The organism is Xanthomonas sp. AM6, assembly GCF_025665335.1.
Taxonomy (GTDB): Bacteria; Pseudomonadota; Gammaproteobacteria; order Xanthomonadales; family Xanthomonadaceae; genus Xanthomonas_A.
In genome coordinates, this window is sequence record NZ_CP106869.1 from 1,204,161 (window position 1) to 1,261,831 (window position 57,671).

Annotated in this window: 46 protein-coding genes and 1 tRNA gene (2 of these 47 cut by a window edge); 23 read left to right on the forward strand and 24 right to left on the reverse strand. The window is 67.6% G+C overall.

All coding sequences use genetic code 11. The features are described from left to right. The 4 genes from OCJ37_RS05025 to thiS form a co-directional block, all read right to left on the reverse strand. A protein-coding gene (locus tag OCJ37_RS05025) for an SLC13 family permease (RefSeq protein ID WP_263112593.1) crosses the window boundary here: on the reverse strand, positions 1–1,051 show its 5' portion. 818 nt of this gene lie to the left of the window's left edge; the window shows 1,051 of its 1,869 coding nt (coding positions 1–1,051); its start codon is at positions 1,049–1,051; the stop codon falls past the left edge of the window. 112 nt (positions 1,052–1,163) lie between these two features. Beyond that, on the reverse strand, positions 1,164–1,922 hold the full coding sequence (trmB, locus tag OCJ37_RS05030; RefSeq protein ID WP_263112594.1) for a tRNA (guanosine(46)-N7)-methyltransferase TrmB: 759 nt from the start codon (positions 1,920–1,922) through the stop codon (positions 1,164–1,166). Between the two features lie 10 nt (positions 1,923–1,932). Beyond that, positions 1,933–2,727, reverse strand: coding sequence for a thiazole synthase (locus OCJ37_RS05035; protein ID WP_263112595.1), 795 nt, complete (start codon positions 2,725–2,727; stop codon positions 1,933–1,935). Between the two features lie 55 nt (positions 2,728–2,782). Next, a complete protein-coding gene (gene thiS / locus OCJ37_RS05040) occupies positions 2,783–2,983 on the reverse strand; it encodes a sulfur carrier protein ThiS (RefSeq protein ID WP_263112596.1) in 201 nt (66 codons plus the stop codon). Positions 2,984–3,137: 154 nt separating this feature from the next. Here thiS and OCJ37_RS05045 point away from each other — a divergent pair, with 154 nt between their 5' ends. Together OCJ37_RS05045 and OCJ37_RS05050 are read left to right on the forward strand one after the other, a co-directional pair. Then, on the forward strand, positions 3,138–4,958 hold the full coding sequence (locus tag OCJ37_RS05045; RefSeq protein ID WP_263112597.1) for an autotransporter outer membrane beta-barrel domain-containing protein: 1,821 nt from the start codon (positions 3,138–3,140) through the stop codon (positions 4,956–4,958). A gap of 271 nt (positions 4,959–5,229) precedes the next feature. Beyond that, positions 5,230–5,303 (forward strand) — tRNA-Gly (locus OCJ37_RS05050). A 191-nt stretch (positions 5,304–5,494) separates the two neighbouring features. Here the strand turns inward: OCJ37_RS05050 and OCJ37_RS05055 are convergent. The 5 genes from OCJ37_RS05055 to OCJ37_RS05075 form a co-directional block, all read right to left on the reverse strand. After that, the gene (locus OCJ37_RS05055; protein ID WP_263112598.1) at positions 5,495–6,586 is read right to left on the reverse strand and encodes a serine hydrolase domain-containing protein; all 1,092 of its coding nucleotides are present in this window, start codon (positions 6,584–6,586) and stop codon (positions 5,495–5,497) included. Positions 6,587–7,083: 497 nt separating this feature from the next. Then, positions 7,084–7,503 (reverse strand): hypothetical protein, encoded by a 420-nt coding sequence (locus OCJ37_RS05060; protein ID WP_263112599.1) that lies wholly within the window; start codon positions 7,501–7,503, stop codon positions 7,084–7,086. A gap of 84 nt (positions 7,504–7,587) precedes the next feature. Further along, positions 7,588–8,214: an isochorismatase family protein gene (locus tag OCJ37_RS05065; RefSeq protein ID WP_263112600.1), complete on the reverse strand. Its 627-nt coding sequence runs from the start codon at positions 8,212–8,214 to the stop codon at positions 7,588–7,590. A gap of 22 nt (positions 8,215–8,236) precedes the next feature. Further along, positions 8,237–8,761, reverse strand: coding sequence for an ester cyclase (locus OCJ37_RS05070; protein ID WP_263112601.1), 525 nt, complete (start codon positions 8,759–8,761; stop codon positions 8,237–8,239). Between the two features lie 39 nt (positions 8,762–8,800). After that, positions 8,801–9,319, reverse strand: coding sequence for a Dps family protein (locus OCJ37_RS05075; protein ID WP_263112602.1), 519 nt, complete (start codon positions 9,317–9,319; stop codon positions 8,801–8,803). Positions 9,320–9,678: 359 nt separating this feature from the next. On the opposite strand from OCJ37_RS05075, the gene OCJ37_RS05080 reads away from it, so the two are divergent. The 5 genes from OCJ37_RS05080 to OCJ37_RS05100 all read left to right on the forward strand — a co-directional run bounded on the left by OCJ37_RS05080 (position 9,679) and on the right by OCJ37_RS05100 (position 16,156). Continuing rightward, positions 9,679–11,640 carry a PAS domain-containing sensor histidine kinase gene (locus OCJ37_RS05080; protein ID WP_263112603.1) on the forward strand — a complete coding sequence of 654 codons (1,962 nt, stop codon included), beginning with the start codon at positions 9,679–9,681 and terminating at the stop codon, positions 11,638–11,640. Beyond that, entirely contained in the window at positions 11,637–12,284 is a 648-nt protein-coding gene (locus OCJ37_RS05085; protein WP_263112604.1) for a response regulator transcription factor, read from the forward strand. Before OCJ37_RS05080 ends, OCJ37_RS05085 begins: the two co-directional genes overlap by 4 nt. A 134-nt stretch (positions 12,285–12,418) precedes the next feature. Continuing rightward, the gene (locus OCJ37_RS05090) at positions 12,419–12,784 is read left to right on the forward strand and encodes a response regulator transcription factor (RefSeq protein WP_263112605.1); all 366 of its coding nucleotides are present in this window, start codon (positions 12,419–12,421) and stop codon (positions 12,782–12,784) included. Positions 12,785–12,909: 125 nt separating this feature from the next. Then, positions 12,910–13,740 carry an alpha/beta fold hydrolase gene (locus OCJ37_RS05095; RefSeq protein ID WP_263112606.1) on the forward strand — a complete coding sequence of 277 codons (831 nt, stop codon included), beginning with the start codon at positions 12,910–12,912 and terminating at the stop codon, positions 13,738–13,740. Between the two features lie 394 nt (positions 13,741–14,134). Next, on the forward strand, positions 14,135–16,156 hold the full coding sequence (locus OCJ37_RS05100) for a phosphocholine-specific phospholipase C (RefSeq protein ID WP_263112607.1): 2,022 nt from the start codon (positions 14,135–14,137) through the stop codon (positions 16,154–16,156). Positions 16,157–16,409: 253 nt separating this feature from the next. Here the strand turns inward: OCJ37_RS05100 and OCJ37_RS05105 are convergent, their stop codons facing one another. After that, complete coding sequence (locus tag OCJ37_RS05105) at positions 16,410–18,719, reverse strand: TonB-dependent receptor (RefSeq protein WP_263112608.1); 2,310 nt, start codon at positions 18,717–18,719, stop codon at positions 16,410–16,412. Between the two features lie 297 nt (positions 18,720–19,016). On the opposite strand from OCJ37_RS05105, the gene rimK reads away from it, so the two are divergent. From rimK to OCJ37_RS05125, 4 genes are all read left to right on the forward strand, one after another. Next, entirely contained in the window at positions 19,017–19,910 is an 894-nt protein-coding gene (gene rimK / locus OCJ37_RS05110) for a 30S ribosomal protein S6--L-glutamate ligase (RefSeq protein ID WP_263112609.1), read from the forward strand. Positions 19,911–20,176: 266 nt separating this feature from the next. Next, on the forward strand, positions 20,177–20,635 hold the full coding sequence (locus tag OCJ37_RS05115) for a hypothetical protein (protein ID WP_263112610.1): 459 nt from the start codon (positions 20,177–20,179) through the stop codon (positions 20,633–20,635). Between the two features lie 14 nt (positions 20,636–20,649). Continuing rightward, positions 20,650–21,327, forward strand: coding sequence for a response regulator transcription factor (locus OCJ37_RS05120; RefSeq protein WP_263113589.1), 678 nt, complete (start codon positions 20,650–20,652; stop codon positions 21,325–21,327). Further along, entirely contained in the window at positions 21,320–22,654 is a 1,335-nt protein-coding gene (locus OCJ37_RS05125) for a sensor histidine kinase (protein WP_263112611.1), read from the forward strand. Before OCJ37_RS05120 ends, OCJ37_RS05125 begins: the two co-directional genes overlap by 8 nt. 118 nt (positions 22,655–22,772) lie before the next feature. On the opposite strand, the gene coaE is transcribed toward OCJ37_RS05125, so the two are convergent. Genes coaE through OCJ37_RS05140 form a run of 3 tightly spaced genes read right to left on the reverse strand, consistent with a single transcriptional unit; the run spans position 22,773 to position 25,536 of the window. Next, positions 22,773–23,393, reverse strand: a complete 621-nt coding sequence (gene coaE, locus OCJ37_RS05130) for a dephospho-CoA kinase (RefSeq protein WP_263112612.1) — start codon at positions 23,391–23,393, stop codon at positions 22,773–22,775. 13 nt (positions 23,394–23,406) lie between these two features. Next, positions 23,407–24,270, reverse strand: coding sequence for a prepilin peptidase (locus tag OCJ37_RS05135; protein ID WP_263112613.1), 864 nt, complete (start codon positions 24,268–24,270; stop codon positions 23,407–23,409). A 6-nt stretch (positions 24,271–24,276) separates the two neighbouring features. Continuing rightward, entirely contained in the window at positions 24,277–25,536 is a 1,260-nt protein-coding gene (locus OCJ37_RS05140; RefSeq protein ID WP_263112614.1) for a type II secretion system F family protein, read from the reverse strand. 384 nt (positions 25,537–25,920) lie between these two features. Between OCJ37_RS05140 and OCJ37_RS05145 the strand changes: the two genes are divergently transcribed. From OCJ37_RS05145 to OCJ37_RS05160, 3 genes are read left to right on the forward strand one after another with little or no spacing between them, the layout of a single operon-like run. After that, a complete protein-coding gene (locus tag OCJ37_RS05145) occupies positions 25,921–26,316 on the forward strand; it encodes a pilin (RefSeq protein ID WP_263112615.1) in 396 nt (131 codons plus the stop codon). 56 nt (positions 26,317–26,372) lie between these two features. After that, positions 26,373–26,846, forward strand: coding sequence for a pilin (locus tag OCJ37_RS20995; protein ID WP_317633216.1), 474 nt, complete (start codon positions 26,373–26,375; stop codon positions 26,844–26,846). A gap of 58 nt (positions 26,847–26,904) precedes the next feature. Next, positions 26,905–28,719: a hypothetical protein gene (locus OCJ37_RS05160; protein WP_263112616.1), complete on the forward strand. Its 1,815-nt coding sequence runs from the start codon at positions 26,905–26,907 to the stop codon at positions 28,717–28,719. An 83-nt stretch (positions 28,720–28,802) separates the two neighbouring features. On the opposite strand, the gene OCJ37_RS05165 is transcribed toward OCJ37_RS05160, so the two are convergent. Further along, positions 28,803–29,921, reverse strand: coding sequence for a glycosyltransferase family 4 protein (locus tag OCJ37_RS05165; protein WP_263112617.1), 1,119 nt, complete (start codon positions 29,919–29,921; stop codon positions 28,803–28,805). Between the two features lie 400 nt (positions 29,922–30,321). Here OCJ37_RS05165 and OCJ37_RS05170 point away from each other — a divergent pair, with 400 nt between their 5' ends. Continuing rightward, on the forward strand, positions 30,322–31,197 hold the full coding sequence (locus tag OCJ37_RS05170) for an FkbM family methyltransferase (RefSeq protein ID WP_263112618.1): 876 nt from the start codon (positions 30,322–30,324) through the stop codon (positions 31,195–31,197). Continuing rightward, positions 31,194–32,357 (forward strand): glycosyltransferase, encoded by a 1,164-nt coding sequence (locus OCJ37_RS05175; protein WP_263112619.1) that lies wholly within the window; start codon positions 31,194–31,196, stop codon positions 32,355–32,357. The genes OCJ37_RS05170 and OCJ37_RS05175 overlap by 4 nt, the downstream gene beginning before the upstream one ends. Here OCJ37_RS05175 and OCJ37_RS05180 read toward each other — a convergent pair. The 3 genes from OCJ37_RS05180 to OCJ37_RS05190 are packed head-to-tail and all read right to left on the reverse strand — an operon-like array spanning position 32,302 to position 35,661. Beyond that, a complete protein-coding gene (locus OCJ37_RS05180) occupies positions 32,302–33,582 on the reverse strand; it encodes an oligosaccharide flippase family protein (protein ID WP_263112620.1) in 1,281 nt (426 codons plus the stop codon). The two genes, OCJ37_RS05175 and OCJ37_RS05180, sit on opposite strands and share 56 nt — an antisense overlap. Next, positions 33,579–34,781: a glycosyltransferase gene (locus OCJ37_RS05185; protein ID WP_263112621.1), complete on the reverse strand. Its 1,203-nt coding sequence runs from the start codon at positions 34,779–34,781 to the stop codon at positions 33,579–33,581. Before OCJ37_RS05185 ends, OCJ37_RS05180 begins: the two co-directional genes overlap by 4 nt. Positions 34,782–34,803: 22 nt before the next feature. After that, positions 34,804–35,661: a glycosyltransferase family 2 protein gene (locus OCJ37_RS05190; RefSeq protein WP_263112622.1), complete on the reverse strand. Its 858-nt coding sequence runs from the start codon at positions 35,659–35,661 to the stop codon at positions 34,804–34,806. A 152-nt stretch (positions 35,662–35,813) separates the two neighbouring features. Between OCJ37_RS05190 and pilB the strand changes: the two genes are divergently transcribed. Further along, positions 35,814–37,553: a type IV-A pilus assembly ATPase PilB gene (gene pilB / locus OCJ37_RS05195; protein ID WP_263112623.1), complete on the forward strand. Its 1,740-nt coding sequence runs from the start codon at positions 35,814–35,816 to the stop codon at positions 37,551–37,553. A gap of 154 nt (positions 37,554–37,707) precedes the next feature. Here the strand turns inward: pilB and OCJ37_RS05200 are convergent, their stop codons facing one another. After that, a complete protein-coding gene (locus OCJ37_RS05200; RefSeq protein WP_263112624.1) occupies positions 37,708–39,096 on the reverse strand; it encodes a sigma-54-dependent transcriptional regulator in 1,389 nt (462 codons plus the stop codon). 75 nt (positions 39,097–39,171) lie between these two features. After that, complete coding sequence (locus tag OCJ37_RS05205; protein ID WP_263112625.1) at positions 39,172–40,785, reverse strand: sensor histidine kinase; 1,614 nt, start codon at positions 40,783–40,785, stop codon at positions 39,172–39,174. 284 nt (positions 40,786–41,069) lie between these two features. Here OCJ37_RS05205 and sucC point away from each other — a divergent pair, with 284 nt between their 5' ends. From sucC to OCJ37_RS05230, 5 genes are all read left to right on the forward strand, one after another. Continuing rightward, the gene (sucC, locus tag OCJ37_RS05210) at positions 41,070–42,233 is read left to right on the forward strand and encodes an ADP-forming succinate--CoA ligase subunit beta (RefSeq protein WP_263112626.1); all 1,164 of its coding nucleotides are present in this window, start codon (positions 41,070–41,072) and stop codon (positions 42,231–42,233) included. A 23-nt stretch (positions 42,234–42,256) separates the two neighbouring features. Further along, a complete protein-coding gene (gene sucD / locus OCJ37_RS05215; protein WP_263112627.1) occupies positions 42,257–43,129 on the forward strand; it encodes a succinate--CoA ligase subunit alpha in 873 nt (290 codons plus the stop codon). A 52-nt stretch (positions 43,130–43,181) separates the two neighbouring features. Further along, positions 43,182–45,119, forward strand: coding sequence for an acyltransferase family protein (locus OCJ37_RS05220; RefSeq protein WP_263112628.1), 1,938 nt, complete (start codon positions 43,182–43,184; stop codon positions 45,117–45,119). 353 nt (positions 45,120–45,472) lie between these two features. Continuing rightward, positions 45,473–47,542: a pyrroloquinoline quinone-dependent dehydrogenase gene (locus OCJ37_RS05225; RefSeq protein ID WP_263112629.1), complete on the forward strand. Its 2,070-nt coding sequence runs from the start codon at positions 45,473–45,475 to the stop codon at positions 47,540–47,542. 574 nt (positions 47,543–48,116) lie between these two features. Then, positions 48,117–49,754 (forward strand): NAD+ synthase, encoded by a 1,638-nt coding sequence (locus tag OCJ37_RS05230; protein WP_263112630.1) that lies wholly within the window; start codon positions 48,117–48,119, stop codon positions 49,752–49,754. Positions 49,755–49,987: 233 nt separating this feature from the next. Here the strand turns inward: OCJ37_RS05230 and egtD are convergent, their stop codons facing one another. Further along, positions 49,988–50,971, reverse strand: a complete 984-nt coding sequence (gene egtD / locus OCJ37_RS05235; RefSeq protein WP_263112631.1) for an L-histidine N(alpha)-methyltransferase — start codon at positions 50,969–50,971, stop codon at positions 49,988–49,990. Next, positions 50,968–52,257, reverse strand: coding sequence for an ergothioneine biosynthesis protein EgtB (gene egtB, locus OCJ37_RS05240; protein ID WP_263112632.1), 1,290 nt, complete (start codon positions 52,255–52,257; stop codon positions 50,968–50,970). The genes egtD and egtB overlap by 4 nt, the downstream gene beginning before the upstream one ends. A gap of 123 nt (positions 52,258–52,380) precedes the next feature. Between egtB and OCJ37_RS05245 the strand changes: the two genes are divergently transcribed. Then, the gene (locus OCJ37_RS05245) at positions 52,381–53,595 is read left to right on the forward strand and encodes an aminotransferase class V-fold PLP-dependent enzyme (RefSeq protein ID WP_263112633.1); all 1,215 of its coding nucleotides are present in this window, start codon (positions 52,381–52,383) and stop codon (positions 53,593–53,595) included. A 707-nt stretch (positions 53,596–54,302) separates the two neighbouring features. Here OCJ37_RS05245 and OCJ37_RS05250 read toward each other — a convergent pair. The 3 genes from OCJ37_RS05250 to OCJ37_RS05260 all read right to left on the reverse strand — a co-directional run. Continuing rightward, entirely contained in the window at positions 54,303–55,769 is a 1,467-nt protein-coding gene (locus tag OCJ37_RS05250; RefSeq protein WP_263113591.1) for an ABC transporter permease/substrate-binding protein, read from the reverse strand. A gap of 29 nt (positions 55,770–55,798) precedes the next feature. Further along, positions 55,799–56,536: an ATP-binding cassette domain-containing protein gene (locus OCJ37_RS05255; protein WP_263112634.1), complete on the reverse strand. Its 738-nt coding sequence runs from the start codon at positions 56,534–56,536 to the stop codon at positions 55,799–55,801. A gap of 319 nt (positions 56,537–56,855) precedes the next feature. After that, on the reverse strand, positions 56,856–57,671 hold the 3' portion of the coding sequence (locus OCJ37_RS05260; protein WP_263112635.1) for an outer membrane protein assembly factor BamD. Its footprint extends 63 nt past the window's final position; the window shows 816 of its 879 coding nt (coding positions 64–879); its start codon lies off the right edge, out of view — the gene reads right to left on this strand; its stop codon occupies positions 56,856–56,858.

Below are 57,671 nucleotides of genomic sequence, written 5' to 3' on the forward strand. Positions count from 1 at the left end.
TGCCGATGAAGCGCGAGGTCGGCGGGATCACCGCCTCGGAGATGCCGGCGCGGCTGGGATTGAACAGGTCGCCGAGGTTGCGCAGGCGCGAGGACAGGCGCAGGAACTGGTTCTGCGCGAAATCGGCCACCTGCTGCCGCGCGCCCATCACCCCGAGCACGCTGCCGACCCAGATGCGCATGTCCGCCGGCGGCGCCAGGCGGGTATCGTTGCCGGTCTTCAGCGCCAGCAGCAGCGGCGCGTCGTGCACCGTCTCGGCCTCGCCCAGGGTCATGCCGACCAGCGGGCTGTCGGCGCTGACGATCAGCTCGAACACGTCGCCCTCGATGCCGTAGGTGCGCGCGAAGTAGCTTTCGGTGCGCGCCGGGGTGACCCCGTTGTTGATCAGCTGCTCCTCCTCCATCAACGTCCTGTCGCCACGCACGCGGAAGTAGACCAGCGACGCCAGCAGCAGCGCCACGCCGATCGGCAGCGGCGCGAACATGCGCAGCGGCTCGATCGTGGCCATGCCCGAGGGCAGGTTGTTGTTGGCCGACTGCAGCAGGTCGTTGAGCAGGATCAGCGGCGAGTTGCCGACCATGGTCAGCGCGCCGCCCATCACGATCGCCGCGGCGATCGGCAGCAGCAGGCGCTGCAGGGTCAGCCCGGTGCGCCCGGCCAGGCGCGAGGCCACCGGCAGGTACAGCGCCATCACCGACGGGTTCTGCATGAACGAGGAGTTGAGCCCGGCGATGCCGGTGGTCAGCAGCATCAGCCGCTCCTCGACCCCGCGCGCGCGGCGCAGCAGCCACGAGGCCAGCCGGTTCAGCGCGCCGGTGCGCTCCAGCCCGGCGCCGAGGATGGTGGTGGCGATGATGCTCATCACCGCGTTGCCGGAGAAACCGCTGAACAGCTCCTCCGGCGGGATCAGCCCGGTGACGCCCAGCACCACCAGCACCACCAGCGCGACCACGTCGGCGCGGATCCGCTCGAACACGAACATCGCCATCGTGAAGCCGACCAGCCCGAGCACGAGCTTCATGTCGTTGGTCAGCGTCAGCGCGGTGTCCATTTAGGGCCGGGATTCGGGATTGGGGATTAGGGATTGGACAAGGCGGCAAGCGGGGCCGGCCGCGGCAATGGCTTGCCGTGGACACATGCCGTCGGGATGGCGGATGCGCTCTTCATCCCTCATCCCCACTCCCCAATCCCGGCTTGTCGTACAGCAGATCCCACACCCCATGCCCCAGCTTCTGGCCGCGGGTCTCGAAATGGGTCTGCGGGCGCCAGTCCGGGCGCGGCACGTGGCCGCGCGGGCCGGCGCGGTTGACCAGGCCGTCGGTGGCGTCGAGCACGTCCCACATCTGCTCGGCGTAGTCGGCCCAGTCGGTGGCGCAGTGCAGGCGGCCGCCGGCATGCAGCTTGCGCACCAGCAGCGCGGCGAACGCCGGCTGCAGCAGGCGGCGCTTGTTGTGGCGCTTCTTGTGCCACGGGTCGGGGAAGTAGATGCGTACTTCGTCGAGCGCGCCGTCGGCGATCTCGTGCTCCAGCACTTCCACCGCGTCGTGGTGGTACAGGCGCACGTGCGCGCTGCCGTCGGCGGCCAGCGCGTTCAGCACGCGGCCCACGCCGGGCGCATGCACCTCGATGCCGATGTAGTCGCGCGACGGATCCTGGCGCGCGGCGAAGCGCAGCGCCTCGCCGTTGCCGAAGCCGATCTCCAGCACCTTGGGCGCGCTGCGGCCGAAGGCGGCATCGAGATCGCGCGGGGTGCCGGCGTAGTCCAGGCCGAAGCGCGGCCACAGTTCGTCGAACGCGCGCTGCTGGGCGGGCGTGAAGCGGCCCTGGCGCAGCACGAAGCTGCGCACCTGGCGGCGGCCCTCCTCGATGGTGAAGGGCTTGGGCGGGGTCTTGGCGCCGGCGCTGGAGAACGGATCGGTCATGCGCGCGGCCTCAGCCGATCAATCCGTCGACCGGCGAGGAAGCGCTGGCGTAGCGCTTGCGCGGGATGCGCCCGGCCAGGAACGCCTCGCGCCCGGCCTCGACCGCCTTGCGCATCGCGCCGGCCATCAGCACCGGGTTGCGCGCGCCGGCGATGGCGGTGTTCATCAGCACCCCGTCGCAGCCCAGTTCCATCGCGATCGCCGCGTCCGAGGCGGTGCCGACGCCGGCGTCGACGATGATCGGCACCTTGGCGTTGTCGATGATCTCCAGCAGGTTGTAGCGGTTCTGGATGCCCAGCCCCGACCCGATCGGCGCGGCCAGCGGCATCACCGCCACGCAGCCGATCTCTTCCAGGCGCTTGGCCAGGATCGGATCGTCGCTGGTATAGACCATCACCTCGAAGCCGTCGGCGACCAGGATCTCGGCCGCCTTCAGGGTCTGCACCACGTCCGGGAACAGGGTGCGCTGGTCGCCGAGCACTTCCAGCTTGGTCAGGTTGTGGCCGTCGAGCAGTTCGCGCGCCAGGCGACAGGTGCGCACCGCGTCCTCGGCGCTGTAGCAGCCGGCGGTGTTGGGCAGGATGGTGTAGCGCTCCGGCGGCAGCACGTCGAGCAGGTTGGGCTCGCCGGGGGTCTGGCCGATGTTGGAACGGCGGATCGCGACGGTGACGATCTCGGCGGCGGCGGCCTCGGTGGCCTGCCGGGTCTGTTCGAGATCGGCGAACTTGCCGGTGCCGGTGAGCAGGCGCGAACGGTAGGGTTTGCCGGCGATCACCAGCGCATCGTGGGGGGCGTGAGCGTTCATCGCCGGATTATCGCCCATCGCCCCCGGCGCTGCCGAGCCGCGCGCCGCGCGGGATTCAGCCGCCGCCCAGCGCGTGCACGATCTCGACCCGGTCGCCGTCGTGCAGCGCGTGTTCGGCATGCGCGCCGCGCGGCACGATCGCGCCGTTGACCTCGACCGCGACGCGGCGTTGCGCCAGCCCCTCCTCCAGCAGCAGGGCGGCGACGGTGGTGCGGGGCTGCAGCGGGCGGACCTGGCCGTTCAATTCGATGTTCATGTCATCATTGTGCAATGCGTGCCGCGAGGCGCGCGATGTATTGCGGCGGTGCAACGTGAGCGTGAGGGGCAGAGGTGGAATCATGCTCGCCATGCGGCTGCGTATGTTCTGGCCGTGCCCCGAGTCACCTTCATTATCGCCCGGGAGGGCATCCATGACTTCGTCCATCCGTCCACTCCGTTCGCTGCTGGCCGCCGCGATCGTGCTCGCCGCCGCGCCCGCGATCGCGCAGCAGACCTACAGCCGCACCGTGTTCTTCGGCGACAGCCTGACCGACGCCGGCTACTACCGGCCGCTGCTGCCGGCCTCGGCGCAGGCGGTGACCGGCCAGTTCACCACCAATCCGGACTGGGTATGGGCGCAGTACCTCGCCGACTACTACGGCACCAACGGCCACGCCAACGGCAATGGCCAGATCGGCGACGACTACGCCGCCGGCAACGCCCGCGTCGGCGTGGCCAATCCCAGCGCGCTGGGCGTGGCGCCGTCGCTGGCGACGCAGGCCAGCAACTACCTGGCCGCCAACGGCGGCAAGGCCGACCCGAACGCGCTGTACAGCGTGTGGGGCGGCGCCAACGACCTGCTCGCGGTCGCCGGCGGCGCGCCGGTGCAGAGCACGATCGGCAACGCGGTGACGGCCGAGGTGGGCATCGTCGCCAGCCTGCAGAGCGCCGGCGCGCGCTACGTCATGGTCACCACCATCCCCGATGTCGGCCTCACCCCGCGCTTCCGCGCCGGCGGCGCCGCGGCGATGGCGCAGGGCACCGCGCTGGCCAGCAGCTACAACACCGCGCTGTTCGCCGGGCTCAAGAGCGCCGGGCTGCAGGTGATCCCGGTGGATACCTTCCACCTGCTGCAGGAAGTGATCGCCAGCCCGTCCACCTACGGTTTCAGCAACTACACCGGCACCGCCTGCCAACCGCAGATCACCTCGCAGTCGCTGACCTGCAACCCGACCAGCTACGTCAGCGCCGACGCCGCCGACAGCTACGTGTTCGCCGACGGCATCCATCCCACCGGCCGCACCCACGAACTGCTGGCGCAGTACGCGCTGTCGATCCTGGAAGGCCCGCGCCTGCAGCAGGTGCTGAGCCACTCGGCCGAGGTCACCGGCCGTTCGCGCGCCGACCAGGTCGCCTGGCACGTCGACGGCCGCCCGGAAGCGGACGGCATGCGCTGGTGGGGCAACCTGCGCGGCGACATGCAGCGCTACCAGCACGGCGACCTGTACGACGGCATGGCCCCGGCCGGCCTGTTCGGCGTGGACTGGTCGCGCGGCGAGTGGGTGTTCGGCGGCTTCGGCGGCTTCGGCCGCGTGGATGCCGACTTCGGCAACCGCGGCGGCGACTACACCCAGGACGACAGCACCCTGGGCGGCTTCGCCGGCTGGTACGGCGAGCGCGCCTGGGTCAACGCCCAGGTCAGCTACAGCTGGCTGAGCTACGACGTCAAGCGCAAGGTCAACCTGGGCCCGGCCACCATCCAGCACAACGGCTCGCCGGACGGCAGCAACCTGACCGCGGCGCTGCAGGGCGGTTACGAGTTCGGCGAAGGCGCGTTCAGGCACGGACCGGTGGCCGCGGCGATCTGGCAGAAGGTCAAGCTCGACGGCTACACCGAGAGCAACCCGAATTCCAGCGCGCTGGGCTACTACGACCAGGACGTCGAGTCGCTGGTCGGCCGCATCGGCTGGAAGGCCAGCCTCGACGCTGGCGCGGTGAAGCCGTACCTGCAGGCCACCTACGACCACGAGTTCAAGAAGGGCGAGCAAGCCACCGCGTGGCTGCAGACCATGCCCGAGCTGGGCGCCTACGCCGTACCGGGCCTGGCCGTCGACCGCAACTACGCCTCGGTGGTGCTGGGCGCGCGGACCAAGCTGTGGGGCCTGGAAAGCAATGTCGGCATCGCCGCCACGACCGGCCAGAGCCGCGCGCACGACACCTCGCTGTTCGTGAACTTCGGCGGCAGCTTCTAAGCGCGGCAACGCGGCTGCCCATGATGCCCGGCCGCGCGCCGGGCACCATGGCTGTCAGGAAGGAACGGGCGCCGCCGAGACGGCTCGCTGTGGGAGGGGCTTCAGCCCCGACGCCTTATCGGTAGGGCGTCGGGGCTGAAGCCCCTCCCACAAAAAGCCACCTGAAGTATTGGCACCGCAATCGCTCTGGCGCCGGCGCGCCATCGCCGCAGCCTTGTCGCACCGATTTCTTGCGCAACCGCCGGCCCACCGCATAGACTGCACCGGCGACGCGGGCGTAGCTCAATGGTAGAGCTGTAGCTTCCCAAGCTACTGACGTGGGTTCGATTCCCATCGCCCGCTCCAGTCGTTGCAAGGCGCTTACGCGTCGGCGCGCTCCGCACTATCCAGCCCGCTCCGCAATTCACTGCCCGGCGCAGCTTTGGAGCCCCCCCCTCTTTTTTGTCCTCGATAGCTCGGAAGCCGGCCTGCATTACCGCAATGGCCGCCACCGGCGTGTCAGGGGAGGCGCATCGCAACCGATATGCGCGCGCGCTTCAGGACTGCGTGGCGATCGCGAACTCGTCGAGCTGGCGTTGCGACATGCTGCTGTTGTTGAGGATCACGATCGTCTCGCGCGTGTCCAGGCGGTGCGCGAGCAGCGAGCGGTAGCCGGCGGTGTTGCCGGTTTCCCAGGCGTAGGTGCGGCGCTTGCCCTGCAGCGTCAGTGTCTTCACGCGGCCGCCGAGCGCGTATTCCTCCGGCATTTCCACCGTGTTGAGCTGGCGCAGCGACGCTGGCGACAGAAAGCCCTTGTCGTAGACGCGGTGCGCAGCCTGCATCAGGTCCGGGGCGTTGCTGAAATAGCCGCCGGCCGCGGCGATGAAGGCCGGCCTGTCGTAAGTGCGGCGCTCGGGCGGCGACAGTGTGCGGTAGGAGGGCACGGTGGTCGGTGCGGTCGCGATCGCTGGGCCGGTGCCGGTGTGGCGCAGCTCCAGCGGGTCCAGGACCAGGGTGCGGACGGCGTCCACGAAGGGCATGCCGGCGACCGCTTCGACGATCGCGTAGACGACGATCCAGTTGGCGAAGATGTAGTCGAATTTCGCGCCCGGCTCGAACGCGAGGTCGGCGCTGGCGAACCGGCGCACGGCCTCGGCGGCCGGCAGGTCGAGCGTCGTCAGCGATGGATCGGCCTTGGCGGCCGGGCCGAACTGTTCGGTCAGGCCGCTGCTGTTCGAGAGCAGGCGTCGCAGGCTGATGCGGGCGCCGGTGTCGGCGCGATAGTCCGGCAGCCAGGCGGTGATCGGCCGGTCGAGGTCGAGCCGGCGCCGTTCGACCAGGCGCAGCACCGCCAGCGTCGTGAGCCATTTGGAAATCGAGGCGATGCCGTAGACGTCGTCGAGCTTCGCCGGCCGCTGCGCTTCCACGTCCACGATGCCGAAGGGCTGCGCATAGGACACCTTGCCGTCGCGGGCGAGCAGGACCACGCCCTGGAAGCCGTTCGCCTTCGCCCACGCGTCGATGACGGCGGGTGCGTCCTTCGCAGCCGCCGATGCGGGGCGAGGCAGTGCGGCCAGCAACAGTGCTGCACCGGAAGCGGCCAGGAGCGATCGTCGCGACATCGAGGGCGCAATGGGCGAATCGGGCACGGCAATGTCTCCAGAATAGTGTGGGCCGGAATGCGATGCGTCTGGGCCTGGCCGATGCTTGCGTCCGTGGCCGCGATCGCGCCGTGGCGACGTGGAGCAAAGGCAGCGTCCGCGCCGATTCGGGCGCATCGACTGTATCAGTTGCGGTTGATCGCGGAGTTGCGGGTTTCCGCGGGTCGCCACGGCGCAGGGCGTTCGGCCGAACGGAACCGGTGTTCGCAGCGCGGTGTGCAGGCCGTCTTATCCGTGCACCCATGATCGACGTGCAGCGATACGTGCCTGGCGCTATGGCGAGGGGTTCCCCGTCGCTGGCGCGGAACGGCGTACCGGTCGATGCCAGCGGGTGGCCTGGTGTGCAGTGCGCAGGCTGATCCGGGGCGACCCGGCGAGCAACGCGATCCGCTCGGGCATCGTTGCGCGCATCGCGGCGCTTGCGGTTGCAGGCCGACGATCCGTGCGCGTCGGGCTTCGTCGATTTCTGGCCGATCGGTCCTTGCCTACTTGCTTGCTGGCGCGTGGGAGTCGTCCGCGCGCTCGATCCTGCTCGTGCCATCGGCGGCGAGGGTGGCGCTGAGGCGCTGGCCGTCCGCGGCAATCGATACGACGCCCGAGCCGCCGGCGTTGTTGAGGAACAGGTAGGCAGAGGCGCCGCCCGGGCGCTCCAGCAACAGGTGGGCGCCTTTGTCGTCGATCTCGACGGTGGCGTGCGGACCGGTGGCGAGCGGGTTGAGCAGCGTCAGCGCCGGGCGTCCGGCGGCATCGAGCGCGACGCGCGCGCCGGTGCTGCCGTCCTCGCGCAGCAGCACGATCTCAGGGACGCCGTTCAGTGCCGACAGCAGCATCTTCGGGCGGCCCTGCGCATCGACGATGCGCAGTTCCTGAGTGGTGACGGGCGGCGGCGGTGGCAGGTCGTTCATCGGCGATGTTCCTTGGGCTGTTGCGAGCATGGCGGCGCGTCCATGGGTGCACGCTGCGCGCATGGCGCCGCGATGCGCGTTGCCTCAGGCGGGCTTGATCATGTCGCGGGCATAGTCGAGGCCGATGCCGTAGCCGCCGCCGTGGTCGACGACGATGCCGCGTGCGGCCTCGTAGGTGGCGTGCCGGGTCCAGTCGCGTTGCAGTTCCAGCAGGAACTGCAGCCACGAGGTCATGACCGCGCCGGCCTGTTCCATGCGGCGCAGCGCCGCGTCGTGGCTGGCGGCGGTCAGGCCGCCGCAGGCGTCCGCGACCACGTGCACCTTGTAGCCGTCGGCCAGCGCCGACAGCACCGGAAAGCTGATGCAGGCCTCGGTCAGCAGTCCGGCGACGACCAGCGTCCTGCGTCCGGTGGCGACGACCGCGGCCCTGGCCGCATCGTCTTCCCACAGGTTCATGTTGCGTCGCTCGATCGGCGCGATGTCCGGCAGCGCGGCGCGCAGCGGCGGCATCAGCGGGCCGCTGTAGACCTTCGATGCCGAGGTGCTGACGACCACCGGCACGGCGAAGGCGGCGGCGGTGCGCGCGAGCGCCACGATGTTGCTGCGCAGGGATTGCCGGTCGGCCGAGCCGGCGGCGAAGGCCAGGCCGGCCTGTGCGTCGACCAGCACCAGCGCGCACTCGGCCGGGGTCAGCAGGGGGAGGTCGCTCATGATGTGCTCCAGGAATGAGGGGTTATGGCGTGATGCCCAGTTGCTGGTCGACGGTCAGCCTGTCCCAGTAGATGGTGACGTCGTCGATCCGGTGGTCGGCCCGGTAGTGGAGCAGCATGACCCCGGGGTGATCGAAGCGGCGGCCGTTGCCGGGCGTGGTCTTGCCGGTCGCCGGATCCACGTAGGGACCGCTCCAGGTGCCGGTGACGCGCTCGACCGACACGCCCTGCATGCCGTCGACCAGCGCGTCGGCCAGGGTCACGTGGAAATCGGGATAGGCCTTGAAGATCATCGCGAAGAACGCGCGCGTCCCGGCCGCATCGAGCGGCCTGGGGTTGCTGGGCTGGTGGATCACCACGTCGGGCGTGAACAGGGCCATGACCGTGTCGATGTCGTGGCTGTTCCAGGCCTCGGCCCAGCGCTGGATGTCGGCATGGGCGATGGCGCCGGCGGGCGGCGGCATCGGCGTCGCCTGGCCGGGCGACGCGCTGGCGGCGAACGCGGCGGCGAGCAGCACGGGCAGCGCGGACAGCAGCGTGTTGGGCATGGCGTGGTTCCCTGTCGCTGTGCGGATCGCGCGCGCGGTTCAGCGCGCGGCGCGGGTGCTCTCGTAGAGGAACCAGGCGCGGCGTTCGGCCTCGTCGATCCACACTTCGATCAGGCTGGTGGAGGCGACATCGTGGTGCTCGTCGCACACCGCGTGGGTCGCGCGCAGGAAGCCGGTGAGCCGGCGGTTGTCGTCGGCCAGTTCGGCCAGCATGTCCTGCGGGGTCACGTAGTCGGCGTCGTTGTCCAGCAGCCGCTGCAGGCGCTGGATGTGGCCGATCGAGCGCAGCGTGGTTGCGCCGACCTTGCGCGCGCGCTCGGCGATGGCGTCGGTGGTGGCGAAGATCTGGTCGCCCTGTTCGTCGAGCAGCAGGTGGTAGTCGCGGAAATGCGGCCCGGACAGGTGCCAGTGGAAGTTCTTGGTCTTCAGGTACAGCGCGAACATGTCCGCCAGCAGGGCGTTCAGCGCGCCGCCGATGTCGGCGGTGGCCTGGGCGCCGAGATCGCTGGGGGTATGCAGCGCGCTGCTCTGGCGCGACTTGGTCGAAACGGTATCCATGCGGTGTCTCCGGTTGAGGGCGTGCCCGCGTTGCGCGGCGGTCTGCGGCGAGTGGTCGCGTTGCGCGGTCCACTCGGCGAGGCAGAGGTTAGGCGGCGGACGCGGGCGCGGACATCGGCGGATCGTTTCGCCGCCTCATACCTTGGTGTGGGGCCCGCCGCGGTGGCGTTGCCGGATGTCGGCCGGGCGCGCGGGCGCGACCTCGCCGCCCGGACCGGTCCGCAGATAGGCAACGGCATCCAAGAAGTCGCGCGACGCGGGGCCTACCATGGCCGCTGCCGCACGGTCGGCCGGCCAGCGGCGCCTGGCCATGGTCGCCTGCGCGGCCGCGCGCGCGTTCCCTTCCCTGGAGGCACTCCTTGTTCACCCCGTCTCGCAAGCAGCGGTTCGCGCTTTCGCCGCTGCGCTGGGACGCCGGGTCGTGGACCTGCGCTGGCGCGCGCTGGCGCCGGCTGGCGTTGCGCCTGGTCGCGGCGCTGCTGATGTGCGCCATCTTCCTGGTCGACACCTTCACCGCGCTCGAAGGCGCCATCGCGGTGCTGTACGTCGTCGCCGTGCTGCTGGTGGCGCGTACCGCGCGGGGCGGCGACATCGTGGTGACCGCGCTGAGCGGCGCCGTTCTCACCGTCGCCACCTATGTGGATACGCACGGCGTCGCCCACGTCGGCTCGCAGACCTTGCGCGCCATCGTCAGCCTGGCGGCGATCGCGACCACTGCGGTGCTGCTGCTGCAGAACCAGAAGGCGATGAAGGCGCTGTGCGCCCAGGCCACGTTACTGGACCTCTCGCACGACATGATCTTCGTGCGCGACCGCTTCGGCGTGATCACCTTCTGGAACCGCACCGCCGAGGAGGTATACGGCTGGTCGTCGCAACAGGCGCTCGGCCGGGTCGCGGACGAACTGCTCGGCACCCGCTATACGATCCAGCGGGAGGCGATCGAGGCCATGCTGCTGGACGCCGGCGCCTGGAACGGCGTGCTCGAGCAGCGCACCCGGGCCGGCGCCACGCTGGTCGTGGAGAGCCGCTGGGTCCTGCAGCGCGATGCCCATGCCACGCCGATGGGCGTGCTGGAGACGCATACCGATGTCACCGAGCGCAAGGCGGCCTATGCGGCGCTGGTGCAGAGCGAGCGCCGCTACCGGCGGATGTTCGATGCCAGCCGCATCGGCGTGGCGCAACAGGACTGGACCGCGCTCCGGGCGGAACTGTCCGCGCTTGGGCTGAACGATGCGGTGGCCCTGAACGCCTATCTGGCCGAGCGCCCGGACTTCGTCGAGCGCGCGCGCCGGCTGACCAGGATCGACGGGCTGAACCCGGCGTTCCTGGCCATGGTCGGCGGCGACGGCGCACTGCATGCGCGACGCTCGGTCGACGACCTGCTGGGCGAAGGCGAGCGCAGCTTCGCCGCGGCCCTGGCCGCGTTCGTCGCGGGCGAGGCCTTCCACGAGGGCGAAACCGAGATCGTGCGCGCCGACGGGCACCGCATTCCGGTGCTCTTCACCATCACCTTCCCCGGCCCGGACGACGACGGCTGCGTGCTGGTGTTCGTGGTGGACAATTCGGAGCGCAAGCAGGCGCAACGCGCCCTGCTGACGGCGCAGGTGGAGCTGGCGCATGCCGCGCGGGTGGCGACGCTGGGCGAACTGACCGCGTCGATCGCGCACGAGGTCAACCAGCCGTTGATGGCGGTGGTGACCAACGGCGAGGCGGCCATGCGCTGGTTGCACCGCGACGTGCCCGACCTGTACGAGGTGGACGCGGCCATCGCGCGCATCATCGCCGAAGGGCGCCGCGCCAGCGAGATCGTCCGGGGCGTGCGCGATTTCCTCAGCAAGGCGCCGATGAAGCGCGACGCACTGAACGCGGCGTCGCTGGTCGAGGACGCCGTTCGCCTGGTGGAGCACGAGTTCGCGCGCGGCCAGGTGGACCTGCACGTGGAACTGCAGCCGGACCTGCCGGCCGTGGTCGGCGATCGCATCCAACTGCAGCAGGTACTGGTCAATCTGATGGTCAACGCCAGCCAGGCCATGGCGGGACAATCCGCGCCGCGGGTGCTGCGCCTGCGCGCGGCGCGGCATGCGCGCGATACGCTCGCCATCACGGTGGCCGACAGCGGCCCCGGCGTCGCGGCGGAGCACCTGCAACGCCTGTTCGATCCGTTCTTCACCACCAAGCAGCGGGGCATGGGCATGGGGCTGGCGATCTGCAGGACCACCGCCGAGGCGCACGGCGGGCAACTGTCGGTGGACAGCCTGCCCGGCCAGGGCGCGACCTTCCGCCTGCTGTTGCCGGCAACGCACGGCGAGACCGTCGCATGAACGGGCAAGCACCACCGCATGCCGCCGCGCCCAGTCCGCCCGTGGTGGTGGTCGTGGACGACGATGCGGCCGTGCGCGATTCGCTCGACAGCCTGCTGCGCTCGATCGGCCTGCGCACGCGGATCTTCGCCTCCCCGGCAGACCTGCTGCAGGCCGCGCTGGCGGACGTGTGCGGCTGCATCGTGCTCGACGTGCGGCTGCCGGGCATCAGCGGACTGGACTTCCAGGACCAGCTCGCGCGCAACGGCATCCACCTGCCGATCGTGTTCATGACCGGCCACGGCGACATCCCGATGACGGTGCGGGCGATGAAGGCCGGCGCGGTGGACTTCCTGTCCAAGCCGTTCCGCGACCAGGACATGCTGGACGCGGTCAGCGCGGCGCTGGAGCGCGACCGGCAGCGCCGCGCGGCGAGCGGCGCGGTGCAGGAACTGCATGCCAGGTACGCGACGCTGACCCCGCGCGAGCGCGAGGTGCTGGCCCTGGTGGTGTCCGGGCTGATGAACAAGCAGGTCGCCGGCGAGATGGGCCTGAGCGAGATCACGGTGAAGATCCATCGCGGCAACGTCATGCGCAAGATGGGCGTGCGCTCGCTCGCCGACCTGGTGCGCAGCGCCGAAGCGCTGGGGATTTCCCGGCCCTGAGGGCCCGCAGGCAAACCTGTGTATGATTTTCGCCGCGCCGGCGGCATGGGACAAAGGGCGCATCGGCCGCGCACCGGACGCACGTGACGTGCGACACGCGGTGCGAAGGATTCCCCGTGGATAGCCAGGCTGCCGTGATCGCGATCGTCGACGACGACGAAGGGGTGAGAACCTCCTTGTCCAGTCTGTTGCGCTCGTTCGGCTACGAGATCCGCAGCTACGGCTCGGCGACCGAATTCCTGGACGACCAGGGACGCGCCGGCCCCGACTGCCTGATCGCCGACATGCAGATGCCGCGGATGAGCGGCGAGCAGCTGCAGGACGCACTGCTCGCGCGCGGCCGCAGCTTCCCGATGATCTTCATGAGCGCGTTCCCCGCCGAGGCGATCCGGGCCCGGGTCATGGCCCGCGGCGCCTGCGCGTTCCTCGACAAGCCGGTCGATGGCGAGCGCATCGCCCGCTGCCTGGCCAGTGCGCTCGCCGGCAATGACGCACGCTAGCGCGGCGCCGGTCCCCACACCTTCGTATGACGCAACAAGCCGAGCGTAGGATTCAACCCGACACCGCGATTCCCTAGGCTGTGTCTGCGCTTCACCAACCCCCTTCACCCAACAAAGGCAAAGCCATGAGCACGATCACCACCAAAGACGGCGTCGAGATCTTCTTCAAGGACTGGGGTCCCAAGACGGCCCAGCCGATCTATTTCCACCATGGCTGGCCGCTGTCGAGCGACGACTGGGATGCGCAGATGCTGTACTTCCTCGGCAAGGGCTTCCGCGTCGTCGCGCACGACCGCCGCGGCCACGGCCGTTCCAGCCAGGTCAGCGACGGCCACGACATGGCGCATTACGCCGCCGACGTGGCGGCGGTCACCGAACACCTCGACCTGCGCAATGCGGTGCATATCGGCCATTCGACCGGTGGCGGCGAAGTGGCGCGCTATGTCATTACGCATGGCAAGGGCCGCGTGGCCAAGGCGGTGCTGATCAGCGCCGTGCCGCCGCTGATGGTCAAGACCGCGTCCAACCCGAACGGGGTGCCGATGGAGGTGTTCGACGGCATCCGCGCCGGCTTGGCCGCCAACCGCGCCCAGTTCTATCTCGATTTCGCCAGCGGCCCGTTCTACGGCTTCAACCGTCCCGGCGCGCAGGTCCTGCAGGGCACGATCCAGAACTGGTGGCGGCAGGGCATGCTCGGCGGCGCCAAGTCGCACTACGATGGCATCAAGGCGTTCTCGGAGACCGACTTCACCGAGGACCTGAAGGCGATGGACGTGCCGACCCTGGTGATGCACGGCGACGACGATCAGGTGGTACCGATCGCCACGTCCAGCGAACTGTCGGTCAAGCTGCTGAAGCACGGCTCGCTGAAGGTCTACCCGGGCTATCCGCACGGCATGTGCACGACCCATGCCGACGTGATCAACCCCGACCTGCTGGCCTTCATCCAGGGCTGAGTCAGGCTTGCGCAGGAGCGGACGCCAGCTCCGCTCCTGTTGCGCGCAATAGTGCCCGTGCAGCGGCCGATGCGTTCGGCCGCTGCGCGATGGCGGGCGAAAGTGGATGCGGCGGTATGCAGGAACGTTCGTGCCGAGCCGCCCTGCCGCAGCGAAGACGTCGAATAGGGCGGGGCGGGCGAATGCGTTCGCCTCGCCTCGAGAGTTCGGGTTGAACCTGCTCTTGCGCCTCGCGGGCCCCCGCGCAGGACTGCCTGTCAAACCCGCTTCATCCGCCGCGTCTACGCTGGCAGGCTCGTGAGCGCATGCTCGTTGCCGGTCCCTCCCCGTGGTCGAACACAGTCGTCGCCGTTTCCTCGCCCGTGCATCCCTGGCCCTCGGCGCCGGCGCGGTCATGCCGTTGCTGCCCGGGGCGATCCGCAGCGCGCTGGCGGTGCCGCCGGCGCGGGTCACCGGCACCGTGCAGGACGTGCAGCACGTGGTGATCCTGATGCAGGAGAACCGCTCGTTCGACCACTACTTCGGCTGCCTGCGCGGCGTGCGCGGCTTCGGTGACCCGCGTCCCTTGCGCCTGCCCGGCGGACGCCCGGTCTGGTACCAGCCCGAGGCCGGCGCCGGCGATCGCTACGTGTTGCCGTTCCGCCTGAACGGCCAGACCAGCAGCGCGCAGTCGATGGAAGGTCTCAACCACGACTGGAAGGGGTCGCACGAAACCTGGAAGCACCACGACGCCTGGATCGCGCAGAAGGGCGCGATGACCATGGGCCATTTCCAGCGCGAGGACCTGCCGTTCTACTACGCGCTGGCCGACGCCTTCACCATCTGCGACGGCTACCACGCCTCGCTGTTCGGTCCGACCAATCCCAACCGCATGTACATGTTCACCGGCACCAGCGGCCTGAGCGTGGGCAACGACGGCGAGCAGGCGGTGAACAACCGCGACGACGGCAACTGGACCGGCGACATGGCGCGCGACAACCCGGCGTTTCCCGGTTACACGTGGACCACCTATTCCGAGCGCCTGCAGCAGGCCGGGATCAGCTGGCAGGTGTACCAGGAGTTCGACAACTACGGCGACAACAGCCACCCGTACTTCGCCAATTTCCGCAATCTCGACCGCAACTCCCCCCTGTACCGGCGCGGCCGCGCGATCGTGCCGGGTTCCACCGCCGACAACGCCAAGGCCTCGCGCGGCGAGCACCTGGTCGCCGCGTTTGCGCGCGATGTGCGCGCAGGCACCCTGCCGCAGGTGTCGTGGATCGTGGCGCCGTACCTGCTCAGCGAGCATCCCCAGGCCACCCCGGCCTACGGCGAATCGCTGAGCGCGCGCCTGCTGGAGGCGTTGGTGGCCTCGCCGGAGGTGTGGTCCAAGACCGTGTTCCTGATCAACTACGACGAGAACGACGGGTTCTTCGACCACGTGCCGCCGGCGCTGCCGGCGACCGATCCGGCGATCGGCGCCAGCAACGTGGATCTGCGCGGCGAGGACTACCACGGCGTCCCGGTCGGCCTCGGCCCGCGCGTGCCGATGCTGGTGGTGTCGCCGTGGAGCCGCGGCGGCTGGGTCGATTCGCAGGTGTTCGACCATACCTCGGTGATCCGGTTCCTGGAGCGCCGCTTCGGTGTCGCCGAACCCAACATCGGCCCCTGGCGCCGCGCGATCGCCGGCGACCTGACCTCGGCGCTGGATTTCGCCGGCCACGACGACGCCCATGTCGCCCTGCCGGACACGCGCGACTTCATCGCCCGGGTCGACGCGACCGCGGCCTTGCCGCCGCCGCAACGGCCGGCGCAGCAGGCGCTGCCGCTGCAGGAGCCGGGCCAGCGCCCGGCGCGCGCGCTGCCCTACGATTTCGACGTGCGCCTGCAGGCGGGCGCGCAGGGGCCGACGTTGCGGATGGTCAACCGCGGCGCGGCCGGCGTCGCCCTGAACGCCTATGCCGACGGCGGGAGCGCCGGCCCGTGGTTCTACACGGTGGCGGCGGGCAGCGAATTGCTCGACACGCGCGCATGGCGCGGGGCGGCGGCCGATGCCGGCTATGCGTTGCGCGTGCACGGGCCCAACGGCTTCCTGCGCGAGTTCCACGGCGACGGCGTGGCCGACGCCGGACTGCAGGCCGAGGCCGACTACGAGGCGGCCACGCAATGCCTGCTGCTGGACCTGCGCAATGCCGGTCCGCAGGCGTGCCGGCTGCGCATCCGCGACGACTACCGCGGCGGGGCCGAACAGAGGCTGGAACTGGCTGCCGGCGAGCGCCGGGTGCTGCGCTTTCCGCTGCAGGCGCAGCATCATTGGTACGACCTGGAGATCGCGAGCGAGGCGATGCCGCAGTGGCGGCGGCGCCTGGCCGGGCATGTCGAGACCGGCCGCCCGAGCATGAGCGACCCGGCGATCGGGCGTGTCGTTGCGGGTTAGCTGCGGCTGCGGGATTCAGGCGGGCCTTGGCTGCGTGTCGCGGCTGAAGCCGCTCCTACAAAAGGCTTGGACATCGGGGTGCCGCACGCCCTTGTAGGAGCGGCTTCAGCCGCGACAGATCGCCCGGCGTACGAACGCACATGCAAAAAAGAAGCCGCCCAAGGGCGGCTTCTTCGTGTGCGGCATTCCAGTGCAAGCGCCGCCGCGGCCTGCGCAACGGTGGCGCCTCGCCTTCCCTGGCGCTGCGTTCGGCTCAGAACTTGCCGTTGAACGTGACGAAGAACTGCCGCGGCGCGCCGGCCATCAGCGTCTGGTTGTAGCCGTTGGGATCGGAGACCACGTAGCCGTTGGTGCCGACGGTGGCGAAGTAGCGCTTGTCGAACAGGTTGGTTACGTTGGCGCTCAGGCCCAGGTTCTGGAACATGCCGACCTGGCCGAAGTCGTAGCCGGCGCTCAGGTCGAAGCGCCAGTAGCTCGGCACCGACGAATCGTTGAGGTAGCTGATGTAGCGGCGGCCGGTGTACTTGCCGTCCAGCGCCGCATGCCAGCCGGCATTCTCATAGGCCAGGCTGCTGGAGAACATCCACTCCGGGATGCCGACCACGCGCTTGCCGGACGTGGCCACCACGCCGCCGTTGAGGTAGTCGTCCTGGTAGGTGGAGTCGTCGTAGGACAGCGAGTTCAGCCAGCGCAGCTGCGCGATCGGACGCCACATCACCGCCAGGTCGGCGCCCTGGCTGCGCACCGAGCCGACGTTGTTGAGCGTGGCCGAGCAGGTCTGGATCGCGCTGCACGGCGAGGTCACCAGCAGGCGGTCGTCGAAGGTGGTGTGGTACAGCGCCAGCGACGCCTCGATGCCGTCGCCGCGCACGCGGTAGCCCAGTTCGTAGGTCTGCGCGGTTTCAGGCTCCAGCGAGTGCTTGATCGCGTCGAACGCCGCCTGCGATTCCTGGAACGGAGTGAAGCCGAAGCCGGCCATGTTCTTGTTGTAGGACGCGTAGATTTCCTGGTGTTCGTCGAGCTTGAAGTTCACGCCCACCTGCGGCAGCAGGTCCGAATCGGCCTTGATCTCGCCGGCGGCGTTGGCGGTGGTCGGCACCAGCGACTGCGCGGTGGTGTCCACCTGCAGCTTCTTGGCGCCGAAGTTCACCGTCAGGCGTTCGTCGAGCAGGCGCAGCGTGTCCTGCGCGTAGAACATGCGCGTGTCGGTTTCGTAGTGCTGGGAGAACCCGCGCTCGAACCGGGTGCCGGCCTTGTTGAAGTAGAACAGATCGGTGAACGGGCCGTCGAGCAGGAAGTAGTTGCGCTCCTGCACGGTCTTGGCGTTCTGGTACCAGCCGCCGATCTCGATCTCGTTGCCGGCGACGGTGAAGTTCAGCGACGCGGTGACGCCATGCCGGTTGAGCCGGTAGTCGGTGGTGCGCATCGACAACGGCACCGTGGCCGAGGAGGGCACGTACGGCGTGGTCCACTGCCCCTCGCCGTTGTTGTCGTGGTAATAGCCGGCCAGGTTCAGCGTGGCCGTGCCGCCGAGGTTGAAGGCGCCGCTGAGCGCGGCCAGGTTGTCGTCGCGCAGGCCGGCGCCAGAGTAGTACGACGCGTCGGCCTTGCCGTAGTCGGCCGGCAGGGCGTTCAAGGACGCCGGGTAGCTGCCGTTGCCGTTGAGCGCGTTGGCGATCTGCACCGCGCTGTTCCAGTCCGGCATCAGGTAGTCCCAGTCCCAGCCCAGCGCCTTCTGCGAGGTCAGCGACAAGTCCATGATGTCGTATTCCTTGCGCTTGGAACTGTCCAGGAACAGGCTGACCCGGTTGCCGTCGCCCCACTGGTACAGCGCCTTGACGTTGGCCTGGCTGTATTCGTTGTTGCCGTAGCCCTTCCACTTGTCCGTCTCGCCGTGCACCAGCGAGGTGTACATCGAGAACCCGTTGATGTCGCCGGTGTCGCCGCGCAGGTAGGTGCGGCGGGCGGAATCGGAGCCGAAGGTCTGGCTGAAGCGGATGCCCGGCTCGGCATCCGGGTCGTCGGAGTAGTAGCGCACGGTGCCGCCGAGGTTGCTGCTCGAGGCGGTACCCAGCGCGCCGGCGCCCTGCGCCAGTTCCACCGAGCCCACGTTCTCGGAGATGATCGCGCGGGTCACCTGCAGGCCGTCGCTGACGCCGTAGCTCATGTTGCCCAGCGGCACGCCGTCCAGGGTGAAGCCCAGCCGGCTCTGGTCGAAGCCGTGCAGGCTGATCGCGGTCGACCACTCGTAGGCGCCCCACGCATCGGCCGACTGGAACTGCACGCCGGGCAGCTTGTCCAGCACCTTCAGCGCGCTGGTGCCGGGGGCGGCGATGCCGATGTCCTCGCGGGTGATGCGCTGCACCTGGCGGGTGGTGCCGGTGGACACCACGGTGATCGCATCGAGCATCGTCGCATCGCCGCCGCTGGTGGCGGCCGCCGCGTCGGCGTTGGCGCCGTCGGCCGCCGGCGCGGTCTCGGCCAGTGCGGCGAAGGCCGGCAGTGCGGACGCGACGGCGAGCACCAGCGCGTGCAGGCGCAAGGATCTGGAGGTGGGGGTCATCGGAATTCCAATAAAGATGGGGAGACGTTTGGGGGCTTGCCGCGCGAGGCGTGACGGCCAGCACACGGCCTGTGCGGCCCGCCCGCCACCATGCAACGGTTTTGTGAAGGTTTCGGGGCGGTCCTGTGTCGGCTGTGGGACAGCCCGATGGTGCCGATCGCGTGCACGTCCGGAGAAGCCGGTGCCGCGCTGCCGCCGCGTGCGCGCCCTGCTGACGGGCGGCGCGTGTACTGTGCCGCCCCGCGGCGCCGGCGGCGCAACGTATGATGCCGGGCCAGCCACCGCCGTCGCGCCTCGATGAAGCTCGCCATCCTGTCCCGCAACACCAAGTTGTATTCGACGCGCCGGCTGGTCGAGGCCGGTCGCGAACGCGGGCATACGGTGCGCGTGCTCGACCCGCTGCGCTGCTACATGCGCATCGCCGCCGGGTCCTTCACCATGCACTACAAGGGCAAGCCGATCACCGGCTACGACGCGGTGCTCCCGCGCATCGGCAATTCCGTCACCCGCTACGGCACCGCGGTGTTGCGCCAGCTGGAGATGATGGGCGTGCGCACGCCCAATCCGTCCGATGCGATCCTGCGTGCGCGCGACAAGCTGCGCGCCCACCAGCTGCTGGCGGCCAAGGGCATCGACATGCCGATGACCGTGTTCGGCGACAACCCCGACGACACCGGCGACCTGCTGTCGATGCTGGGCCCGCCGCCGCACGTGGTGAAGTTGAACGAAGGCACCCAGGGCACCGGCGTGATCCTGACCGAGAAGACCAGCGCCTCGCGCGGCGTGGTCGAGGCGCTGCGCGGCCTGTACGCCAATTTCCTGGTGCAGGAATTCATCGGCGAGGCCGAGGGCGCCGACCTGCGCTGCTTCGTGGTCGGCAACCAGGTGGTCGCGGCGATGCGTCGGCAGGCCCCGGAAGGCGACTTCCGCTCCAACCTGCACGTCGGCGGCAGCGCGCAGCTGGCGACCGCCAGCCGCGGCGAACAGGAGGTGGCGGTGCGCTCGGCCAAGGCCCTGGGCCTGGGCATTGCCGGGGTCGACCTGATCCGCTCGCGGCGCGGCCCGCTGGTGCTGGAAGTCAACTCGACCCCCGGCCTGGAGGGGATCGAGGCGGTATGCGGGCTGGACATCGCCGGCAAGGTCATCGAGCACCTCGAAACCAGCGTGAACCGAAAGAAATCAACTGCTTAGGGCGACATCCGCCTCTCCATTCTGGCTTAACGAGGGTTTAATTCCAGGCTGCGTATGCTTCGTCGGACCGCAGCTCTGCCCTCCTCAGCAGGAACGGTAATCGGGATATATCTTTCGGCCCAAGCGGCCTTGCCGCTTGGGCCTTTTTGTTCCCTGCTGACCAGCCTGTCGCCAGCTCGCCGCCGCCACAGCGCATGCGGCTTGCGGCGCCGTTCGCAGCGGGGCTACATTGTGATTCACACCACCAAATCGCTTAGGGGACAGGGATGAAGAAAGTGATCGGTTTGATGCTGGGGATGGCGCTCGCGTGCAGCGCGGCCGCTGCGCCGAAAGGTGAGGCGCCCATGAACGTGAAGAAATCGTTCGCACAGCAACTCAGTACAATTCGCCAGCAGTTGGACGACGGCAAGACCTATTCCGAACTCAGCGCGGAAAATCGCAGCAAGGTGGAAGCCGCGCTGTCGCGCATGGCGACGGTGCTGAACGCCCATCCCGACGTGGATACGCTGCGCGAGGAAGACAAGGTCGCGTTGTTCAACGATCAGGAAACGGTCAATGCGCTGCTGACCAAGGCATCGTCGGACAGCCGGCTGATCTGCAGGCGCGAAGCGGTCATCGGATCGCTGCGCACCACGACGCAATGCAAGACCGTGGCGGAACGCCGCCGCGACAACGAGGATGCGCAGGAACTGATGCGGCGCAATCCAACTGGCAAGTACGACTGACGGGGTAAATGTTGGTGCGAATTCTAGTGATCGAAGACAACAGCGACATCGCTGCCAACCTGGGCGACTACCTCGAGGACCGCGGGCATACCGTCGATTTCGCCGCCGACGGCGTCACCGGCCTGCACCTGGCGGTGGTGCACGAATTCGATGCGATCGTGCTCGACCTCAACCTGCCGGGCATGGACGGCATCGAAGTGTGCCGCAAGCTGCGCAACGAAGCGCGCAAGCAGACCCCGGTGCTGATGCTCACCGCGCGCGACTCGCTGGACAACAAGCTGGCAGGCTTCGATTCCGGCGCCGACGACTACCTGATCAAGCCGTTCGCGCTGCAGGAAGTGGAAGTGCGGCTCAATGCGCTGTCGCGCCGCGGCAAGGGCGTGCACACCCGGGTGCTGGAGACCGGCGACCTGGAATACAACCTGGACACGCTGGAAGTGCGGCGCCAGGGCAAGCTGCTGCAGCTCAACCCGACCGCGCTGAAGATCCTGCAGGCGCTGATGGAGGCCTCGCCGGCGGTGGTGACCCGGCAGGAACTGGAAACCCGCGTCTGGGGCGAGGAACTGCCGGATTCGGATTCGCTGCGCGTGCACATCCACGGCCTGCGCGCGGTCGTCGACAAGCCCTTCGACGTGCATATGATCCAGACCCGCCACGGCATCGGCTACCGCATCGCCGCGCCCGATGCCTGAAGCTGGGGAGTTGCCGCGTGCGGTGCGGCGACGCGGGCGCTACCGCCGCCGCCTGCGCAGCCGCATCATCCTGTCCTTCGTGCTGTTGGGCTTCGGCCTGACGGCACTGTTCGCGTTCGCGACCAACTGGGCGCGGGCGCGGGTGGAGAACCAGCTCGTCGAAGACGTGATGAATCGCAACATCGACGAGTACGCGCGGCGGTTCTTTTCCGCGCCGTCAAAGAACCCCGACCTGCCGGTGCAGCAGATGGTCGGCCGGGTGGTCAAGAGCGACCGCTTCGAGGCGCTCAAGCGCGAGCAGCCGGAGTGGTACAACTTCTCCGACGGCATCCACACCGTCTCCGGGCGCGACGAATCGGGCAAGCCGTTTTCCTACAAGGTCGCGGTGCGCAAGACGCCCGACGTGTGGTTCTTCCTCGCCTACGACATGACCCAGACCATCCAGGGCGAGACGCAGCTCAACCGCACCCTGTTCCTGTCGGTGCTGGTGTTCAGCGCCTTGTCGCTGGTGATCGGCTGGTGGTCGGCGTCGCGGGTGATGCGCCCGGTCTCCGATCTGGCGGCGCGGCTGCGCGCCTATCGCGGCAGTAGCGACCCCAGGCCGCTGGCGCCACATTTCCCCGACGACGAAGTCGGGCAGCTGGCCGAGGCGCTGGACGACTACTCGGCCCGGCTCACCGAGGTGGTGCAACGCGACCGCGAGTTCAACGCCGACGTCAGCCACGAACTGCGCACGCCGCTGGCGGTGATCCGCGGCGCCACCGAGCTGCTGCTGACCCGGCCCAATCTCGACGACAAGGTGCTGCAGCGCCTGCAGCGCATCCAGCGCGCCGAGCAGCAGTGCAGCGACCTGATCGGCTCGCTGCTGCTGCTGTCGCGCAACGAGCGCGGGCAGGGCAACAGCAACGTGGCCAAGGTCGCCGAGCAGCTGATCGAATCGCACCGCGCGCAGCTCGGCGGCAAGCCGCTGCAGCTGTTGCTGGAGGGCGAGCGCAACCTGACCATCGACGCGCCGGAGTCGGCGCTGTCGGTGGCGCTGGGCAACCTGATCGGCAATGCGGTCAAGTACACCCAGGAAGGCCAGGTGGTGGTGCGGGTGCTGAGCGATGCGGTGCAGGTGATCGACTCAGGCCCCGGCCTCAGCGAGGAAGACGCCGCCAAGCTGTTCCAGCGCGGTTACCGCGGTACCCACGCCGGGCACTCGCAGGGCGGCGGCATCGGCCTGTCGATCGTCAGCCGCCTGTGCGACCTGTATGGCTGGCAGGTCAACGTGCGCCCGGGCGCCTCCAAGGGCGTGGTGGCGACGTTGTGGTTCAGGGCGGCGTGACGGCGCTGATGATCCACGGGATTCTGTAGGAGCGGCTTCAGCCGCGACGGGCTTTCCCGGTAGATCCAGTCGCGGCTGAAGCCGCTCCTACAAGAGCGCGCATTGCCGGATCGGACTGTTACGCGCCTTTCGTCGCCGCCAAAGCACGATATCGCCGATCCAGCGCATCCGCCGCGTCCTGCAACTGCGATGCATCGCCATCGTTGACCACGACATCGTCGGCGATGGCCAATCGCGCCGCGCGCGTGGCCTGCGCCGCGATCATCCGCTGCGCCAACTCGGCGGTGATGCCATCGCGCTGCATCAGGCGCGCATGCTGCATCGCCTCCGGCGCGTCGACCACCACGATCCGGTCCAGCCACGGATACGCCGCGCGCGCGCCGACTTCGGTCAGCAAGGGGATCGCCGCAACCGCATAGGGGCTGGCGGCCTCGCGGCACGCCTGCTGCATCAGCAGGCGGATGGCGGGGTGGGTGATCGCCTCCAGGTCGCGGCGCGCCACCGGGTCGTCGAAGATGCGCTGGCGCAGCGCGGCGCGATCCAGATTGCCGTCCTCGCGCAGGATCTGCGTACCGAACCGGGCCACGATCTGCGCCAGCGCCGGATGCCCGGGCGCGACCACCGCGCGTGCGGCCACGTCGGCATCGGCGACGACGATGCCCTTGGCCTCGAAGCGGCGGCTCAACTCGCTCTTGCCGGAGGCGACGCCGCCGGTCAGGCCGACGATGAAATCACTCACGCCGTCGCTCCGCTCAGCGCAGCCCGGACCAGCGCATGTAGGTGTCGATGATCTCCGTGCCCCAGAAGAACGTGATCCAGCCGGCGATGGCCAGATACGGGCCGAACGGAATGGGCGTGGCCCGGTCGCGGCCCTTGGCCGCCAGCCAGATCGAGCCGAGCACCGCGCCGACCAGCGAGGAGATCAGGATGGTCGGCAGGATGCCCTTCAGTCCGCACCAGGCGCCGATCGCCGCCAGCAGCTTGAAGTCGCCATGGCCCATGCCTTCCTTGCCGGTGATCTGCTTGAACAGCCACCACACCGACCACAGCGACACATAGCCGACCGCCGCGCCGAGCAGCGCCGGCTTGGCCGGCATGTACAGATTGTCCATGCTGCCGACCAGGCCCAGCCACATCAACGGCAAGGTCAGCTGGTCCGGCAACAGCCGGGTGCGCAGGTCGATGCCCGACATCGCGACCAGGAAGCAACTGAACACGATCGCCCCGAATCCCTGCCAGCCGAAGCCGAAGCGCCAGACGCTGGCGACCACCAGCAGGCTGGTCAGCATCTCCACCAGCGGGTACTGGATCGAGATCGGCGCATGGCAATGCCGGCACTTGCCGCGCAAGGCCAGCCAACTGAACAACGGGATGTTCTCGTACCAGGACAGCTTGTGCTTGCAGTGCGGACAGTGCGACGGCTCGACCACGATCCCGGGCGGCGGCGGGTCGTAGATGTCCGGCAGCTCCAGGATCTCGCGCGAATCGCGCTTCCACTGCCACTCCATGCGCCGCGGCAGTCGCAGGATCACCACGTTGAGGAAGCTGCCCACCAGCAAACCCAGCCCCGCCGCGGCGGGAAAGCCGAGGCCGGGGTGTTGATCGAGAAATGCCATTAATGCTTATCCAACGACGGAGGCCAGCTTGAAGATGGGCAGATACATGCCGATGACCATGCCGCCGACGATGGTGCCGATGAACACCATGATCAGCGGTTCGATCAGGCTGCTCAGCGCATCCACCGCATTGTTCACTTCCTGCTCGAAGTACTCGGCCACCTTGAACAGCATCGCATCCAGCGCACCCGCCTCTTCGCCGATGGCGGTCATCTGGATGACCATGTGCGGAAACAGATTGGCCTGCTTCATCGCCACGTTGACCGGATAGCCCACCGACACGTCGTCGCGCATGCGCAGCACGGCCTTCTCGTAGACACTGTTGCCGGTGGCGCCAGCGACGATGTCCAGCGCCTCGACCAATGGCACGCCGGCACGGAAAGTCACTGCAAGTGTTCGCGCGAAGCGCGCCACGGAGCTGTTGTGCATGATCTGGCCGATGATCGGCACCTTCAGGATCAGCCGGTCCATGCCGTGCTGCATCGACGGCGAGCGCTTATAGGCAAAGATGAAGCCGATGACGCTGCCTAGCAGCACAATCAGCAGTATCCACCAATAGGAAACCATGAAACGAGAGGCGGCGACGATCATTTGCGTGAACGCCGGTAGGTCGGCACCAAAGCCCTTGAACACTTCTTCGAACTGCGGCACGACCCAGACCAGCAGGATCGAGCTGACCAGCAGGGCGACTGCCACCACCATGGCCGGGTAGAACAAGGCCTTCTTGATCTTGCCCTTCAAGGCCTCGATGTTTTCCTTGTAGGCCGCGACCGTTTCCAGCACCGTTTCCAGCACGCCGGCGCCTTCGCCGGCCTTGACCAGGTTGCGGTAGAGCTCGTCGAACTGGATAGGATGCTTGCTGATCGCCTCATAAAGCGATGAACCGCCCTCGATGTCGGTGCGGATCTGGTCCACCATCTTCTTCATGCGCGGGTTCTTGTGCCCGCTGGCGATGATCTCCAGCGACCCGACGATGGGGACGCCCGATTTCATCATGGTCGCCATCTGGCGGCTGAAGAAGGCGATGTCCTTGGGGCTGATCTTGCTGCCGGCGGCGCCGAACAGCGGCTTGGGCTTGGGCTTGACCACCGACGGCGTAATGCCCTGGCGGCGCAGCTCCGCACGCAACAGGTTGGCATTCTTGGCGGTCTGCTCGCCCTTCATCTTGACGCCGCGCTTGTCCGTCCCTTCCCAGACGAACGGCAGCTGCTGGCTGGTGTTGCGCGCGACAGGCTCTTTGGGTACTGCGCTACGAGTTGCGGACATCAGGTGTGCTCCCCGTCCAGCCATCCCCAGGCGGACATGCTCGGCATGGTATCGGTTTCCGTGGCGTCTGGCACCAGCGGTCAATGGTCAAGACTGGCCTCGAGCCACAGGGCAGCCAAGGTTTCAGTGGGGTGACGTTTTGCGTCACTTTGTGACCTATCCTGGCAGAGGGGAAAGCCCGTCGCAATTCCTTTCTTTGCCCATGCTGGGCGGCATTCAATGGGGCATCATGGCGGCTGGGGAGCATAGGGTCGCGTGGGGAAGTTGGCACGCGGCCTGCTTGTATCACCCGCACGTGGCGCTCCGCCGCGCGGCGCTCGAGGGGTAGCAAGCTCCGCGGGCCGAGTGTCTGCCAACTTACACACCATCTCTAGGGGATTCACCATGAAGAAGCAGCAGGGCTTTACCCTGATCGAACTGATGATCGTCGTCGCGATCATCGCCATTCTGGCCGCCATTGCGCTGCCGATGTACCAGGACTATGTCGCCAAGTCGCAGGCGACTGCCGGCCTGGCCGAGATCACCCCCGGCAAGACGCAGTTCGAAGTGCTGAAGAACGAGGGCAGCACGTTCAGTCAGCCCGATGCCATTGGTCTCAGCACGAACACCGCCCGCTGCACGATCGCCATCACCGCTAACTCGATCACCTGCACCCTCAAGGGCAATGCGAACAAGATCGCAGGCAAGGTCATCACCCTGACCCGCAGCACCACTGGCGGCACCTGGAGTTGCAGCGGCGGCGCGCTGGATGCCAAGTACAAGCCGGCTGGCTGCAGCTGATCAGCGCGCGCTGTAACTGGTTCATGGAACCCCGCTCATGCGGGGTTCTTTTTGGCATGCATGTTGCTGAACATTACTCAATTACCTACACCACAAGCCGTGCTGACATGCAAGCCAATCGTGGCTTCTCCCTTATCGAGCTGATGATCGTGGTGGCGATCATCGCGGTCCTTGCGGCGATCGCCTTTCCCATCTATCAAGGGTATGTCGCCAAGACCCAGGCAGCGTCTGCGCTGGAAGAAATAAGTATCGGAAAAGTCGCATACGAGCAGCTCAGCAGCGTGGGCGCTTCTGACGCAGAGTTCACCAATGCCGCTCTCGGTCTCCAATTATCGACGGTGCGATGTAGTTCCATCTCCGTGGCTCCGCCAACAGGCAGTGGCAGTAACGTTGCCATAAGCTGCACCATCAGTGGGGCACCGGGCGCGCAAGGCGAGACGATCAGTCTTGAGCGCGGAGCCAACGGTGGTTGGCAATGCCGTAGCAGCGTTGCTGCAGTCATACGGCCAAATGGATGTATCGCCTCGTGATCGGTGAGCGAAGCTCGGTTGTTGGAGCAATCCGTTGTTTTAAAGGTGAAGTTCACTAATGGTGCATCGCCGTTTTGTGTTGATGGCGTTGCTGGTCGCGACGATCTGTGCGCTGGTAATGGCGCCAGGTGTCTCGGGCGGGTTTTTGTTCGACGACTTCACCAACATCGTCTTCAACCAAAAGATTCATGTGACGCAATGGACAGTAAGTACTTTCCGTGATGCGTTGCATGCTTACGAGGGTTCCATTGGGCGTCCATTTGCGACCTTGAGCTTTGCCTTCAATTATTGGCTGGATGGGCTGAATCCCATCGGCTTCAAGATCGGAAATCTCCTGCTGCACGTCGCCAATATCTTATTGGTAGCCTATTTGCTGCGGCTTATCCTGTCGCTGTTGTGGATTTCCGCCAGTGAAAATTCCATCGGGGCTGCTGCATTGCTCGGTGCGGCTTTGTGGGGTGTTCATCCCATACAGGTCTCTGCAGTGCTTTATGTCGTTCAACGCATGGAGCTCATGGCTGCAAGCTGCATCTTTGTTTCCCTGATCCTCTATTGTCGTGGACGCATGCGGCAGATCGAAGGCCGGCATGGCGGCTGGCGGCTCGTATCGGTCAGCGCCGTTGTGGCTGCGTTTGGCTTGACCTGCAAGGAAACTGCGGCATTGGTGCCGCTGCTTTCATTCGGAATGGAGTTGACGGTATTCCGGTTCGCCGGAGCCAGGATCGGGAATCACCGGATATTGGCCTGGTTATATGGCGCGGGATTGTTGGTGACGGCGGGAGTCTACGCTTTCTGGCTGGTTCCCGATGCTGGCGCAGCATACGTTTCTCGAAATTTCACCATGGTGGAGCGACTGTACACGCAGCTTCGGGTGTTGCCGATGTACCTGACGCAAATCGCTTGGCCGGCGCCGTCAAATTTGATTTTTTATTACGATGGGCTATATCAGTCGACCTCGCTGTTTTCACCTATCTCAACCTTCTGGGGAGGGGTGTCGCTGGTCGCGCTCGCCATTGCGGCTGTCCTGTTCCGGAAAAGCGCGCCATTGTCGTCGTTGGGTATCTACTTCTTCTTTGCGGCACATGCCTTGACGAGCGGCGTGATTCCACTCGAACACGCGTTCGAGCACCGAAACTATCTGGCGCTTTTGGGGGTGGTGCTGGTCCTGGTGGATATCGGGTTGAGGTGCGCGCAGAAATTGCCGTCGCGAATCGTTGTTTTTTTTGCCAGTGGCATTCTGCTCTGCTTGGCTACCACCACAGTATTCCGTAGTTTGGTCTGGGGGAATCCGCTGGTGCTTGCCAGCAGCGCCGTGCATGATGCGCCTGATTCGCCGCGTGCTTCCTATGAGATGGGCATTCTCTTCATTGAACGTTCTGGGGCCGATCCGGCGTCCGTGCCGTTCGCGCTTGGGATGGCTTCGCTGAGCCATGCAGCCGAGCTTCCGCTTTCCTCGCCGCTACCGCTGCAAGCCATTATTTTAGTGAACTACAAGACCGGCCAGCTGGTTGATCCTCAGTTGTGGGAAAGGCTGTTCGCCAAATTCAGAACGCGCGCGATCGGCTCCCAGGAGTTGAGTGCGTATTACACGTTAATGGGGGAGCGTATGTCCGGTTTGAATATTCCGGATGAGCGGCTCCGTGAATTATCTGGCATCATTATCGATAGGCGCCCGGATATTAGGGATGTTCACATTTATTATGCGGATTTCGCCAGAAAGAATCTGCACGACGACACTGTTGCGCTTCATGAGTATCGTGCCGCCATCGCATTGACAAAGCGGTCCGAGCGGGCTGCCTTGGTGGCGAAGATAGTGCTTCAGCTAAGAGCGGAGGGCGATCGGTCACTGGCTGATTCGATAAAACTTCCTTGATTGACAGATCTTTCGCTCAAAATTTGGTATGAGCCGGATGGTCATGTATTGCAGCTGTGACTGCTTCAGCTATGTTCGGCACTCTAGTGAATTTGTCTGCTTCGGCTTCCGGACGCTTTCCTGAGGCTGGAATCGAGCTTCAATGCGCATTCCCTCCACGTGGAGGCCTGCGTGTCCGGTAACGACGGGCTTTCAAGAAGGTTAGAGATCCGGCTTGCCAGCGACTTTTTGTCGCCAGGTGGATAGAGGTATCTGCTGTCGTTCCGAAGCGTCTTGGGTGTATCGCCCAACGCTGCTGCAACTATGGGGATTCGCATCGCCAGCATTTCATGCAGTTTGAGCGGGAAGCAATAGCGACCGAATGCAGAGTCTCTGTTGCATACAATGCCGACGTCCAAAGATGCTAAAAATCCGGGAACCTTTATCTGGTCCAAAACGCCGAGGTCAAATATCCTTTCATGGCGATAACGTCGCGCAACGTTGTCGGTAGGGCCAGCGTGCGCCAGGTAGATGTTTTCGTCCGTGCGCGAAAGTTGAAGGAAGGCTTCAAACATATCCTCTATTCCACGGTCGGCGGTCAGTGAGCCGGCACTGCCGATGATACGGGCATCAGCAGGCAAGGAGAGCGCAGACCGGGCTTCGGTTTTGCGCATTGGATGGAAAATCCCTTCCTGCACACCATTTACCACGATATGTATGGGGGCGGATGTGTGGTACTCGCTGGAAATGTAGCCGGCCAAAGCTTCGCTTACGACCGTGAGGCCATTCGCTTTTTGACAGGCGGAGCGGAACGCACGAGCCAGTCCCGGTATTTTTGAAAGGCCGAACGCTTCATAGTTGTCGTAAAGATCTATGAGGCAGGGGATGCCTTTGGTTGACGTCCAGCGCATTGCCAGAAGCGCTTGGATCATGTCTGAGCTTGCCCACACCACGTTGGGTCGCCAGTCTGCAGTCACTTGGTCGAGCCAGCGAGAGTAGCGATAAAGTCCATCGGGAAATGCATTGATCGAGTGCCACTGCACACCGAGCTCGTCAGTTTGCTCGATGGCGTTCTCTCCGCGATTTCGATAGCTGAGGGCACATACCCTTACCGAGTGACCCAGCCTGGATAGCTCGCGAGGGAGCTCATGCAAACGTCCGAAGCGGTCGTCGATGAGATCCTTGCCCGTGTATTGCCGCTTGCACAGTACCAGTGTCTTCACTAGGAGTTCTCAATGCTCTGGACAGCTAATGGCGAGCCAGGCCTGCCCTCTGGTGGACTCGCTCCACACGGCGTAGATTAGCGGCAATGGGGGGGCGCTGATAGCGTGCGCTTGGCATACGCCAAGAACAACGACGTCCGCACCCAAGTGGCGCTTCAGTCCAACTCGGTCGGGCGAGAGCGAAGATGGGCGCTTGATCGTCGCATGCGCTCGGCGAAGAGGCGATACGCGATGCAGCGAGAGCTGGACAATGCTTCTCTGCTGTTTGGCAAGAGAGGGGGCGAGCAATGGTCCGAGGCATCGTGCAAGCGTCCTGGATAGCATGGCGCCATGATGGGAGCGGTCTGTTGTAGGTGGTGTGTCACACCTTGTAAATAATGCATTGACTGAAGGCACGAACATGAACTCCATCGCGCTCCTCCGTTTGCGCGCTTTCGCGAAGGCGCTTTCACTCGATGGGCGATTCGTTGTGCCTCAATCGATCATGAGGAGAGCTTTTCGCCATCATCGCGCCATAGTCAGCGTCGACGACTTCGATGGGACCATGTCCATGGATCTCTCGCTGACAGAACATATGCAACGACGTATTTTCTGGATGGGCTATTACAGCCAAGGCATCGTGGCGACACTCGACTGGTTGCTTAAGCCGGGTATGGTCTTCATCGATGTGGGCGCCAATATTGGAGAGATCACGCTTGTGGCGGCAAAGCGGGTCGGACAGTCCGGAAGGGTCGTTTCGTTCGAGCCGGTCGATGCCCTGGCCGACCGCCTGTGCGATCACGTCTCCCGCAATGCGTTGCGCAATGTGACCGTAGTGCGCAAGGGGCTTTCCAGTCAGTCCGGCTTCGCGCCAATTTTTTCTTCCTGCGGGCAGGGGGACGCCGGTGATGAGCATCACGGGCTGGGGAGCCTTTTTGGAAGTCGCGCGCATGATCGGGAATTGCAGGAAATCGAAATCTCGACATTAGATGCTTATGTGGAGGGAGCCCAGTTGCCGTCGGTCGACGTGGTCAAAATCGATATTGAGGGTGCGGAACTACCCTGCCTGCAGGGCGCTGCGATCTTGCTGGAGAAGCACAAACCCATGTTGATCGTAGAGGTTCAGCGCGAATCGTCACTGAAGGCGGGCTACCATCAGGAAGAGATACTCGACTACTTGGCCAAGTTTGGATATGGATTCAAGGCCATCGAGTCAAATGGCGCGCTGCGGACGATCGACCGCCATTCGCTTGCTCCATATCAAAATGTCTTGTGCAGTGTTGTTGTTTCGGAATGACGGCGCCCTCGTCCGCCAGCGTCTGGTTCTTGTTAAGTCGCTTGGATCGAGGTGGCTTGGAGCGAGTGCAGGTTTCGTTGGCCAATGGGCTGCGTGCTCGCGGATACGATGTCAAGCTAATTGCCGGAAAGTTGTCTTCTGCGCAAAGTGCCGTGCTGGCTGGCGACATCCCATTTCAGGAGATTGCTCCGCGCGGTCCGTGGGAGTTCCCCTTGGGTCTTTGGCGGGCATGGCGGCGTGAACGGCCCAGGGTCGTAGTCACCACCTCAAATGATGTTGCTTGCCTCGTACTCATTTTTAAATTTTTCTTGCGTTGGTCGAGCCATGTAGTGGTGACTCAGCACCAATCTTTGTCTGGGCCGCGGGTCAGGTCCATGGGGGGGCGGCGCTTGAAGCTTGAGCTGCTCAGGATCGCCATGCGGATGTTGTTTCCGCATGCGGACAGATGTATTGCCGTCTCTGAAGCGGTTGCGAGCGACATGCAGTCTGAACTGAAGTTGCTGCCGAGCAGGGTGCTTGTGGCTTACAACCCTGTGGTCACCGCGGATTGGGAGCAACGAGCCAAGGCGCCTTTGCAGTGGCCGTGGCCGGACAGGGATGTTCCCACCATCATTTTCGTTGGCCGCTTTTCTCCAGAAAAGCGCCTGGATGTTCTTCTTCGGGCATTCGCTCGCATCCTCATTACGAGAAGGGCGAGGTTGTTGCTGGTGGGCGCGGGAGACCAGGAGGGAGCAGTGTCGGAACTTGCAATGCGAGCTGGTCTAGGCAGCAGATGTCAGTCGATCGGTTATGTTGTTGATCCCTTGCCGTATATCTACCAGTCGAGCGTTCTGGTCTTGTGTTCCGACTACGAGGGCTTTGGAAACGTTCTTGTGGAGGCTATGGCGTGCGGCACTCAGGTCGTTTCGACGGATTGTCGTCATGGGCCGCGCGAAATACTTGAGGATGGCCGCTATGGGCAGTTGGTGCCGTGTGGTGACAGCGAGGCATTGGCGGAAGCGTTGATCGCCGTCATCGATGGTCGGTTGTGGGTCGACCCCGATGCGCTGAAGCGACGAGCCGCCAATTTCTCCGAGCGAAGTTCCGTCGATGCCTATGAGCGCGTCATCGTGGGGATCGGTGCGCGCTCGGCGGCTGGGACGCGGTCGTCCGGTAAGTAAGCAGCCTAGCCGAAAATAGCAGCATCAGTGTGCACTCTCCGGCGATCAAGGCCCAAGCGGAGCCTATCGCTCCGCGCTCGGGTGTCAGGACGAACATGGTGCATGCCAGTACGAAAAGTCCCATGGTTTCCAGCAACACCCTGGCACGAACGTCCCCCCGCGCGAGCAGCCAATGCGCTAGCAGGATTCGCATGCAACTGACGGGCGCGCACCACGCGAGTAGTTTCACGACCGGCGTCGCAGACTCGAATTGGCTCCCGAGCAATGCAACGATGGCGTCAGAAACGAAGTAAAGGGCTAACCCTGCAATCATCCCGTAGCCTAGCGTGGTGGCAAACAGGGCTCGCATCATGGATGGGTGCTCGTTCATTCCGGCTCCGTGCCTGAACATCCTTGGCAACGCGGTTCCGATCAGGCCTTCGATTGGCAACGTTGCCAAGCCGGTGAATCGCTGCGCTGCGGTGAAGTTGCCGGCCACGCTATCGCCACCCCATCGCAATGCAAAGGTTTTGTCCATGGAGTTCCACGCGATTGTGCTTGCCCATATGCCGGAAAGCCCGGCCCCCTCCCTCAAATCGCTCCAAGCCAGGTTGGAGTTTGGAGCGCTTTTCAGCAGGCGATTCATGCAAGCGCGCCGCAATAACAATGCGCAAACCGCCATTGCGGCCACATGCAGCCACACATAAAGAGCGAGCCCTTGACCAGATTCGAAAAGCAAGAAGGCAACGACCGCAACGACTCTTGCCACGGAGCCGGCCACCGGTATCGCCGCGGCTTGCAAGACTTTCGCATGTGCGGCGTACGCAGCGGCAACCTGCGCGATGATCGGTGCGAACAGGATTTCCGATAGGCCAACACCCAGTAGCATCCATGTTTGCGGATGCTCGAACATGAGGCTTGCCAGCACGACGTACAAAAGCAGAAGGGCGGGGGTGCTCCACACCAGCGCACGGCTTGCCTGATGCCATCTGGTTGCAAACAAGGTTGGATCACGCGCTGTGTCCTGGTACATGCGCAGGCCCAGGCCGAAGCCGGCAAAGCCTCCCAGTGCGACGGCAAGCCCCGCGATGCCGGAGTAGCTGCCGTATCCGGATGCTCCGAGAACGCGCGCGAGCAGCAATACCCACACGAGTTGGCTGCCGACGCGCGAGGCATGCCAGAGCGTCGTGCCAATCGTGTTTCTCGCCAGCCAGCCGAGTTTTGGCAATCGAGTGCTTTTGCTCATGCCATCGATGCGTCTTTGCGCTTTTCGGCCAAGCCACCTAGCAACTTGGCATATGCGCCAGCGCGGCTGTCCCAGTCAAAGCGACGTACGTCGGCTGGATCGGCGGGGCGCGGCGAGAGCATCATGCGGGTAATCGCCTCGGCGAGCGCTTCCGTGTTGCCCGGTATCACCGTACGTAGCCCGCTACACGTTTCGGCCAAGCGCCGCACTGCAGGGATGTCCGATACGACCACTGGGCAGCCGCAGCCCAGCGCTTCTATCAGCACGAGTCCAAGGCCATCTTGATCGCCGCTTTTTGCCTCGACAAACGGGGCGACGAACAAGGCGGCGCGGCGGTAGAGGGAGGGAAGCTCCGACTGGGGGACTGCGCCAAGGAAGCGAATGGTGTCCTGCAATCCCAGGTTGCGGACCTGTTCCTTGCGCATCTCCAGTTCGGGCCCGAATCCGGCAACTGTCAACGTGGCACCGGGGACGGCGGCCCGGATCGCGTGCATTGCAGCGATCAGGAACCGTAGGCCCTTTTTTTCCACGAGCCTGCCGACGAACAGTATTTCCGTGCGCGACCGGGGCACTGCGGGGTCGGGAAAGAACCTGCCGGAAAGATCCGTCCCCATCGGCTCCACCACCACTTTGGACATGTCCGTACCCAGGTCGGCCACCTGCGCCAGCATGCCTTCGCTGACAACGGCGAGACGCGCCGATCGCCGGATCACCATGCGCTTGATCGCGCGGAACGGCCACGCCTTCAGCGCAAACAGGTCCGCACCATGCGAGGTGACCAGAAACGGCAGGGACGGCGCCACGATCGTCAGCGCAGTGGCTGCCAGCCCCTGCGGGATCAGCCAGTGCGCGTGGATGATGGCGGGCCGGCACGTGCGAAGCGTCCGATAGCCGGCGACCAGTTGGCCGAGGAAAAACCCTGGGAGCAGTAGTGCCTTCCAGGGATGGCGCCTCACGTTTGCGACCATTCCCCCATCGTTCACCAGCGTCTCCCAGCGCTGCGGCGCATAGCGGTAACGATGGATTTCGACGGAATCCATCAGTTCGCGTTCTAGCGCGCCGCTGGCATGGGGACAGATCACCACGACGCGGAACCGGTCGGTCAAGCGTCTGGACAGTTCATGCACGAAGCCAGGCTCTGGGTCGTCGCGCCAACGGGGATAGGTGGACGTCAGCACCAAGAGCGTTGGCTTGGTCATGTCGCTGCTCGCCCGCGCGCGCTCAGGCGTCGCGCCGGTAGGTCAGGTTGGTGATCTGCTCCGAGATCAATCCGATCAGGAAGATGATCACCGATGCGCTGAACAGCAGCGTGCTCATGTTGGTGAAACGATGCATCGTCGCGAAGGTGTAGCCGTAGTAGGCGAGCCCGAGGGCGAAGAACGCCATTGACACCGGCACGAACAGCTTCAGCGGCGAGTACAGGGTGGCGATCTTGAAGATGATCAGCAGGAAACGGATGCCGTCCTTCATCGGGCGGATATGGCTGCCGTTGCCGACGCGCCTGGCGACCGGGATCGGCACATAGGCCACGGGGTAGGCGCTGCGGAAGAAGGCCATGGTGCTGGTGGTGGGGTAGCTGAAGCCGTTGGGGAGCAGGTGCAGGAACTCGCGGAACCTGTCCGCGCGCACGGCACGGAAGCCGGAGGTGAGGTCCTTCACCTCGAAGCCGGTCATGCGGCTCGCCAGCCAGTTGTAGAAGCGGTTGGCGAGGCCGCGGTGCACGCTGGCCTGGCCGCTGCTGTCGCGCGCGCCGACCACCATGTCGTAGCCTTGGCCAAGCTTGGTCAGCAGCTTCTGGATGTCGCCAGGGTCGTGCTGTCCGTCGGCGTCCATGAACACGAGGATGTCGCCGCTCGCGGCGCGCGCGCCGCGCTTGATCGCCGCGCCATTGCCCATCGAGTAGGGGCTGCCGATGACCCGGGCGCCCTGGTCGCGCGCAACCTGGGCGGTCGCGTCGGTCGAGCCGTCGTCGACCACGATGATCTCGGCATCCGGCATTTCCTCACGCAGCCGGGGCAGCGTGCGCGACAGGCCGGCCACCTCGTTCTTGGCTGGTAGGATGATGCTGATCTTGTCCAAAGGTCGACCCCTAGTTCCCCATCCGCTATGGTAATCCCAGTCGCGGCCGGATACTCGGCGCGCCCCGCCATGCCGCCCGGCTGCTCGCCGCTGAGCGGGGCGGTTGCACGGGATTTGCAGTATCTTAGGTCCGCAAGAACGGGGGCTTTTCCATGAACGCAGCTGTCTCGGCCAACCTGGTTGGCATCACCGGTATCGCGCGCCGCCTGGTTCAGGATGGCGCGGTCGAAGAAGCGGTCGCGCGGACCGCGATGGCGCATGCCGCCGAAGCCAAGATCCCGCTGCCGCAATGGTTCTCGGAGAAGAAGCTGGTCACCGCGGCGCAGCTGGCCGCCGCCAATGCGGTGGAGTTCGGGATGCCGTTGCTGGATGTCTCGGTGTTCGACGCCAGCCAGAACGCCATGAAGCTGGTCAGCGAGGAGCTGTTGCAGAAGCACCAGGTGCTGCCGCTGTTCAAGCGTGGCAACCGCCTGTTCGTCGGCATCAGCAACCCGACCCAGACCCGGGCGCTGGACGACATCAAGTTCCATACCAATCTGACCGTCGAGCCGATCCTGGTCGACGAGGACCAGATCCGGCGCACGCTGGAGCAGTGGCAGGCGAGCAACGATGCGATCGGGAACAGCCTGGGCGGCGACGACGAGGGCATGGACAACCTCGAGGTCGGGGCCGGCGACGAGGACATGGGCAGCGGCGGCGATACCGGCGTGGATGCCAAGGGCGACGATACGCCCGTGGTCAAGTTCGTGAACAAGGTGCTGGTCGATGCGATCCGCCGCGGCGCCTCGGACATCCATTTCGAACCGTACGAGGACGACTACCGGGTGCGCCTGCGCATCGACGGCCTGCTCAAGAGCGTGGCCAAGGCGCCGGTCAAGCTCAACCAGCGCATCGCGGCGCGGTTGAAGGTGATGTCGCAGCTGGACATCGCCGAGAAGCGGGTGCCGCAGGACGGGCGCATCAAGCTCAACCTGTCCAAGAGCAAGCAGATCGACTTCCGCGTCAGCACGCTGCCGACGCTGTTCGGCGAGAAGATCGTGCTGCGTATCCTCGATGGCAGCGCGGCCAAGCTGGGCATCGACAAGCTGGGCTACGAGCCGGAGCAGCAGAAGCTGTTCCTGGACGCGATCCACAAGCCCTACGGCATGGTGCTGGTGACCGGCCCGACCGGTTCGGGCAAGACGGTGTCGCTGTACACCGCGCTGGGCATCCTCAACGACGACACCCGCAACATCTCCACCGCCGAGGATCCGGTCGAAATCCGCCTGCCCGGCGTGAACCAGGTGCAGCAGAACAACAAGCGCGGCATGACCTTCGCCGCGGCGCTGCGTTCGTTCCTGCGCCAGGATCCGGACATCATCATGGTCGGCGAAATCCGCGACCTGGAAACCGCCGAGATCGCGATCAAGGCGGCGCAGACCGGCCATATGGTGCTGTCCACGCTGCACACCAACGATGCGCCGCAGACCATCGCGCGCCTGATGAACATGGGCATCGCGCCGTACAACATCACCAGCTCGGTGACGCTGGTGATCGCGCAGCGCCTGGCGCGGCGGCTGTGCAACAACTGCAAGCGCCTGGCCCCGGCCATGCCGGAGAACGCGCTGTTGAAGGAAGGCTTCACCGAGGCCGAGGTCGCCGCCGGCATCCAACTGTACGAGGCCGTGGGCTGCGACGAGTGCACCGAGGGCTACAAGGGCCGCACCGGCATCTACCAGGTGATGCCGATGAACGACGAGATCGCCGCGATCGTGCTGCAGGGCGGCAATGCGATGGAGATCGCCGAGGCGGCGCAGAAGATCGGAGTCAAGGACCTGCGCCAGTCGGCGCTGCTCAAGGCCCGCAACGGCATCACCAGCCTGGCCGAGATCAATCGCGTCACCAAGGACTGATGGGGCCGGGATTCGGGATTCGGGATTGGGGATTCGCAAAAGCGGAGCGGCGGCTTCTGCCGCACCTTGATCCGGCTTCTGGTTTGGCCGGATTCGGAAAGTGGGAGTGGCTGCTCTACGAATCCCCAATCCCAACTCCCCAATCCCGGCGCTTCTACTCCATCCCCAGCTTCTTGAGCTTGTAGCGCAGCGCGCGGAAGGTGATGCCCAACTGCGCTGCGGTGCGAGTCTTGTTCCAGCGGTTCTCTTCCAGCGCCTTCTGGATCGCGGCGCGCTCGAGCTGCTCGATGTAGGAGGGCAGGGCGGAGGAGGTGGGGTCGATGTCGACTACGCCGGGCGGCAGCGCGGGGGCGGCTTCGGCCGCGGCGCGGGCGCTGTTGCCGGGCTGCGGCAGGTGCAGGTCGGCGGCGCTGATCTGGTCGTCCTCGGCCATCGCCAGGGCGCGTTCGAGGATGTTCTCCAGTTCGCGCACGTTGCCGGGGAAGGCGTAGCGGTTCAGGGCGTCCAGCGCCGAGGGCGACAGCAGCGGAGTGATCCGGCCATGGCTCTTGGCCAGCCGCGCCAGGATCGCCGCGGCCAGTTGCGGCAGGTCGCCGCCGCGCTCGCGCAGCGGCGGCACGCGCAGTTCGATCACGTTGATGCGGTAGTACAGGTCGTGGCGGAAGCGGCCGTCGGCGACCAGGTCGGCCAGGTCCTTGTGGGTGGCCGACAGGATGCGCACGTCGGTCGGGACCTCGGTGGCGGCGCCGACCGGGCGCACCGATTTCTCCTGGATCGCGCGCAGCAGCTTGACCTGCATCGGCAGCGGCAGCTCGGCCACTTCGTCCAGGAACAGGGTGCCGCCGTGCGCAGCCTGGAACAGGCCGGCCTGGTCGGCATGCGCGCCGGTGAAGCTGCCCTTCTTGTGGCCGAAGAACTCGCTTTCCATCAGTTCGGCCGGGATCGCGCCGCAATTGACCGGCACGAACGGCCCGGCCGCGCGCGCGCCCTGCTCGTGGATGGTGCGCGCGACCAGTTCCTTGCCGACCCCGGACTCGCCGAGGATGTAGACCGGCGCCTGGCTGCGCGCGACCTTGGCGATGGTGGCGCGCAGCGCGTCCATCGCGGTCGAGGCGCCGAGCAGGCGGCTGGCCTGCTCCGGCGGCGCCGGCGGCGGCGCGGCGCGCTCGGCGTTGTTGAGTTCCAGGGCATGCTTGACCAGGCCGCGCAGCACGTGGATGTCCACCGGCTTGCTGACGAAGTCGAAGGCGCCGGCCTTCAGCGCTTCCACCGCCAGGTCCATGCTGCCGAACGCGGTGATCATCGCCACCGGCGTGCGCGGGTAGTGGCGGGCGATCTCGCTGACCAGCTCGATGCCGTTGCCGTCGGGCAGGCGCATGTCGGTGATGCACAGGTCGTAGGGGTTGCTGGCCAGCAGTTCGCGGGCTTCGGCGAGATTGGCGGCGGTGCTGATGCGCAGCCCCATCCGGCCCAGGGTCAGCACCAGCAGTTCGCGGATGTCGCGTTCGTCATCGACGACAAGGGCGCTTCGGGTTTCGTTCATGTGGGGAAAAGATAGCCCAGGTCCGGGGGGAAGCGCCAATTTATCGACGCGGCAGCGGGGGCGGTGCGGTGGTGCTCAGTTCGCGAGCATGGTGTGCGGGCCGGGCAGGACCACGCGGAAGCAGGCGCCGCCGGCCGGCACCGGCACGTACTCCAGCCGCGCCTGGTTGGCCCGGCACAGCTCGCGGGCGATGTACAGGCCCAGCCCGGTGCCGTGCTCGGAGGTGGTGAAGAACGGCCGGAACAGCTGCGCGGCCACCGCCTCGGGGATGCCGGGGCCGCGGTCCATCACATCGACGATCGCGTTGCGCTCCTGCACCGCCACGCGCAGCCGCACCCGCGCCGGCTCCTCCATCACCCGTCCATACTTGAGTGCGTTGTGCACCAGTGCGCTGAGGATCTGGTGCAGGTGCTTGGGATCGACCAGCGCGTGCACCGGCTTCGGCGCGCCGATGGCCTCCAGGCTGTCGGTCTCGATCGACATGGTCTGCTGGTATTCCAGCACGAAGCGGCGCACGAACACGCCCAGGTCCAGGTTCTCCGGATTGGAACGCTCGCGTCGCGCCAGCCCCAGCACGCTCTCGACGATGCCGTTGGTGCGCTGGCACTGCATGTGGATGATCTGCAGCAGGCGGCGGTCGGCATCGCCGATCCCCGGCGACTCCTCCAGCAACTGCGAGGCGTAGTTGATGGCGGCCAGCGGGTTGCGGATCTCGTGCGCCAGGCTGGCCGAGAAGCGGCCCAGCGCCGACAGGGTCAGCGACTCGGCGCGGCGCGACACCACCGTCGCATCGTCCAGGAACACCAGGGTCAGGTCGCCTTCCACCAGCAGCCGGGCGAAGCGCGGCTGCACCTCCGGCTGGTCCGGGGACAGCTGCAGCGGCGTCTCTTCCTGGTTCCAGCCGTTGCGCCAGCGCTGCAGGCGCCGGGCCAGTTCGGGCGCGGCGCTGAGCAGGTCCAGGCGGCCGCTGGCGCTGTTGCCGTCGGCGTCGCCGAGCAGCGCCGAGGCCGCCTCGTTGGCCAGGGTGACGCGGTTCTGCGCGTCCACCACCAGCACCCCGGTGCGCATGCGGCGGATGATCAACTCGTTGATTTCGTAGAGATTGGCGACTTCCGCGCCGCGTTGTTCGGCCAGCGACTGGCTGCTGCGCGCGCGCTGCCCGATCTGGTAGCAGATGTAGGCCACGGCCAGATAGCTGGTGGCGAACATCGCCAGTTCGGCCAGGCTGCGGGTGCTGTCGCCGCCGTCCAGCGAGGTCCACAGGTACTCCAGCAGGGTCGCCGCCGCCGCGGTCAGGGCGACGCCGAAGCCGTAGCGCAGCCGCAGCAGCATCGCCGCGGCGGCGACGTTGAACAGCAGCATCATCGCGATGCCGGCGCTGGCGGCCGGCAGCGCGTGCGCGGCCAGGGTGGCCGCGGCGATGTCCGCGGTCGCGCTGCAGCACACGATCGGGGTCAGGTGGCGCTCGTTGCGGCCCCACAGCAGCAGCACCAGCGCCACCACCAGGTAGGCGCCGGCCAGCCCGACCGCCAGTTGCGGGAACCGCGGTTCGCCGATCAGCACGCTCAACGGGCTGAACACCAGGGCCGCGATCAGCCCGGCCACCAGCACCCGGTACAGCGCGAAGAAATACAGTTCGCGGCGGGGGATGGACTCGAGGCGGTCGATGAGCGAAGCGCTTGTGGGCAAGCCGGACTCCAGCCAGGCGACGGACGGCGCGAGTATAGGCGTCGCGCCGGGGAATGCGATGGCAGGGGCAGTCGGGGCGGTGGTGGCGGCTGCGGCGACCGCCCGCCGAGGGCGGGTTGGCGGGGCGCGGGCCGGTCCGGGGCTCGCTTCCCCGAAGGGCCGGACCTGCGCTTTTGCGCCGCCGCCCAGGGTCGGCGACAATATGCGGCCCGTCCGTACCCTTCCGGCCGCCATGAAAGGCCCGGATCGCTGCGGGACGGTCGTTCCTCTTCCCACGGTGACGCATGAATTTCCACGAATACCAGGCGAAACAACTGTTTGCCGATTACGGCATCCCGGTCCCGGCCGGACGCGTCGCGTCCACGCCCGAAGAAGCCGTCGAAGCGGCCAATGCCCTGGGCAATGGCCCCTGGATGGTCAAGGCCCAGATCCACGCGGGCGGCCGCGGCAAGGCCGGCGGCGTGAAGTTCTGCAAGACCACCGACGACGTCAAGGCCGCTGCGGCCAAGATGCTCGGCACCTCGATGGAGACCTACCAGTCCGCTGGCGTGGCCCTGCCGATCGGCCTGGTGCTGGTCACCGAGGCCGGCGAGATCGCCAAGGAACTGTACCTGTCGGTGCTGGTCGATCGCGGCACCCAGTCGATCACCTACATCGCCTCTTCGGAAGGCGGCGTGGACATCGAGCAGGTCGCGGCCGAGACCCCGGAGAAGATCCAGACCCTCAACGTCGACTTCGTCGAAGGCCTGCAGCCGTACCAGGCGCGCGAGATCGGCTTCAAGCTCGGCCTCAACGCCAAGCAGGCCAACCAGCTGGCCAAGATCATGGGCGGCCTGTACACCCTGTTCAACGAAAAGGACCTGGCGCTGGTCGAACTGAATCCGCTGGCGATCCTGGACAGCGGCGACCTGTACGCGCTCGACGGCAAGGTCAACTCCGACGACAACGCCACCTTCCGCCACAAGGATCTGGCCGCCATGCGCGACAAGACCCAGGAAGACGAGGCCGAAGTGCGCGCCAGCGAGTACGACCTGAACTACGTGACCATGGACGGCAACATCGGCTGCATGGTCAACGGCGCCGGCCTGGCGATGGCCACCATGGACGTGATCGCGCTCAACGGCGGTTCGCCGGCCAACTTCCTGGACGTCGGCGGCGGCGCCACCAAGGAGCGCGTGACCGAGGCGTTCAAGCTGATCCTGTCCTCGGACAAGGTCAAGGCGATCTTCGTCAACATCTTCGGCGGCATCGTCCGCTGCGACATGATCGCCGAGGGCATCATCGCCGCGGTCAAGGAAGTGGACGTCAAGGTGCCGGTGGTGGTGCGTCTGGAAGGCACCAACGTCGAGGCGGGCAAGAAGCTGCTGGCCGAATCCGGCCTGGCGATCACCCCGGCCGACGACATCAACGATGGCGCCAAGAAGGCCGTCGCAGCCGTCGCTGCCTGAACCCACGAGACTAGGAAGAATTCATGTCTGTTTTGATCAACAAGAACACGAAAGTCATCGTGCAGGGCTTCACCGGCCAGCAGGGCACTTTCCACGCGACCCAGATGGTCGAGTACGGCACCCAGGTCGTCGGCGGCGTGACCCCGGGCAAGGGCGGCACCAAGCACATCGACCTGCCGGTGTTCAACACCGTGCGCGAAGCGGTCGAAGCCACCGGCGCCGACGCGTCGGTGATCTACGTGCCGCCGCCGTTCGCGGCCGATGCGATCCTGGAAGCGGCCGCGGCCGGCATCAAGGTCATCATCTGCATCACCGAGGGCATCCCGGTGCTGGACATGCTGCGCGTCAAGAACGTGCTGAAGTCGCACCCGGACGTGACCCTGGTCGGTCCGAACTGCCCCGGCGTCATCACCCCGGGCGAGTGCAAGATCGGCATCATGCCGGGCCACATCCACATGCCGGGCAAGATCGGCATCGTGTCGCGCTCGGGCACGCTGACCTATGAAGCGGTCAAGCAGACCACCGCGGCCGGCCTGGGCCAGTCCACCGTCATCGGCATCGGCGGCGACCCGATCAACGGCCTGAACTTCGTCGACTGCCTCAAGCTGTTCAACGAAGACCCGCAGACCCTGGGCATCATCATGGTCGGCGAGATCGGCGGCGACGCCGAGGAAGCCGGCGCCGAGTACATCAAGGCCCACGTCAAGAAGCCGGTGGTGGGCTTCATCGCCGGCGCCTCGGCCCCTCCGGGCAAGCGCATGGGCCACGCCGGCGCGATCGCCTCGGGCGGCGCGGGCACCGCCGCCGGCAAGTTCGCGGCGATGGAAGCGGCCGGCGTCAAGACCGTCCGCTCGCCGGGCGACCTGGGTGCGGCGATCGCGGCACTGGTGAAGTAATTCGAAGTCTGGATGGTGCAGTCAGAAGGCCCGCCCTCGTGCGGGCCTTCTCATGTCCGGAGTCAAACAGGGGCGGACAGGGGTGAGGTTCCGTAGCGAGATCGAAGGTCTGCGCGGCGTCGCGGTGCTGATGGTGGTGCTGGCCCACGCCAGGCTTCCGTTTCTGCCCGGCGGCTACGTGGGCGTGGACGTCTTCTTCGTCATCTCCGGGTTTCTCATCACCGGCCTGTTGCAGCAGGAACTGCAGGCGACCGGCAGCATCGATGTCCGGCAGTTCTACGCGCGCCGCATCAGGCGCTTGCTTCCGGCATTCGGCGTCATGCTTGTGGCGACGGCGGCGCTTGCGCTCTGGTTGCTGCCCAGCAGCAGTTGGGGCACGCAGGCCGAAGCCGCGCGCTGGGCCGCGCTGTGGGCATCGAACATGTTTTTCGCGGGTGCCGATTCCGGCTATTTCGATCAGGGAGCCGAAGCCAATCTCTATCTGCATACCTGGTCGCTGAGCGCCGAGGAGCAGTTCTACCTGATCTGGCCCACGCTCATCGGCCTTGCGTGGAAGTTCGGACGCCGGCGCGGCGCGACGACGCTCGTCTGGGCGCTGGTGGCGTTGGGGTTCGGGTTGACGGTGGCGGCCACCGCGCTGGAGCCATTGCATGCCTACTACCAGATGCCGTGTCGCCTCTGGCAATTGGCGTTGGGCGCGGGCGTCCAGCTTTCCGCCGGCCAGGCGCGTCTTTCGCTGCGGCGGGTCCATGCCGCTCGTGCCGTCGGCTGCCTGCTGCTGGTCGTTGCGGCGCTCTGCCTGGCACCGGATCGGATCTCGTATCCGGGGCTGTGGGCGCTGTTGCCGACGCTGGCCGCGGCGTTGCTGCTGCTGAACGGCCCGGACGGCTGGCGGGACGCCTGGCTGGACCTGAAACCGCTGCGATTCCTCGGCCGATTGTCGTACAGCTGGTATCTCTGGCACTGGCCGGTCCTGGTCCTGGGTTTCTCGTTGGCGGGCCGCACTCCATCGGTCGGACTGGTGGCCGCGGCGCTGTCGCTGGTTCCCGCGTGGCTCAGCTGGAGGCTGGTCGAACAGCGCGTTCGCACGATGGAGCGCGGCCGGGCAACCACCTGGGTGCTGGCTGGCCTGCTGGTATCGGCCGTGTTGGCCTATGCGGCGATGGCGTGGGAGCAGGCGGCTTTCGTTCCTGGGCGATCCGATACGCGGAACCAGGCCTTGCTGACGACCCTGACCACCCCGGCGCTCTACCGGCAGCCCGGCTGCGACGAGTGGTTCCATGCCGACCGCCTCGTTCCTTGCACCCTGGTCCGTGCCACGTCCGAAGAAGCTCCGACCGTGGTGCTGGCGGGCGACAGCGTCGCGGCGCAATGGTCGACCGCGCTGGAGAGCATTGCCCGTGCGCGCGGCTGGAACCTCGTGGTTCTGACCAAATCGTCGTGCCCGATGCTCGATCATCCATTTGTCTATCCGCGGCTCAACCGACGCTACGTGGAGTGCGAGCGTTGGCGGGACCGTGTGGTGGCGTATCTGCACGAGCGGCGGCCGACGTTGCTGGTGCTGGGTTCTTCGGCGGCCTATGCGTTCGATCCGGCGGATTGGGAGCGCGGGACGCGCCGGTTCCTGACGCGGATCGAGGGCGCTGCGCAGCGCACCGTCCTGCTCGCGCCGACGCCGCTCTTGCCGTTCGATGGCCCGCAGTGCGCGCTGGCGCGTTCCGGGCAGAACGGGCACTTGGCGCGGGAGTGCAGCGTACCGTTGCAGCAGGTCCGGCCCAGCGCGCTCATCGCGCGGCTGCAGGCCGCTGTCGCGGGCCATGCGTCGGTGCGTCTGGTCGATCTGGGGGATGCGGTCTGCCCAGGGCAGACCTGCTCCGCCGAGCGCAACGGCGTGCTGCTGTATCGGGATGGGCAACACCTCAACGCGAGCTATGTTCTGCAACTGGCGCCGGCGCTGGACGCCGCACTGGATCGGCCCTCTGCCCGTTGAAGGTGGCCGGATGGCGTGATCGTGGCCCAGCGTCCGACCGGCGCGCCATGGCGTGCGATGGGCCCATGGCCGGCCTGGCCGCGACCCTGGCCGTGGACGAAGCAACGGCACCGCCATTCCTGTCTCGACCCAGGCCGCCAAGCAATGGTCGGACCGTGGTTGCCGGCGCGCAGCGAATCGGGCGTCCAGTCTTTCCGCCTCCATTCGTCCCTGCCGGGCCACCACTGGTCACCGGGACGACCACGGCGCTCCCTCGACCGCTGCGGGCGAGTGGGTGTTGCCGATACTGCTCGGCACTTCGGATGCGACGGGACAGCACAGTGATCAGCGGATGGCGAACGGCGGTGTGTGGGGTGGGACTGGCGTTGGGCGTCGGTGGGATCTGCGCGGCGGCACCGGGGGGCGATTGGTCCAGTTATGCCGGCGCGCCCGGCGGCGGCCAGCATTCGCCGCTGGCCCAGATCACCCCGGACAACGTCGGGCGGCTGCGCATCGCCTGGTCGTTCCGGACCGGCGAACTCGGCGCCGGACTGCCCGATCCGGAACGGCGCCGCTTCGAGGCCAACCCGCTGGTGGTGGACGGGCGCATGTACCTGGTCACCGGCACCGGCATCGCCTTCGCGCTGGACGCGGCCAGTGGCCGCGAACTGTGGTCGTTCGACGCCAGGATTTCGCGCGGCAAGCACTACAGCGATCCGGCCTCGCGCGGGGTGAGCTTCTGGCGCGACGCGCGGGCCGTGGACGGCGCGTGCCGCGAGCGGATCGTGTTCGGCACCCTGGACGCGCGGCTGATCGCGCTGGACGCGGCCGACGGCCGGCTCTGCGCCGGGTTCGGCCGCGGCGGCACGATCGACCTGCACGCCGGCGTCGATGTGCACGACACGCCCAGCGACGCCTGGTCGAACTATGCGGTGACCTCGCCGCCGGTGGTGGCCGGCGACGTGATGGTGGTCGGCAGTTCGATCGGCGACAACCGCGGGCACGCGCTGGAGCAGGGCGTGGTGCGCGGCTACGACGTGCGCAGCGGCCGCGAGCTGTGGCGCTGGGATCCGGTGCCGCGCGCGGCCGCCGCCGCGGCCGCGGCCGGTTGGCAGCCGGAGCAGGCGGCCACGGTCGGTGGCGGCAATGCCTGGGCGCCGCTGGCGGTGGACCTGGCGCTGGGGCTGGTCTACGTGCCGACCGGGTCGGCCAGTCCCGACTACTACGGTGGCGAGCGGCTCGGCGACAACCGCGATGCGAATTCGCTGGTGGCGCTGGAGCTGCACAGCGGGCGTCGGGTATGGGCGCGGCAACTGGTGCATCACGACCTGTGGGACTACGACCTGGCCTCGCAGCCGGTGCTGGCGACGGTGCAGACCGCGCGGGGTCCGCGCGAGGCGGTGCTGCAGGCGACCAAGACCGGTTTCCTGTTCGCCTTCAACCGCCGCGACGGCACCCCGGTGTTCCCGATCAGCGAAGTGCCGGTGCCGGCCACGGACGTGCCCGGCGAGCGCGCCGCGCCGACCCAGCCGATGCCCGAGCCGGCGCTGCGCCTGGCGCGGCACACGCCGCTGACCGTCGCCGATGCCTGGGGGCCGACCCCGGCCGCGCGCCGCGAGTGCGAGGCGCTGATCGCCGGGCTGCGCTCGGACGGCCTGTTCACCCCGCCCAGCATGCGCGGCACGATCGCGTTGCCGGGCTGGGCCGGCGGGGTGAACTGGGGCGGCATCGCAGTGGACCCGCAGCGCCAGTTGGCGATCATGCCGGTGTCGGACCTGCCGATGCAGGTGGCGCTGATCCCGCGCGCGCAGTTCAGCGAGGCCGACCACGCGCGCCATCCCGACCAGCAGTTCAACGACATGGAAGGCACGCCGTACTACATGCGCCGCGGCATGCTGGCCTCGTCCGGCGGCATCCCCTGCGTCAAGCCGCCATGGGGACGGCTGGTGGCGGTGGACCTGCGCACGCGCACGGTCGCCTGGGAGCGCCCGCTCGGCACGCTGGAGGAAAAGCTGCCGTGGCTGCCGCTGGAAGTGGGCACGCCGCTGCTCGGCGGCGCGGTGACCACCGCCGGCGGCCTGACCTTCATCGCCGCGGCGGCCGACGCGCGCCTGCGCGCGCTCGACAGCGCCAGCGGCAGGACCCTGTGGGACGCCAAGCTGCCGGCCGGCGGCCAGGCCACGCCGTCGGTCTACGCGGTGGGCGGCAAGCAGTACGTGGTGCTCGCCGCCGGCGGCCGCGAAGGCATGGGAACGATGGGCGACTACGTGGTCGCATACACGCTCGACGGCGAGGGCAGCGAGGTAGTGTTCCAGCACGGCGTGGCCGCGCGGATGGCGACGCTGGCGGCGGCTGCGCTGGCGTTGTGTGCGGGAGTGGTGGCGCTGTGGCGGCGCTGGCGTCGGTGGCGCCATGCGAAGACCGGCGGTCGCGGCAACACTTGAAGTGATCGGCGCCGGGCGAGGCCGGTCGGCGACCAGCGTCGGGACTGAAGTCCCTCCCACAGTGCACCCAGCCGCATTCGGCATGCTCGCTTTTGTAGGAGCGGCTTCAGCCGCGACCGCATCGGTCGGCGGCCGGCTCCGGAAACCGCCAGGGCTGAAGTTCCTCCCGCAACGCACGCATCCGGTACCCGTCGTGTTCGCCTTCATGGGAACAGCTTCGGCCGCGATCGTGGCCGGCCGGCAGCCGGTTCCGGATTTCACCTGGACTGCTGTTCCGCTTGCAGAGTGCATCCAGCAGTTCTCGGCGCATCTGCCGTTGTGGGAGCGACTTCAGTCGCGACGCGGGTTTGGTCGGCGGATAGTGTCGAAGACTGCCGGGACGCAAATCCCCGCAGCGCACCAATGGGCGAGCGGCGCAGCGTGGCAGGGACGACCCGGCGCGGTCGCGGCGCTACACTGCGCCCTGCCGGCGCGCGGCTGCGTCGGCGCCGCTGCCGCTGGCGCGCGGTCGGCGCGTCCGAGGATGCGCGCGGCCGCGGCACGCCTTCCACCTCCCGCTCCTGCAAGGTCGTCCATGTCTTCTTCCCTTCGCATCGCCATGGCCCAGTTCGATTTCCCGGTCGGCGCCGTGGCCCAGAACACCGACCGCATCATCGCGATGATCGAGGAGGCGCGCGACGAGTACGGCGCCGACATCGTGCTGTTCCCGGAGCTGGCGGTCAGCGGCTATCCGCCGGAGGACCTGCTGCTGCGTCCGGGCTTCCTCGCCGATTGCGAACTGGCGGTGCAGCGCATCGCGGTGCGCGTGCACGGCATCGTCGCGGTGGTCGGCTGGCCGCAGAGCGCCGGCAGCGTGGTCTACAACGCGGCCAGCGTGCTGCGCGGCGGGCGCGTCGACACCACCTACCGCAAGCGCGAGCTGCCCAACTACGCGGTGTTCGACGAGCGCCGCTATTTCGACGTCGATCCGGACGGCGGCAGCTGCGTGTTCGAGGTCAAGGGCACGCCGGTCGGCCTGGTGATCTGCGAGGACCTGTGGTTCCCCGAGCCGCTGGCCGATACCGCGCGCAACGGCGCCGAGCTGGTGCTGGTGCCCAACGCCTCGCCGTTCGAGCGCGGCAAGCATGCGCAGCGCGATGCGTTGCTGGCCGAGCGCGTGCGCGAGACCGGCGTGGCGCTGGCCTATCTCAACGTCGTCGGCGGCCAGGATGCGCTGGTGTTCGACGGCGCCTCGGTGGTCGCCGACGGCGACGGCAGCGTGCATCCGGCCGCGGCTGCGTTCACCGACCAATGGCTCGTGGTGGACTACGCGACGCAGACGCGCGCGTTCACCCCGTTGCGCTGGATCGACGACGGCGACGAGAGCGTGGACGCGCTGGCCTGGCGCGCGGTGGTGCGCGGGCTGCGCGACTACTGCGGCAAGAACCGGTTTTCCAAGGTGTGGCTGGGCCTGTCCGGCGGCATCGATTCGGCGCTGGTGCTGGCGATGGCGGTGGACGCGCTCGGGGCGGACAACGTCACCGCGGTGCGGCTGCCGTCGCGCTACACCGCCGGCCTGTCCAACGACCTGGCGGACGAGCAGTGCCGCGCGCTGGGCGTGAAGCTGGAGACGGTGGAGATCGAGCCGGCGTTCCAAGGCCTGCTGCAGGCGCTGGGCCCGTTGTTCGAGGGTACCCAGGCCGACGTCACCGAGGAGAACCTGCAGTCGCGCAGCCGCGGCGTGATCCTGATGGCGCTGGCCAACAAGTTCGGCGGGCTGCTGCTGACCACCGGCAACAAGAGCGAGTACGCGGTCGGCTACGCCACCATCTACGGCGACATGTGCGGCGGCTATGCGCCGCTGAAGGACCTGTACAAGACCGAAGTGTTCGGCCTGGCGAAATGGCGCAACACGGTCGGCGGCGCGCCGGTGATCCCGCCGGCGGTGATCGCGCGGCCGCCGTCGGCGGAACTGCGCGCCAACCAGACCGACCAGGATTCGCTGCCGCCCTACGACGTGCTCGACGGCATCCTGTACCGCTATGTCGACCAGGAACAGTCGCGCGACGAGATCGTCGCCGCCGGCTACGCGCCGGAGGTGGTCGACCACGTGGTGCGGCTGGTGCGCATCACCGAATGGAAGCGGCACCAGGCCGCGCCGGGCCCGAAGGTGTCGCGCCGCGCGTTCGGCCGCGAGCGGCGCTATCCGATCACCAACGGGTACCAGGCGTAGCCGGCAGGCGCGCCGCGGTCTCGCGGCGCTTCACTGGAGAATCGCCAAGGGTTTTGCCGGTGTCTGTCGCGGTTGAAACCGCTCCTACACAGGGCGGGCCGTCAGGTCGGACAATGCAACGCGGGAAGAGAGAGCTTCAGCCTCGGCAGCGTCCATTCTGCGCTTCGTTCGCCGCGGCCGATGCCCGAGGCCGCCCGCAGCATGGACGCTGTGCCGAATCCCGAATCCAGGCCTCACACCGCCTGCAGCAACCGCAACCCGAACGCATCGTCCTGCGCATTCCAGCCGTGGCTGACCCGCAGGCCGGCCGCGGCGGCCATCTCGCCGAAGCTCTGGTCGGTGTACTTGTGGCTGTATTCGACCTGCATTGCCTCGCCGGCGGCGAAGTCGAAGCGGCGCCCGCCCACGTTGACCTGCTGCGCGCGCTGGCTGACCAGGAAGGTCTCGATGCGCTGGCGTTCGCGCGAGTACACGGCGCGATGGCGGAACTGGTCCAGGGCGAAGTCGCTGCCGATCTCGCGGTTGAGCCGGCGCAGCAGGTTCACGGTGAACTCGGCGGTGACGCCGGCCGCGTCGTTGTAGGCCGCTTCCAGCACCGACACGTCCTTGACCAGGTCGATGCCGATCAGCGCGCAACCGTCCTGGCGCATCGTCGCGCGCATCGACGCCAGCAGCTTGATGCCGTCCTCGCGGGTGAAGTTGCCCAGCGTGGAGCCGGGGAAGAACACCAGCGTGCGGCGCGCGCTGCGCCGCGGCGCCGGCAGCGCCACCGGCGTGGTGAAGTCGGCGCAGACCGGCAGCATCTGGATGCGCGGGAAGCGCTCGGCCAGGCGCGCGGTGCTGGACATCAGCATGTCGCGCGAGATCTCGATCGGGGTATAGGCCACCGGCTCGCGCAGGCCGTCCAGCAGCAGTTCGGTCTTGCGCCCGCTGCCGCTGCCCAGTTCCACCACGTGCGCGCCACTGCCCACCGCCTGCGCGATCGACGGCATCCGCGCTTCCAGCAGGTCCAGCTCGGTGCGGGTCAGGTAGTACTCGGGCTGGCGAGTGATCGCCTCGAACAGGCGCGAGCCCTCGGCATCGTAGAAATACTTGGACGGCAACTGCTTGGGGCTGCGCGACAGCCCGGCGACCGCATCGGCGGCGATGTCGTCCGGCTGCGGGTGCAGGTCGGTGAGCGCGGCTTCGGTCAGTGCACGGGCGGTCACGGCGTTCATACGGGATCCTTGGCCAGGCGCACGCCGGCGAATTGCCACCGCGCATCGGAGGGAAAGAAGTTGCGGTAGCTGGCGCGGATGTGGTCGTGCGGCGTGGCGCAGCTGCCGCCGCGCAGCACCCATTGCGCGTTCATGAACTTGCCGTTGTATTCGCCCAGCGCGCCCGACCAGGGACGGAAGCCGGGGTAGGCCAGGTAGGCGCTGCCGGTCCATTCCCAGACGTCGCCGAACAGCTGCTGCAGGCCGGCCTCGCCGTGCGCGGCGGACTGCGGGTGCAGCGCATCGGCATCGGCGAAATTGCCGGCGATGGCCGCGCCGGTGGCGGCCTGTTCCCACTCGGCTTCGGTCGGCAGGCGCGCGCCCGCCCAGCGCGCGTAGGCGTCGGCCTCGAACAGGCTGATGTGGCAGACCGGCGCATGCGGATCGCGCTCGCGCCAGCCGCCCAGGGTGAATTCGCGCGCGCCGTCGGCATGCCAGTACAGCGGCCGCTGCCAATCCTCGGCGCTGCGCCGCGCCCAGCCGTCGCTGAGCCACAGCGCGACGTTGCGGTAGCCGCCGTCGGCGATGAACTGCGCGTACTCGGCATTGCTGACCGGGCGGCTGGCCAGCGCATGCGCCGGCACCAGCACGCGGTGCCGCGGCGACTCGTTGTCGTAGGCGAAGTCCGCGTGCGCCGGCCAGCCGGGGGCGCCGATCTCGCACAGCTGCTCGTCGCGCTGGATCCAGCGCAGCGCCGTGGCCGGCGCCTGCGTCGCGGCCAGATCGTCGCGGTACGCCGGGGCCAGCGGATTGCTCCAGAACGCGTGCTTGATGTCGGTCAGCAGCAGCTCCTGGTGCTGCTGCTCGTGGTGCAGGCCCAGTTCCAGCACCTGCAGCGTCTGCGCCGACAGGTCCCCGGCCTGCAGCCGCGCCAGCACCCGGGTCTCGATCTCGGCGCGGTAGTCCAGCACCTGCGCCAGCGACGGACGCGACAGCACGCCGCGGCGCGGCCGCGCATGCATCGGGCCCACGCTCTGGTAGTAGCTGTTGAACAGGTAGTCCCACTGCGGATCGACCGCGCGGTAGCCGGCGTCGGCGGCCAGCACGAAGCGCTCGAAGAACCAGGTGGTGTGGGCGAGGTGCCATTTCGCAGGACTGGCGTCGTCCATGCTCTGCACCATCGCGTCTTCCTCGCTCAACGGCGCGGCGAGCTGGCCGGTGCGCTGGCGCACGTGGCGGAAACGCGCCGCCAGCGGCACGGCGGACGCCGCGGGCGAGGGGGATGCCGCCGGAGAGGTCGCTTGCATCCGCCAAGCTTAGGGGAAGACCGTGAACATGCCGTCATGCGTGGTGGAACGGCGCGTTACGCTAGGGCCTGTCAATGCGCTGGGGCACCGCATCCCCAAGCGCGCCAACCGGCCTCACTGCCCATGCCTCCAGCAGCTTCGTCCAACGCTTCCCCGTTCGCCTCCGAAGCGCCGCCCGTCCCGGTCGATTTCGCCGCGGCGCCGCAGGCCTTCGTCCTGCCCGATGGGGTGCGCTATCTGGACACCGCCAGCAAGGGGCCGCGGCTGGCCAGCGCGCTCGCCGCCGGGCAGGCGGCGCTGGCCGCGTCGGTCGCGCCGTGGACGCTGTCCTTCGACGCCTGGCGGGAGCAGATCGAGCAGCTGCGCGGCCTGGCCGCGGCGACCCTGTTCGAGGGCGATGGCGACGGCCTGGCGATGGTGCCGTCGGCCGCCTACGGCCTGGCCACCGCGGCGCGGCAATTGCCGCTGGCGGCCGGCGAGGCGGTGCTGCTGCTGGACGGCCAGTTTCCATCGAACCTGCTGCTGTGGCAGCAGCGCTGCGCCGAGACCGGCGCGCAGCTGGCGGTGGTGCAGCGCGGACCGCAGCAGGACTGGACCGAGGCGGTGCTGGCGGCGCTGGACGCGCAGCCGCGGGTGCGGATCGCGACGCTGCCGCATGCCTACTGGCGCGACGGCACGTTGCTGGACCTGGACCGCATCGCCGCGCGCGTGCATGCGGCCGGCGCGGCGCTGGTGCTGGACCTGAGCCAGAGCCTGGGCGTGCTGCCGGCGCGACTGGCGGCGTGGCGGCCGGACTTCGTGGTCGCGGTCGGGCACAAATGGCTGCTCGGGCCGATGGGGCTGGCCTGGCTGTGGGCCGCGCCGCACTGGCGCGCGCATGGCGTGCCGATCGAGCATCACTGGCAGACCCGCGATCCGGGCGCCGACTGGCATTTCCCGGCCGAGGCGGCGCCGCCGTTCCGCGCCGGCGCGCGCCGCTTCGATGCCGGCGGCGTCGCCGACCCGCTGCGGCTGGCGATGGCCACCGCGGCGCTGCGGCAGCTGCAGCAGTGGGAACCGGCGCGGATCGCGGCGCGGCTGGGCGAACTCGGCACGGCGTTCGAGGATGAGCTGCAGGCGCAGGGCGCGGGCGACTGGATCGCGCCCGGGCACGCGCCGCATCTGTACGCGCTGCGCCCGCCGCTGCCGGCGATGCAGGCCTTGCTGCCGTGGCTGCAGCGCACACAGGTGATCTGCACGCACCGCCACGGCGCATTGCGCATCGCGCCGTACCTGCAGCTGAGCCCGGAGGCGATGCGCGGGCTGGCGCGGGAGATGGTGGCCGTGGCGCGCGGGTGAGCGTGGGTTCGAGATGCTTCCGGGTGCAGGCTTCGGCCCAGTTGGTGGCTGGTGCCTGGAAGGTTTATCGCTTCGCTCGTCGCGGCTGAAGCCGCTCCTACAGGGGCTTGCGAAGAGTTTGCTGGGCGCACTGTAGGAGCGGCTTCAGCCGCGACCGTCGCCGGCGCCGGGAGATTTGCCGCTGCGTTCGTCGCGACTGAAGTCGCTCCCACAGGGCAGTTTCGGCGCGCTTGCTGGATGCATTCTGGGAGGGCTTCAGCCCTGACCGTGGCCGGAGCCGGAAGGTTTGCTGCTTTTCATTTGTCGCGACTGAAGCTGCTCCTACAGAGGATTGGAGCGAGTTTGCTGGGTGCGCTGTAGGAGCGGCTTCAGCCGCGACCGTCGCCGGCGCCGGGAGATTTGCCGCTGCGTTCGTCGCGACTGAAGTCGCTCCCCCAGGGAGGCTTGCGGCGAACTTGCTGGGACTTGTAGGAGGGGTTTTCAGTTCCCGGCTGTGACTGGGCCGGAAGGTCTGCTGCTCCATTCGTCGCGGCTGAAGCCGCTCCTACAGGAGGCTTGCGGTGTGCCTGCTGGTGCACTGTGGGAGGGACTTCAGTCCCGACGGGTTCCGAAGCCGATCGCTGGCCAGCGCCACGAGCGTGACCGAGGGCTGGGCATGCGATGCGTTCCGCTGTTGCCCGGGTGAGCGGCGCCCGCGCGTCCGGGCTTCAGCGCCGTGCCGCCAGGCGCAGGCCGCGCGGAGTCAGCCAGCGTTCCAGGCCCTCGAACAGCGCTTGCACCAGCAGTGCGAGCAACGCCGCCGGCACCGCGCCTTCCAGGATCAGGCCGATGTCGTCCAGGCGGATGCCGGTGAGGATCGGCTGGCCGTAGCCACCGGCGCCGATCAAGGCGCCCAGGGTCGCGGTGCCGACGTTGATCACCGCGGCGGTCTTGATTCCGGCCAGGATGGTGCGCAAGGCCAGCGGCAGTTCGATCCGCCACAGCCGCGTGCCCGGCGGCAGGCCGATCGCCGCGGCGGTCTCGCGCAGTTCGCGGGCGATGCCGGTCAGGCCGGCATGGGTGTTGCGCACGATCGGCAGCAGGCTGTACAGGAACAGCGCGGCGATCGCCGGTTGGGCGCCGATGCCGAACAGCGGGATCATGAACACGAACACCGCCAGCGACGGCAGCGTCTGCAGCACCCCGGTCAGCGACAGCACCACCTGGCCGAGCCGCGGCCGGTAGGCGGCGAGGATGCCCAGCGGCAGCGCCACCAGCAGCGCCAGGCCCAGCGACAGGCCGACCAGCGCCAGGTGTTCGCGGGTGCGCTGCAGCAGGCGCGCCAGCCGGCCGTCCTGGGCCGGGGCGGCGATGCCCAGCCATTGCGCGGCGATCGCGCTTTCGGCGCGCTTGTCCAGCTTCGCCTCGGCGTTGAGCCGTTGCATCGTCGCCGCGTCGATGCGCCCGCCCAGGCCTTCCAGCGCCTGCACGAACCGCGGCGCGCGCTGCGCCAGGTCGCTGCGATACAGGAACACCGCGGCGTAGCGCGGGAAGTAGCGGCGGTCGTCCTGCAGCACCAGCAGGTCGTGCGCGGGGATCTCGGCGTCGGTGCTGTACAGGTCGGTGAGGTCGATCGCGCCGCTGTCCAGCGCGCGATAGGCCAGGTCGTGGTCCAGCCCGGTCGGCGTCTGCGGCAGCCGGTAGGCGTCGCGCACCCCGGGCCAGCCGTCGGCGCGCGAGACGAACTCGTTGCTGAGCCCGAGCTTCAGCGCCGGATGCGCGGCCAGGTCGGAGATGCGCGCGATGCCCAGCGCTTGCGCGCGCTGCCGGCGCATGCCGAACGCATAGGTGTTGTCGAAGCCCAGCGGCGCGCTCATCGCCAGGCCGCGCCGGGCCAGAGCGCGGCGCAGCGCGGCATCGTCGGCGTCGGGCAGTTGCAGCAGCTCCGCGGCCAGGGTGCCGGTGTACTCGGCATAGGCGTCGATCGAGCCCTGCTCCAGCGCGCGCCACAGGATGCGGGTGCCGCCGAGCTGGCGCCGGTGTTCGACCTCCACGCCGGCCTGGCGTCCGGCGCCGGCGGCGATCTCGCCGAGCACCACCGCCTCGGTGAAGTTCTTCGAGCCGACCACCACTTTCGCCGGCGCCGCCGCTGCGCTGCCGGCGCACAGGGCCAGCAACGCCGCGAGCGCGACCAGCGGCGCCGCGCGGCGCCGCACCGAGGCCGTCACCGCGCATCCTCCAGCGTGCGCTGCGCGTGCAGGAACTGGCCGACGAACGGCTCGGCCGGCGCGTCCAGCAGTGCGCGCGCGCTGCCCTGCTGCACGATGCGCCCGCCGCGCATCAGCACCAGCGTGTCGCCCAGGTAGGCGGCCTCGGCGACGTCGTGGGTCACCAGCACCACGGTCTTGCCGAGCAGCGCGAACAGCTCGCGCATCTGCGTCTGCAGCTCGTGGCGCACGATCGGGTCGAGCGCGCCCAGCGGTTCGTCCAGCAGCAGCACCGGCGGATCCAGCAGCAGCGCGCGGATCAGGCCGACGCGCTGGCGCTGGCCGCCGGACAGCTCGGCCGGATAGCGCGCCAGCAGCGTGTCGGGCAGGCGGCACAGCGCGGCCAGTTCGTGCAGCCGCGCATCGATCCGCGGCCGCGCCCAGCCCAGCGTCCGCGCCAGCAGCGCGGCGTTGTCGCGCGCGCTCAGGTGCGGGAACAGTCCGCCCTCCTGGATCACGTAGCCGATGCGGCGGCGCTGCGCCAGCAGCGTGGCGCGGCGCAGCGGCTCGCCCTGGAAGCGGACCTCGCCGGCGTCCGGCCATTCCAGCCCGAGCAGCATGCGCAGCACGCTGGACTTGCCGGCGCCGCTGGGGCCGATCAGCGCGGTGGTGCGGCCGGGGGCGATGGCCAGATCGACCCGGTCCAGCGCGAGCGTGTCGCCGTAGCGGCGGGTGACCTGGTGCAGTTCGAACATGCGTCCAAGCATAGCCGGGCCGCGCGGTCGGGGGGCGCGAAGGCGCGGCGCGGCCGGCGGATTCCGTCGGCCGGGTCGAGCGACAGGTGCGGCATCGACGTCGGCCCCGCCAGGCCGTACGTCAGCCGACGTGGTCTTCCACGCCCTGCAGGTCGATCTGGTCGAGCGGTTCGTAGAGATCGATCGCGGCGACCACGTTCGCAGCGTCGGCACGCTCTGCGCGACGCTGTCGCAGCAGCCACCGGCGCCGGGCGGCGCACGGCCCGCCAACGAAAAAGGGGCCTTGCGGCCCCTGTCTGGTTGCGTCCGGCGGTCTGGCTCAGCGGGCCATCTGCGAGTTGGACTGCCCGGTGGAAGCGGACTTCTCGCCGGCGAACGGGTTGAGCTTGCGGATCATCCACGGGTACTTCGGCCAGTGGCCGGTCAGCCACGGGTGCTTGGGCTCGTTGAGTTCCAGCACCCGGCGCGCGTCGTCGGCCAGCGGCTTGTTGCCCAGATGGGTGTAGGCCTCGGCCAGCACCGCCACCGCGTCGTACTGGTAGGCGCTCTGCGGATAGGTCTCCAGCAGGTAGGTGGCGCGGCCGGCGGCCGAGACCCAGGCGTCGCGGCGCAGGTAGTACAGCGCGTTGTCCAGTTCCTGCTGGGCGAACACGTTGCGCAGCGCGATCATGCGCTGGCGCGCGTCGGCGGCGTAGCGGCTGTTCGGGTAGCGCTCGGCGACGATGTTGAAGTCGGCGTAGGCCTGCTGCGGCGTGGACAGGTCGCGGCGGCTCGGGTCCAGCGACCACACCCGGCGCAGGAACACCGTGTCGCGGTTGCCGTTGGACAGCCCGCGCAGGTAGTACATGTAGGCGATGTTGCGGTGGGTCGGGTAGGTGCGGATGAAGCGGTCGATGCTGGACACCGCGTCGTCGTGCTTGCCCGCCTTGTACTGGGCGTAGGCGGTCTCGATCATCGCCTGCTCGGTGTACTGGCCGTAGGGGTACTGCGCGATCAGGCGCTTGAAGCTGTTCTCGGCGCCGGCCCAGTTGCCGCTCTCCATCTGCGAGTGCGCCTTCTGGTAGAGCTGCTCCACCGGCATCCCTTCCTCGGGATTCTTGTTCTTCTGGCGGTGGCAACCCGTCGCCACGACGAC

Coding starts and splice junctions, on each gene's coding strand:
- trmB (WP_263112594.1), bottom strand. CDS start 1,922: ATGACCGATCCGTTCTCCAGCGCCGGCGCCAAGACCCCGCCCAAGCCC.
- OCJ37_RS05035 (WP_263112595.1), bottom strand. CDS start 2,727: ATGAACGCTCACGCCCCCCACGATGCGCTGGTGATCGCCGGCAAACCC.
- thiS (WP_263112596.1), bottom strand. CDS start 2,983: ATGAACATCGAATTGAACGGCCAGGTCCGCCCGCTGCAGCCCCGCACC.
- OCJ37_RS05045 (WP_263112597.1), top strand. CDS start 3,138: ATGACTTCGTCCATCCGTCCACTCCGTTCGCTGCTGGCCGCCGCGATC.
- OCJ37_RS05060 (WP_263112599.1), bottom strand. CDS start 7,503: ATGAACGACCTGCCACCGCCGCCGCCCGTCACCACTCAGGAACTGCGC.
- OCJ37_RS05065 (WP_263112600.1), bottom strand. CDS start 8,214: ATGAGCGACCTCCCCCTGCTGACCCCGGCCGAGTGCGCGCTGGTGCTG.
- OCJ37_RS05070 (WP_263112601.1), bottom strand. CDS start 8,761: ATGCCCAACACGCTGCTGTCCGCGCTGCCCGTGCTGCTCGCCGCCGCG.
- OCJ37_RS05075 (WP_263112602.1), bottom strand. CDS start 9,319: ATGGATACCGTTTCGACCAAGTCGCGCCAGAGCAGCGCGCTGCATACC.
- OCJ37_RS05085 (WP_263112604.1), top strand. CDS start 11,637: ATGAACGGGCAAGCACCACCGCATGCCGCCGCGCCCAGTCCGCCCGTG.
- OCJ37_RS05095 (WP_263112606.1), top strand. CDS start 12,910: ATGAGCACGATCACCACCAAAGACGGCGTCGAGATCTTCTTCAAGGAC.
- OCJ37_RS05100 (WP_263112607.1), top strand. CDS start 14,135: ATGCCGTTGCTGCCCGGGGCGATCCGCAGCGCGCTGGCGGTGCCGCCG.
- OCJ37_RS05105 (WP_263112608.1), bottom strand. CDS start 18,719: ATGACCCCCACCTCCAGATCCTTGCGCCTGCACGCGCTGGTGCTCGCC.
- rimK (WP_263112609.1), top strand. CDS start 19,017: ATGAAGCTCGCCATCCTGTCCCGCAACACCAAGTTGTATTCGACGCGC.
- OCJ37_RS05115 (WP_263112610.1), top strand. CDS start 20,177: ATGAAGAAAGTGATCGGTTTGATGCTGGGGATGGCGCTCGCGTGCAGC.
- OCJ37_RS05125 (WP_263112611.1), top strand. CDS start 21,320: ATGCCTGAAGCTGGGGAGTTGCCGCGTGCGGTGCGGCGACGCGGGCGC.
- OCJ37_RS05135 (WP_263112613.1), bottom strand. CDS start 24,270: ATGGCATTTCTCGATCAACACCCCGGCCTCGGCTTTCCCGCCGCGGCG.
- OCJ37_RS05140 (WP_263112614.1), bottom strand. CDS start 25,536: ATGTCCGCAACTCGTAGCGCAGTACCCAAAGAGCCTGTCGCGCGCAAC.
- OCJ37_RS05145 (WP_263112615.1), top strand. CDS start 25,921: ATGAAGAAGCAGCAGGGCTTTACCCTGATCGAACTGATGATCGTCGTC.
- OCJ37_RS20995 (WP_317633216.1), top strand. CDS start 26,373: ATGCATGTTGCTGAACATTACTCAATTACCTACACCACAAGCCGTGCT.
- OCJ37_RS05160 (WP_263112616.1), top strand. CDS start 26,905: ATGGTGCATCGCCGTTTTGTGTTGATGGCGTTGCTGGTCGCGACGATC.
- OCJ37_RS05170 (WP_263112618.1), top strand. CDS start 30,322: ATGAACTCCATCGCGCTCCTCCGTTTGCGCGCTTTCGCGAAGGCGCTT.
- OCJ37_RS05175 (WP_263112619.1), top strand. CDS start 31,194: ATGACGGCGCCCTCGTCCGCCAGCGTCTGGTTCTTGTTAAGTCGCTTG.
- OCJ37_RS05180 (WP_263112620.1), bottom strand. CDS start 33,582: ATGAGCAAAAGCACTCGATTGCCAAAACTCGGCTGGCTGGCGAGAAAC.
- OCJ37_RS05185 (WP_263112621.1), bottom strand. CDS start 34,781: ATGACCAAGCCAACGCTCTTGGTGCTGACGTCCACCTATCCCCGTTGG.
- pilB (WP_263112623.1), top strand. CDS start 35,814: ATGAACGCAGCTGTCTCGGCCAACCTGGTTGGCATCACCGGTATCGCG.
- OCJ37_RS05200 (WP_263112624.1), bottom strand. CDS start 39,096: ATGAACGAAACCCGAAGCGCCCTTGTCGTCGATGACGAACGCGACATC.
- sucC (WP_263112626.1), top strand. CDS start 41,070: ATGAATTTCCACGAATACCAGGCGAAACAACTGTTTGCCGATTACGGC.
- sucD (WP_263112627.1), top strand. CDS start 42,257: ATGTCTGTTTTGATCAACAAGAACACGAAAGTCATCGTGCAGGGCTTC.
- OCJ37_RS05220 (WP_263112628.1), top strand. CDS start 43,182: ATGTCCGGAGTCAAACAGGGGCGGACAGGGGTGAGGTTCCGTAGCGAG.
- OCJ37_RS05230 (WP_263112630.1), top strand. CDS start 48,117: ATGTCTTCTTCCCTTCGCATCGCCATGGCCCAGTTCGATTTCCCGGTC.
- egtD (WP_263112631.1), bottom strand. CDS start 50,971: ATGAACGCCGTGACCGCCCGTGCACTGACCGAAGCCGCGCTCACCGAC.
- egtB (WP_263112632.1), bottom strand. CDS start 52,257: ATGCAAGCGACCTCTCCGGCGGCATCCCCCTCGCCCGCGGCGTCCGCC.
- OCJ37_RS05245 (WP_263112633.1), top strand. CDS start 52,381: ATGCCTCCAGCAGCTTCGTCCAACGCTTCCCCGTTCGCCTCCGAAGCG.
- OCJ37_RS05255 (WP_263112634.1), bottom strand. CDS start 56,536: ATGTTCGAACTGCACCAGGTCACCCGCCGCTACGGCGACACGCTCGCG.